The organism is Geodermatophilus sp. URMC 65 (genome assembly GCF_053502545.1).
In genome coordinates, this window is sequence record NZ_CP199954.1 from 4,481,414 (window position 1) to 4,537,057 (window position 55,644).

Consider the following 55,644-nt stretch of genomic DNA (forward strand, 5'->3'; position numbering starts at 1 on the left):
CCGTTGCGACGCCGCACCTGCCGCCGATGGAGAGGACGCACCCCCTCGTGTCGCTCCTGCGATCGCTCCACAGCCCCGACGACCTGAAGGCGCTCCCGGCCGACCAGCTGCCGGCACTCGCCGCCGAGATCCGCGACGCACTGGTCACCAGTGTCGCCAGGACCGGCGGGCACCTCGGGCCCAACCTCGGTGCGGTCGAGCTGACCATCGCCCTGCACCGGGTCTTCGACTCCCCGCGCGAGCCGATCGTCTTCGACACCGGTCACCAGAGCTACGTGCACAAGATGCTCACCGGCCGCGTGGAGGACTTCACGCGGCTGCGCCAGCGCGGCGGCCTCTCCGGCTACCCGAGCCGCGCCGAGAGCGAGCACGACTGGGTGGAGAACAGCCACGCCTCCACCTCGCTGTCCTACGCCGACGGGCTGGCCAAGGCCCTCGCCGTCCGCGGTGAGCAGCGCCCCGTGGTCGCCGTCATCGGCGACGGCGCGCTCACCGGCGGCATGGCCTGGGAGGCGCTGAACAACATCGCCGGCGCGCAGGACCGCCCGGTCGTCATCGTCGTCAACGACAACGGCCGCTCCTACTCGCCCACGATCGGCGGGGTCGCCGACGCGCTGGCCACGCTGCGGCTGCGCCCGGGCTACGAGCAGGCGCTGCTGCAGGTCCGCCAGGCGCTGCACCGTGCTCCGGTGGTCGGCTCGGCGCTCTACGACGCGCTGCACGCCATCAAGAAGGGCCTCAAGGACGTGCTCTCGCCGCAGGGCATGTTCGAGGACCTCGGCCTGAAGTACATCGGCCCGGTCGACGGGCACGACGTCCGGGCGATGGAGTCCGCGCTGCGCCGCGCCCGCTCGTTCGGCGGGCCGGTCATCGTGCACGCCGTCACCACCAAGGGCTTCGGCTACCCGCCGGCCGAGACCGACCAGATCGACGCCTGGCACGCCACCGGCGTCTTCGACCCCGACAGCGGGGTCAGCCCCGCCGCCAAGGGCCGGGACTGGACGACGGCCTTCTCCGACGAGCTGGTGCGCATCGGCGCCGAGCGCTCCGACGTCGTCGCGATCACCGCGGCGATGCTGCACCCGACCGGCCTGGCCGCCTTCGCCGAGCGCTTCCCGGAGCGCACCTACGACGTCGGCATCGCCGAGCAGCACGCGCTCACCTCGGCCGCGGGTCTGGCGATGGGCGGGCTGCACCCGGTGGTCGCGGTCTACTCGACCTTCCTCAACCGGGCCTTCGACCAGCTGCTCATGGACGTCGCGCTGCACCGCCAGCCGGTCACCGTCGTCCTGGACCGGGCCGGCGTCACCGGCAGCGACGGCGCCTCGCACAACGGCATGTGGGACATGTCGATCCTCTCCGTCGTCCCCGGGCTGCGGCTGGCCGCGCCGCGGGACGAGGCGACGCTGCGGGAGGCGCTGCGCGAGGCGGTCGAGGTGACCGACGGGCCGAGCGTCGTCCGCTTCCCGAAGGGGGTCCCACCGGTCGACGTCCCGGCGCTGGAGCGGCGCGGCCCGGTCGACGTGCTGCGCCGCGGTGGGCAGCAGGAGGTGCTGCTGGTCGCGGTCGGCTCGATGGTCCCGCTGTGCCTGGCCGCCGCCGAGCGCGCCGCAGACCACGGCATCGACGTGACCGTCGTCGACCCGCGCTGGGTTCTGCCGGTCCCGTCCGAGCTGGTCGACCTGGCCGACGCCCACCGGCTGGTGGTCACCGTCGAGGACGGCGGCCGGGCCGGCGGCGTGGGCACCATGCTGACCCAGGCGCTGCAGGACCGCGGCGTCGACGTGCCGCTGCGGTCGCTGGGCCTGCCCCAGGCGTTCCTCGAGCACGGCAGCGTCGGGCAGGTGCTGGCCGACGCCGGCCTCACCGAGCAGGACGTGGCCCGGCGGATCGCGGAGTGGACGGCGGTGCTCGCCGAGCGTTCCGAGGGCAGCGTCGCCGAGGTGGTCGAGAAGCGGCCGTGATAGCCGAGATCCAGGTCGCGCCCTCGCCGGCCGGGACGCCCGACGACCCGCACGCGTACGTCGAGGCTGCCATCGCGGTCATCCGGGAGTCCGGGCTCCGCTACGAGGTGAGTGCCCTGGGCACGACTCTCGAGGGGGACGACGACGCCGTCTGGACGACGCTGCGGGCCGCGCACGAGGCGATGCTGGCGGCCGGCGCGTCGACCGGGCTCTCGCACGTGAAGATCGCCTCGGTCGGCCGGACGATGGAGAGCCTCACCCACAAGTTCCGCTGAGCGAGGAGAGGGCCGCCCCGGGTGCACCCGGGGCGGCCCTCTCGTCGCGCGGGTTCGTGCTGTCCTGGCTCACCTTTCCGGCTCCTGCCTCACGACTGGTCGTGAGGCAGGACCCGGCAGGATCAGCTCAGCTGATCACCGCTGCCCTCGAGCGGGCAGCGAGGCCACCCCGCACGGCAGGAAGCGGGAGCCGGTGACCCGCTCGGAGACCCCGGCGCGGTCCAGGTAGGCGGAGATCCCGCCCAGCCAGAACGGCCAGCCGGCGCCCAGGACCATGCACAGGTCGATGTCCTGCACGGCCTGGACGACGCCCTCGTCGACCATCAGCCGGATCTCCTGGGCGAGGGCCTCGACGGCCCGCCGGCGCACCTGCTCCTCGGTCAGCGGCTCGCGGTGGGTTGTGGGCGAGTCATGGCCGATGCCGGCGAGGTCGGGGTCGACGACGCCCGGCTCGCTGTAGATGGACGACCTGCCCAGCTCGACCATCCTCCGCAGCCCCTCACCGACGGCGAACCGGTCGGGGAAGGCCTCGTGCATGCGCTCGGCCACGTGCAGCGCCACCGGCGGGCCGACGAGGGTGAGCAGCTCGAACGGCGTCATCGGCAGGCCGAGCGGGTCCAGCGCGCGGTCGGCGACGGCCACCGGCGTCCCCTGCTCCACGGCGGCGGTGACCTCGCCGAGGAAGCGGGTGAGCAACCGGTTGACCACGAACGCCGGAGCGTCGGCGACGAGCACGCACGACTTCTCCAGCGACTTCCCGACGGCGAACGCGGTGGCCAGCGTGGCGTCGTCGGTCCGCTCGGCGCGCACCACCTCCAGCAGCGGCAGGACGGCGACCGGGTTGAAGAAGTGCAGGCCGACGACGCGCTCGGGGTGCTCGAGCTTGGAGGCCATCTCGGTCACCGACAGCGCGGAGGTGTTGGTCGCCAGCACGCACTCGGGGGAGACGACGGCCTCGACCTCGGCGAACACCTGCTGCTTCACCGACATCTCCTCGAAGACCGCCTCGATGACGAGGTCGGCGTCGGCGAAGACCGCCTTGTCCAGGGCCCCGGTGACCAGGCCCTTGAGCCGGTTCACCCTGTCGTTCGACAGCCGACCGCGGGCGGCCAGCTCCTCCAGCTGCGTGTGGACGTAGCCGACGCCCTTGTCGACGCGCGCCTGGTCGATGTCGGTGAGGACGACGGGCACCTCGAGCCGGCGGACGAACAGCAGCGCCAGCTGCGAGGCCATCAGGCCCGCACCGACGACGCCGACCTTGGTGACCTTCCGGGCCAGGCTCCTGTCCGGTGCGCCTGCCGGTCGCTTGGCCCGCTTGTTCACCAGGTCGAACGCGTAGAGGCTCGCCCGCAGCTCCTCGCTCATCAGCAGGTCGGCCAGGGCGTCGTCCTCGGCCGCGGTGCCGGCGAGAAAGGCCTCGCCCTCGACGCCGTTGCGCGCGAGGTCGAGCAGCTCGACGGTGTGCAGCGCGCCGGGGGAGGCGTCGCGGGTCCGTGCACGCACGATCGCCCGCGCACGGGCGATGCCGTCGTCCCAGGCCGAGCGGTCGATCTCGGGACGGGCGACGGTCACGTCGCCGGTGAGGACGCCCACGGCCCACTCGATCGAGCGCTCCAGGAAGTCGGCCGGCTCGAACACCGCGTCGGCGATGCCGAGCTTCGCCGCTCTCGGGCCCGGTGTCACCTTGTTCTGCGCGAGGGCGTTCTCGACGATGACGGTGACCGCCGGGTCGATGCCGATCAGGTTCGGCAGCAGCTGCGTGCCGCCCCAGCCGGGCATGAGGCCGAGGAACGCCTCGGGGAAGGCGACGACGGCGGTCGTGGCGATGGTCCGGTGGTGGCAGTGCAGCGCCAGCTCCAGGCCGCCGCCGAGCGCCGCGCCGTTGACGAAGGCGAAGGTCGGGATCGCCGAGTCCTTCAGCCGGCGGAACACCCGGTGGCCGGTCTCGGCGATCTCCCGGGCGTCGTCGGCCGAGGTGATCGCCGGGACGCCGGAGAGGTCGGCGCCGACGGCGAAGACGAACGGCTTGCCGGTGACCGCGATCGCCGCGGGAGCCGGGGTGTGGGCCGCGATCTCGTCGAGCGCGGCGTCCAGCGAGGCCAGCCCGCCGGGGCCGAAGGTGGACGGGCGGGTGTGGTCGTGCCCGTTGTCGAGGGTGACCAGGGCGATCTCGCCGGCCAGCCCGGGCACCCGCAGGTACCGCACCTTGGCGGCGGTCACGACCTCGTTCTCGAAGACGGCGGTCACTTGGCGTTGCCCTCCCAGTTCGGGTTCTCCCAGATCACGGTGGCGCCCATGCCGAGGCCCACGCACATGGCGGTCAGGCCGTAGCGGACGTCGGGCCGCTCGGCGAACTGGCGGGACAGCTGGGTCATCAACCGGACGCCGGAGGAGGCCAGCGGGTGGCCGACGGCGATCGCGCCGCCCCACGGGTTGACCCGCGGGTCGTCGTCGGCGATGCCGAAGTGGTCGAGGAAGGTCAGCACCTGGACGGCGAAGGCCTCGTTGAGCTCGAACAGCCCGATGTCGTCGATGGCCAGGCCGGTGCGGGCCAGCGCGCGCTCGGTGGAGGGCACCGGGCCGACGCCCATCACCTCGGGCTCGACGCCGACGAAGCCGTAGCCGACCAGCCGCATGCCGATGTCCAGGCCGAGCTCGAGCGCGACCTCCTCGGCGGCCAGCAGGCAGCCGGTGGCGCCGTCGTTGAGGCCGGCCGCGTTGCCCGCGGTCACGTTGCCGTGCGGGCGGAACGGGGTCTTCAGCGTCGCCAGGCCCTCGAGGGTGGTGTTCGGCCGCGGCGGCTCGTCGACGGTGGCGACGCCCCAGCCGTGCTCGGCCGAGCGGGTGGCGACGGTGACCAGCTCCGGGCCGATCTGGCCGTTGGCGACGGCCTTGGCGTACTTCTGCTGGCTGGCCAGCGCGAACGCGTCGGCGCGCTCCCTGGTCAGGTGCGGGAAGCGGTCGTGCAGGTTCTCCGCGGTGGAGCCCATGACGAGCGCGGAGCCGTCGACCAGCTTCTCGCTGGAGAACCGTGGGTTCGGGTCGGCGCCCTCGCCCATCGGGTGGCGGCCCATGTGCTCGACACCGCCGGCGATCGCCACGTCGTAGGCGCCGAAGGCGATGCCCGACGCGGTGGTGGTCACCGCGGTCATGGCGCCGGCGCACATGCGGTCGATCGCGTAGCCGGGCACCGACTTCGGCAGCCCGGCCAGCAGCGCGGCGGTGCGGCCGATGGTCAGGCCTTGGTCGCCGACCTGCGTGGTGGCGGCGATGGCCACCTCGTCCACGCGGTCGGCCGGCAGCGCCGGGTTGCGGCGCAGGAGCTCGCGGATCACGCGCACGACCAGGTCGTCGGCGCGGGTCTCGGCGTAGATGCCCTTCGGGCCGGCCTTGCCGAAGGGGGTGCGTACGCCGTCGACGAAGACGACCTCACGCAGCGAGCGGGACATGGGACCTCCGCAGCGGATCGGTGCCGGGCCGGGACGGCGCGGCACCGATGAAGTTACCCGCGGGTAATCAGCGGCGGCGACACCCTCCCGAGGGTGTTGCGCTGGCGTATCCCGATGTCGAGATCACGGGATCTCGCACGGACACGGGCCTCCTGTCGTGCGAGATCACGCGATCTCGACGGGAGGGGCCAGCCTCGTCAGGCCCGGTTGAGCGCGTCGGTGAGCGGGTCACGGGTCAGCTCGACCTGCCACTCCCGGGCGCCCCCGGCCCGCAGCGTCGCGGCCACGGTCTCGGCGTCCCGCGGTTCGGGCGGGGTCCACATCAGCCGGCGCACGAGGTCGGGGGAGAGCAGGTTCTCCACCGGCAGGGAGTGCGTGGCGGCCAGCTCGGCCAGCCCGGCGCGGGCGGCCTGCAGCCGGGTGGCGGCGGCCGGGTCGCGGTCGGCCCAGCGGTTCACCGGCGGTGGGCCGTCGCTGGGGCGGCTGTGCGGGGGCAGCTCGGACTCCGGCAGCTCCCGGCCGCGGGTCAGCGCCCCGAACCAGGTGCCGACGAGCTTGCGGTTGGCCCGGCCGCGGAAGACCGGCAGCTCCAGCAGCGCGGCCTCGGTGCGCGGGTCGGCCTGCACCGCCGAGACCATCGCGGCGTCGGGCAGGACCCGCCCCGGCGCGACGTCGCGGCGGCGGGCCAGCTCGTCGCGGGCCTGCCACAGCGAGCGCAGCATGCCCAGCTGCCGGCGGTTGCGCAGCCCGTGCACCCCCGACGTCCGCCGCCAGGGGTCGGCCTTGGGCGCGGGCGGCCCGGCGGCCAGGATCGCCTCGAACTCCTGCCGCGCCCACTCGGTCTTGCCCTGCTCCTCGAGGATGGCGGCCAGCGCGTCGCGCAGGTCGACGAGCACCTCGACGTCCAGCGCGGCGTAGACCAGCCACTCCTCGGGCAGCGGGCGGGTGCTCCAGTCGGCGGCCGAGTGCCCCTTCTGCAGCGACCAGCCCAGCAGCGACTCGACGACGGCGCCCAGCCCGACCCGCGGCAGCCCGGCCAGCCGGGCGGCGAGCTCGGTGTCGAAGACGCGCGTCGGCACCAGGCCGATCTCGGCCAGGCAGGGCAGGTCCTGGTTGGCCGCGTGCAGCACCCACTCGGTGTCGACGATGGCCGACTGCACGACCGAGAGGTCCGGCAGCGGGATGGGGTCGATCAGCCCGGTGCCGGCGCCGGCGCGGCGCAGCTGCACCAGGTAGGCCCGCTGGCCGTAGCGGTAGCCGGAGGCGCGCTCGGCGTCGACGGCGACCGGGCCGCTGCCGGCGGCCAGCGCCTCGGCGTACTCGACGAGCGCGGTGGAGGTCTCGATGACCGGGGGCAGCCCGTCGCGCGGGGCGAGCAGCGGGACCGCCGGCGGAGTGGTCGGCTCGTCGTCCGGCGCAGGGGCGGGCTGTGCAGGGATGGGCTGGGTGCTCAGGGCAGGTCCACCTTCTCGCCCGTCTCGACAGCGTGGTCAGCGCGCGGTTCCGCGGCGGGGCCGCAGCAGGCCCCGGGAGGGGGGCGCCGGCGCGGGGGTGTCGAACACCCCCGGGACACCGATGTTACGGAGTGCCGTCGTTCTGCGAGCCGGAGGGACCCAGCAGCCGGACGCCCGGCGGCGGCAGCCCGGCCGCGCTGCCCAGCACGTCCAGCCACGCGGTGAGGTGCCGGTCGAGGTGGCTGTCCTCCGCCGTCCAGGAGGCACGGATCTCGACGTCGACCGAGTGCTCGGGGCCGGCGAGCTCGCCGAACCGGGTCGAGGCGGTGCGGGTGACGGTGCCGCCCAGGGCGTGCGACGCGGCGCCGCACTCCTCGAGGGCGTCGGTCAGCCAGCTCCAGGCGACCTCGGAGAACATCGCGTCGTCGACCATGTGCTCGTCGGTGGTGGCCGACAGGTAGCCGACGCAGCGGGTCGTGCCCGCCCAGGACTCGTGGCCGGCCGGGTCGTGCAGCACGATGAACCGCCCGCTGGCGACCTCGACCTCCTCGTCACCGTCGGGCTCGGTGACCAGCGCGCCGACGGCGTACGCGTGGGGTGCCAGCCGCTGGGGGGCGGGGATGGCCTCCAGGACGATCTCGGGGCGGGCGGTCACGCCGGCCAGCGCCTCCAGGGCAGCACGGAACTCCGCCGGCGGCTCGTCGCCGGGTCGGTCCGCGCCGTGGCCGGCACCGGCCAGGCTGGAAGGCTCCACGTTCGCAGGGTAGGTCGCCGGACCGCCCCGTGCCTCCGACGCGCCGCGCGGGTTCTGGGAGGATGGGACGTCGTGACCGCTGTTGCCGACGCCGCGCCGACCCCCGCGTCCTCTCCCGCCGACTCGGACCTGGTCCGGACCGCCCGCGGCCTGCCGGTGCGGCGCACCCCCGTCTGGTTCATGCGCCAGGCCGGCCGCTCGCTGCCGGAGTACCGCGCGCTGCGGGCCGGCACCCGGATGCTGGAGGCATGCCAGGACCCCGACCTGGTCACCGAGATCACCCTGCAGCCGGTGCGCCGGCACGGGGTGGACGCCGCGATCCTCTTCTCCGACATCGTGCTGCCCCTCGTCGTGGCCGGCGTCGACATCGACATCAAGCCCGGGGTCGGGCCGGTGGTGGCCGAGCCGGTGCGCTCCGTCGCCGACGTCGACGCGCTGCCGCCGCTGGAGCCCGACCGGCTGGCCTTCCTCGCCACCGCCGTCCGCCGGCTGGTCGCCGAGCTGGGCACGACGCCGCTCATCGGCTTCGCCGGGGCGCCGTTCACCCTGGCCACCTACCTGATCGAGGGCGGCCCCTCCAAGGAGCACGCCCGCACCAAGGCCTTCATGTACGCCGAGCCCGAGGCGTGGGGCCGGCTGCTGGACCGGCTCGCGATCTCCGCGGCGACCTTCCTGAACACCCAGGTGGACGCCGGGGCCTCGGCCGTGCAGCTGTTCGACTCCTGGGCCGGCGTCCTCTCCGCGGCCGACTACGCCGAGCGGGTGCTGCCGCACTCCCGCGCGGTGTTCGACGCGCTCGGCGACCGCGACGTACCGCGCGTCCACTTCGGTGTCGGCACCGGCGAGCTGCTGGCACTGATCGGCGACGCCGGGGCCGACGTCGTCGGCGTCGACTGGCGGGTGCCGCTGGACGAGGCCGCCCGCCGGGTGGGCCCGCAGCGCTCGCTGCAGGGCAACCTCGACCCCGCCGTCCTGCTGGCCGACCGGGCCACCGTCGACCGCGAGGTGCGCCGGGTGGTCGAGCAGGGGCGGGCCGCGCGCGGGCACGTGTTCAACCTCGGCCACGGCGTGCTGCCCGAGACCGACCCCGGCGTGCTCACCTCCGTCGTCGACCTGGTGCACGAGCTGACGACGCGGTGATGTCCCGCACCCGCACCGCCCCACCAGCCCGCCTGGTCGTCGTCGGCGCCGGGATCACCGGCCTGGCCGCCGCGTTCGAGTGGCACCGGCGGCGCCCGGACGACGAGGTCGTCGTCCTCGAGGCCGGCGACCGCATCGGCGGCAAGCTGGACCGCGTCGAGCTGGCCGGGCACTGGTACGACACCGGCCCCGAGGCGATGCTGGCGCGGGTGCCCGAGGCGGTGCAGCTGGTGGAGCGGCTCGGCCTGGCCGACCGGCTGGTCGCCCCGGCCACCACGCAGGCGGTGGTGGTGCTCCCCGACGGCCGGTTCCCGCTGCCGGCCGGTACCGTGCTCGGTGTCCCGGCGTCGGCCGAGGGCCTGGACGGCGTCCTGACGCCGGACGGCGTGGCGCGGGTGGCCGCCGAGGCCGGCCTGCCGCCGCTGACCCTGGACGGGGACGTCGCGGTCGGCGCACTGCTGCGCGCGCGGCTCGGTGACGAGGTCGTCGACCGGCTGGTCGAGCCGCTGCTCGGCGGCGTCTACGCCGGGCGCGCCGACGAGCTGTCGCTGAGGGCCACCATGCCGCAACTGGCCGCCCACCTGCCCGCCGCAGGGTCCGTGCTGGGTGCGGCCGCCGCTGCCCGCGACGCCGGGGCGCGCAGCCGCTTCGACGCAGGCGGCCCGGTGTTCGTGACCGTCGACGAGGGCATCGGCTCGCTGCCCGCCGCGCTGGTCGCGGCCTCGGGCGCCGAGGTCCGGCTGCGCACGCCGGCGCACGGCCTGGTGCGGACGCCGTCGGGCTTCGAGCTCGCGATCGGCCGGGCGAACGCACCGGAGCGGCTGAGCGCGGACGCCGTCCTGGTGACCGCGCCGGCGCCCAAGGCCGCCCGGCTGCTGGCCGGGGTCGCGCCCGGCGCGGTCGAGCCGCTGCAGGGCATCCCGTACGCGTCGATGGCCGTCGTCGCCATGGCCTTCCCGGCGCAGGAGGTGGCCGCCGGGTCCGGGCTGCTGGTGCCGCCGGTGACGGGCAGGCTGGTCAAGGGGGTCACCGTCTCCTCGCGCAAGTGGCCGCACCTGGACGGCGAGCACCTGCTCGTGCGCTCGTCGGTGGGCCGGTTCCGCGACGAGCGCGAGCTCCAGCGGGACGACGACGACCTCGCCGCCGCCGTGGTCGCCGACGTCGCCGAGCTGCTGCAGCTGTCCCGGCCCGAGCCGGTCGCCACCCGAGTCGTCCGCTGGGGTGGCGGGCTGCCGCAGTACCTGGTCGGCCACCAGGAGCGGGTGGATGCCGTCCGCGCGGCCGTCAGCGCGGTGCCGGGGCTGGCCGTCGCCGGGGCGGTGTTCCGCGGTGTCGGCGTGCCGGCGTGCATCCGCGACGCGTACCACGCGGTCGACGCGCTGCTCTGAGCCTCGAGCGGGCCACTCCCGGAGTGCTGCGCGCAGGTCGGCCGTGGTGACGGGCGGGAGGGCCGCGCTGCTGTGCCCCTGCGTGCAGGATGCGGGGCATCGCCTGCCCGGGTCGTCCCCTTCTCACTCGCACGGTGGAGGAGCCCCATGACACGTCGTCGGTTGCCACGGTGGTCGGAGTTCCGCCCGCTCCTGCAGGTCCAGCCGATGACACTGGACCGGACGGCCCGGCGACTGCGCCGGGCCGCGTCGGTGGAGGACCTGCGGGACCAGGCCCGGCGGCGCGTCCCCCGGGCGGTGTTCGACTACACCGACGGCGGGGCGGGACGAGAGGTGAGCCTCCGCCGGTCCCGGGCGGCGTTCGACCGGGTCGAGTTCCTGCCGACCGTGCTCCGGGACGTCTCCTCGGTCGACGTCTCGACCACCGTGCTCGGCCGGCCTGCCGCCCTGCCCCTGGTCATGGCCCCGACCGGGTTCACGCGGATGATGAACCACCAGGGCGAGCCCGCCGTGGCGCGTGCCGCCGCCCGGGCCGGTGTGCCCTACGCCCTGTCCACCATGGGGACGACGTCGCCGGAGCGGCTGGCCGCGGAGGCGCCGGAGGCGCATCGCTGGTTCCAGCTCTACCTGTGGCGCGACCGCGCCGCGAGCACCGAGATCGTCCGCCGCGCGGCCGGGAACGGCTACGAGGCCCTCGTCCTGACCGTGGACACCCCGGTGGGCGGCCTGCGCCTGCGGGACGTGCGCAACGGGATGACGATCCCGCCGGCGCTGACCGCCCGGACGATCCTCGACGGCGCCCGGCACCCCTCGTGGTGGGCGAACCTGCTGACCACCGAGCCTCTGGAGTTCGCCTCGCTGAACTCGTTCGCCGGGACGGTCTCCGACCTCGCCAGCCAGGTGTTCGACCCGAGCGCGACGCTGGCCGACGTCCGCTGGTTGCGCGACACGTGGTCCGGCCCGTTGATCGTCAAGGGCCTCCTCACGGTCGACGACGCGGTGGCGGCCGTGGACGCCGGCGCCGACGGCGTCGTCGTGTCCAACCACGGCGGCCGCCAGCTCGACCAGTCGCCGACCCCGCTGGAGCAGTTGCCGGCCATCGCCGAGGCGGTCGGGGAGCGGGCCGAGGTCTACGTCGACGGTGGGGTCATGTCCGGGTCGGACGTCATGGCCGCGGTGACCCTCGGGGCCCGGGCGGCACTCGTGGGCCGGGCCTACCTCTACGGCCTGATGGCCGGGGGAGAGGCCGGGGTCGACCGGGTCCTGGAGATCCTCCGGAAGGAGCTGGTCACGGCCATGCAGCTGACCGGTGTGACGTCGGTGGCCGAGCTGACCAAGGACCGGGTGCGCCTCCGGTGAGGCCCCTCGACGCCCCTACGGGGGGTCGAGGACGCCGACCCCGTGCCCGCCGGTGACCGTGCCGCCCAGGGGACCGACCTGCCGTGGCCGACGCCACGGTGGGCCGGGGCATGGGGACGTGCGCCGGATCGTTGAGTCCGCAGTGAGTTCCGTGCACCACCCTGTCCGACCCGTTCCCCGACCCGCCCGCTGCCTGCGGCACCACGTGTGGATGGCCGCGTGCAGCGACTGCCGTGAGGCCCACACCGAGCCCGTCCGCGACCTGCGGGAGACCGGCTCGGCCTCCCGCTGAGGGAGGGCCTCCCTCCCCCGGCCACTCGCGAGCTCGCAGCGGGGGCAGGGAGGCCGCCGCCGTCCGCCCACCGTCGGGCGGACGGCGGTCGCGCGGCACCGCGGGGGATGATGGGGCCATGAGCGAGCAGACCGACCAGCGCAGCATCGGCAAGCGGGCGAACGAGTTGAACGCCACCATCCGCTACACGATGTGGTCGGTGTTCCGCCTGGCCCGCCCGCTGGGCGAGGAGCAGCGCACCGCCGTCGCCGACGAGGTGCAGGGGCTGCTCGACGAGCTCGCCGGCAAGGACGTCGTCGTCCGCGGGACCTACGACGTGAGCGGCCTGCGGGCCGACGCCGACCTGTTGGTCTGGTGGCACTCCTCCACCCCCGAGGCGCTGCAGGAGGCCTACACCCGGCTGCGCCGCACCGCGCTGGGCCGGCACCTCGAGCCCGTGTGGTCCCAGATGGCCCTGCACCGGCCGGCCGAGTTCAACCGCAGCCACATCCCGGCGTTCCTCGCCGACGAGGAGCCGCGCCGCTACGTGTGCGTCTACCCGTTCGTGCGGTCCTACGAGTGGTACCTGCTGCCCGACGAGGAGCGCCGCGCGATGCTCGCCGAGCACGGCCGGATGGCGCGCGGGTACGCCGACGTCCGCGCCAACACCGTGGCCTCGTTCGCCCTCGGCGACTACGAGTGGATGCTCGCCTTCGAGGCCGACGAGCTGTACCGCATCGTCGACCTGATGCGTGAGCTGCGGGCCTCGACCGCCCGGCGGCACGTCCGCGAGGAGGTGCCGTTCTACACCGGCGTCCGCAAGTCGGTCGCGGAGCTGGTGCAGGACCTGCCCTGACATCGTCGAGTGGCGAGTCGTCGTGGTCTCCGGGTTCTCGGCACCACGGCAACCCACCACTCGCTGCCCGGGGTACGTGCTGACGAGGGCTCAGCCCTGTGCGGGCTCCAGCCGGATGCTCACCGAGTTGATGCAGAAGCGGTCGCCGGTCGGGGTCTGCGGGGCGTCGTCGAAGACGTGGCCGAGGTGGCTGTGGCAGGTGCCGCAGAGGACCTCGGTGCGCACCATCCCGTGGCTGCGGTCCTCGCGGAGCACCACGTTGTCGGCGGACGAGGGCTCGTAGAACGACGGCCAGCCGCAGTGCGAGTCGAACTTCGTCTCCGACCGGAACAGCTCGGCCCCGCAGGCGCGGCAGCTGTAGACGCCCTGCGTCTTGGTGTCGACGTACTCCCCGGTCCACGGCCGCTCGGTGCCGGCCTGGCGGAGGACGGCGTACTCCTCGGGCGACAGCTGCGCCCGCCACTCCTCGTCGCTCTTGGTGACCTTCGGCTGGTTCTGCGCGGACGTCGTCATGCGCTCAACGGTACGAGCCACCCGCCACGGGCCGACCCTGGTGACGGCGCGGCGTCGCACCCGGCGGAGACTGGACCGGTGCGCTCGCTGGACACCCCGCTGCCCGACGTGTGGTTCACCCGCGACCTGCCGGTGCTGCGCGCGATCGCCCGCCTGGTCGACGGGCCCGAGTACGGCGGCAACCCCTACCTGGGTCAGGTGGTGCCGGCGAGCGGGCTGCCCAAGCCGGACGTGACGGCGGCGGCGCGGGCGCTGGTGTCGGCGGGCTACGTCGAGGCCCTGACGAACTACGCCGGGGAGATCGTGCGGTTCACCGGCATCTCGGCGGAGGCCCGGCGGCTGGCCGGACTCTGGCCCACGCCGCAGGGGGAGTGGGACCGGCTGCTCGAGCAGCTCACCGCCCGGGCGGAGAACGCGCCGACCGACGTGGAGCGGGCCCGGTGGCGGGCGTTCGCCGACGCCGCCGCGGCGGTGGGGCCGGACGCCGGCGCGCTGCTCATGTCGGCGCTCATCGGGGGGTACGTGCCCCGGGCCCGCTAGTCCCGGGAACGACGGCGCCCCCGCCCGGCTGAGCCGGACGGGGGCGCCGTGCTGATCGGTCGATCAGAGCGGGTTGACGTTCGCCGCCTGCGGGCCCTTCTGGCCCTGCTCGATGTCGAACGAGATCCGCTGGCCTTCGTCGAGCGAGCGGTACCCGCTGGTCTGGATGGCCGAGTAGTGGACGAACACATCCGGTCCGCCACCGTCAGGGGTGGCGAAGCCGAACCCCTTCTCCGCGTTGAACCACTTGACAGTTCCTTCGGGCATTGCTCGCTCCTAGCTGAGGTGGTGCATCGGGGTCCTGCCAGTGCGCAGGGCCTTCCCGACGGCGACGACCCTAGCGGTCGAACCGGTCCCGCGGGGGGCTGGGGCGACCGCGCCTGGTCTTGCGGGGATCGTGCGGCTCTCTCGCAGGGGTGCTGCGGGGCGGGCCGGATCGTCGTTCCTGCCGGGACGGACCCGGCCTCGAACGGAACGGACGCCTCCCATGACCGTCACGCCCTCCACCGACCCGATCGTCCTGCTCGACGTCGAGGACCTCGCCGAGGCCGACCTGGACGCCGACCTCGCCGAGCGACTGGAGCTGGAGGGCCGGGTTTACCTGCGCCCGGACGCCGCGGGCGCCCCGGCCGACGGGGTGCGGGGACTGGTCGCCGGCACGGGTCCGCGGCCGACTCCGGCCGACGCCGTGTCGCTGGCCCGGGCGATCCGCCGGGGCGGTGCCGCCGCGGCCGCCGTCCACGACCTGGGCCTGAAGGCCGCGATGCTCGCGGGCTGAGGCCACGCTCTGCGCACGTCGCTGTCCCACCCCTCGTGGGTTCGCGAGGCGTGCACGAACCGCCGTCAGAGCAGGCGGCCGGGGTCCTCGGGGAAGGGACGGCCGCGCGACGGGACGGCGTAGTCCCCGCCCGGTGCGGGCTCCCAGGACCGGCCGGCCGGCAGCGCCAGGGGCTCCGGTCGCCAGGAGGACACGGTGATCGTCCCGGGCTCGTCCCACGACTCCCCGGCGAGTCGCGCGCGTTCCTCGCGCCAGGCCAGCATCGAGCGGTGCCAGCGGCGACCGCCGACGTCCGCGCCGACCAGGACGGCGATGCCGACGGCCACGGTCAGGCAGGCGTTGGCCACCGCGGTGGCCACGTCCAGTGCGGTCAGCTGCGGCCAGCCGATCGTCTCGATCTGCGCGCCGACGATCTCGACGACGACGTAGAGCACGCCGTAGACCAGGAACGAGATCCGCACCGTGCACCTCCTCCGTCGTGGACCGGACACGTCCTCAACGGCAGGTCGGAGGTCACGGCGTCGTCCGGGCGGAGGTCCGTCACCCGTCCGGGTGACCGGTCAGGGCTGCAGCACCTCGTTCCAGGGGCGTACCGCCCAGCTGGCGACCACGCCGTTCACGACGAACGGGTCGCCGGCGATGAACTCCTCGGCGGCCTCGCGGGTGGCGAAGACGCCCATGGCCTCGCCGTTCATCGGCTCGTCGAAGGTGCCGACCATGAGCAGGTCCCCGCGCCGGGCGAACTCGTCGACCCGCGCCGAGTGGGCGGGGTAGTTCTCCTGGGCGAGCGGCAGGAAGTCCTCGACCGCGCGGTAGGTCATCACGTACTTCATGGCCGGGAATCCTGGCGTGCCGCGGCGCCGGGCCGGGGCGTCCGGTGCGTGGTCACCCCGCGGGGGACGGCGTCACGCGGACGGGTGACAGCTGGCTGCCGGACGAGGGTCGGCCGGGCACGGTCATCGGGTGACCACGCCGCTGATCGCCGTCCTGGTCATCGCGGTCGGTCTGCCCCTGGTCGCGTGGTGGGTCGCGCGCCGGCCGTACTGGTCGCGGCTGCGTCCGGGTGCTGAGCCGGACCCGTGGCGGGACCTCGTCCGGCGGTACGGGCTGTCGGCAGCGGAGGCGGCGCGGGTGGCGGCCGACGTCCCGCGCGGAGTACGGCTGCCGGACCCGCGGCTGCGCCGGGCGGCCGTCGAGTGGGCTCGGGAGCTCCTGGAGCAGGAGCAGGTCCGGCTGCCGCGGAACCCGCGCACCCGTGGGGTGGTGGTCGTGCTCGTGGTCGTCTGGGGAGCCACCGCCCTCGGCCTGCTGGTCTCCCAGCTCGCCTCGGGCGAGAGGGTCGACGTCCCCTGGGTCGTCGTCGCCGTCTGGCTCGTGACCGGCATGTGGGGCGTGCGCCGCCGCCGCGCGCTGCGCCGTGCGGTCGAGTGCAACGACGACCGGGCTGCCGACGGCAGCTGAGGCACGACCCTTGACGGTCACAGGGCGGCACACTCGCCCACCTCTGCCCCGGCCTGCCGATGTACCGGGCATGGAACGTCAAGTTGTGCCGAGTGCCGTCACGTCCGTCCTCGCCCTCCTCGGCGCCGCCCTCGGAGCGGCCCTCCTGGCCTGGCTCGTCCTCGGCGACGGCTGGGGGACCCCCGCGGCGATCGGTGCCGGGACCGTCCTCGGCCTGACGCTGACGACCGCTCGGCAGAAGGAGCGCGCAGCGCGCGGCTGACAGCGAGGACCTCGTCGGCGCCATCCGGCGCGGTCTGACCCCGGCCGTCCAGGGAGCGACCGCGCGGATGGCGCCTGAGCGGCCGGGGATCGGCTGGACAGCCTCCTGGTGCGGCCGGGTCGGATCCGGAGCGGGGTCACTGCCCGGCGTCGGCTCCGTCCGGGCCCCGCCCCTCGTCCTCGGGCCGGGCGTTCGAGCCCTGTGCGTCCACGCGCTCGAGGCGCTGACGGATCGCCGCGACGTTGAGCGCCAGGTCCTCGAGCGCCTCGACAGCGCGCGTGGCGAGCGCGAAGGTGAGGTTCTCGCGCTGCTGCTCAGGGCTGGGCTCGCGGTCGCCCGGCGGGATCTCGGAGCGCTCGCCCGGACGACGCGTCGCTTCGGCCCACGGCTCGTCACCGCTCCGCGGACCGCCGAACAGCTCCCGCAGCATCCGCTGCGCCAGCTCGAGGAACTCGCCCGGGTCGGGCCGGTCGGTCGCCATCCGGTTCCCCTCTCAGATCATGTCGAGCACGTCGCACGGACCGGAGGACGGCCCGTCCACGAGGTCCGGTACCGCTGCCGGAGCTCCCCCGGCCGCCGGGCGGCGAGGTCGTCGGGACGACCGCACCGACTCTGGTCTACACCGTCGCGGGCACCTTCCCGCTGATCTCGTGCGCCGTCATCCCGCGCTCCGGCGGCCGGCCGGCCACCCGCACGCCGTCCGGCGGTGGCTACGCCCGCACGCGGTGCAGGCCGCGCTCCAGCGCAACAGCAAGCCCGAACAGGAGGGTGGCCGTCGGCAGCAGCGGTCAGCCGACGACGAGGGAGTGCCACGGAACCCGCCAGGGCCGGCGGCTGTACTCGAGGTGGAGCCGGCCCGGTCGGGCGTCGATGAACTCCCCGAAGACCGTCGCGAACACCAGACCGTCCTGCTCGTGGTGGACCACCAGGGCGCCCGGGTCGTCCCTCGGGGACTGGCTCTGCACGAGCCGGCGCCAGCCGTCCGGGTACCCGGCCTCGGCGAACAGCGGCAGGAAGCGGTCGGCCTTGCGGTCCTCGGGGCCGCCGGAGGTGACCATCCACGTGCCCTCCGGGTGCTCCGTCGTCACCACCTGCGCGCCGTCGAAGTCCCAGGTGGTCAGCCGGTCCGGCGCGACCAGGACGAGCAGGAAGCTCGCCATGCCGTCGAGGCGGACCGCCGAGAGCCAGTCCGCGCCGTGCTCCGCGCCCAGCAGGGGCAGCGTTCCCCGGCTGGGTGCGCCCGGGTCGGCCACCCGCTTCTGCGGCCGGTTGAGCACCAGTGCGGTGACGCCGGTGTCGACGTGGGTCGCGCACCACGTCCCGCCCGCCAGACGGTCACGGCCCCCCACGACAGCGGGGTGCTCCGGCCACCACCGCCCGGGGTCGTCGAACTCCCGGCTGGTCAGCTCGTCCCGGAGGGCGAGGATCCGCGCGGGCGCGCCCCGGCTCCACCGCACCACCACCGTGCACATGCCGACGATCGTCCCTCGGTGGCGAGCAGGACCGCGGAGGGCTTGCCGTGCACGGGCGAGTCCACCCGCGCGTGCTGGCTGCTGAGGCGCGCGGCGAGCTCGGACAGGTGGGCTCTCGCGTCGGCCGGGGACAGCCTGGTCGTGGTCAGAGGTGTGACCACGACCATCCGGGGGAGGAGGCACGGTCTCGAGGGCCACCCGAGGTCCGGTGGCGTCGCTGCCTCGATGCGGGGCCGGGGATGACCGCGTCACCGTTGTCCGCGGTTGCCGACACCCGGCAACGACGGCCGGCTGGGCATGACCGGTGAGATCTCTCGTGCACCTGGCCCCTTCGCGCCAGGCTGGGGACCACAGGAGGTGGACGGTGCTCAGTCGCGACGAACAGAGAGCCTGGGACGAGATCCGGCGTCGTCATGCGGAGGAGGCCGAGGAGCCTGCTGGTCCGGTCCTCGACCCGACGCTCCGGCGGCCACGCTCCGCGGAGCCGGCCGGCGTCCCCGTCGCGGTCGTCGTCGCCAGCCGGGTCGCCGTTCTGCTGCTCCTCTTCGGAGCCCTCAGCGTCGGTCTGGCCATCGCCGTCGCCACCGCGTTCGGGTGGCTGCTGTGGCGCTACCGGCGGCTGCTGGGCGGCGCGGCCAGGTCGCCCGCACCGTCGGCGACCCGCGACGTCACCTTCGACCGTGAGGGGCAGCCGTCGTGGGAGGAGCCGTGGCACCGGCGCACCCCGGGGACGGGTGGGTCACTGCCAGGGGAGGACCGCAGGCCCCGCTGATCCACGACATCCGGCGGTGCGACGGCGGCGACCGGGCACGGGGACGAACTCGCACCGCGGGTCTCCCCGTGGCGGCTCCTTCCCCGCCGCTCGGTCCGGGTGGCCGCTGCGAGCTCACTGATGGCGTCGTCGAGCACGCGGAGGACGGCCTCGGCCAGCATCGGCAGGTACTCGTCGAGCAGGTCGACCGGGGCCCGGCAGGCAGCGGCCGCCCGAGCCCGCGACCGGATCGAGCCAGTCGTCGGGGACCGGGGGCCGGCCGGATCCTCCGGGAAGTCCGCGTAGCCGACGGCGTGTCACGTCCCTCCTCGCGGCGGTCACCGCGGGGGATGCCCGACGTCCGGACTGAACGCGCCTTGCCGGCGGCCGGCAACGTCGGCGGGTGTGAGCTGCCCGGCGCCGGCCCTGTCGCAGCCCTCGTCGATGCGGGCATGCTGCGGCCAGGAGGTGGCTCGTGCTCAGTCACTCTGAACAGCAGGGCGGCGACGCGCCGGGACCGGTCGCCCCCCGGCCCCAGCGCCCGGCCGCGGTGCTCGGCGTGCGGACCGCGGACGACGTCATGGACCGGCGCCCTCCGACGGTCGACCAGGACGCGTCGCTGTGGGGTGCCTGGGGTCGGCTCCGCGGGGCGGGCTGCCGGCACCTCGTGGTGGTCGACCGGCAGCTGCGCCCCGTGGGTGTGCTCGAGGAGCGGGATCTGGCGCTGCGCTGGCCACCCGGCCCGTTCGAGGCGCACCGCGTTCGCCTCCGGCGTCTGGTGCGCGGAGGGCCCCCGCCGCAGGCGCGCAGCGGTGACGCCCTCGCCACGGTCGCCCGCACCATGCTGGTCGCCCGCACCGACGCCGTCCCGGTGGTCGACGACGGCGGCCGGTTGCTCGGCCTGGTCACCGCACGGCACTGCGTCGAGCTGGTGGCCTGCCACGGGGTCGCGTGAGCCGACGGGGAGGGCGATGCCCCGATCCCGTCACGGACCCGCGCGGTGGCCGTTCCGCGGCCGCTGGGGTGCGCCGCCCGCTGCCGAGGGGGCCCAGCGGCTGCTGTGGTCGGCCGGGTCGGCGCCGGTGGCGATCGCCTCCAGCCGGGCCAGGTCGGCCGGGTGCAGGTCCGCGGTGGCGCGGAGGGCGCCGAGCAGCAGATCGCGTTGGCGGCGCAGCGCCGGGGCGTGCTCCGGGCGCCCGACGGACTCCACGTGGGCGAGCAGCATCCGCAGCACCCGCAGCAGTGCCGCGGCGACCTGCGGCTGAGCCGGCGCGGCGTGCCGGAGCTGGTCGAAACCGTGCGCGACGTACTCGTCGGCCGACAGCTGCCAGGGCCGCAGCAGCAGCCGCCCGTCCGGCCCGGCGACCGCCTCGGCCGGCGGGTCGGCGACCAGCAGGCGCCGCAGCAGGCTGCCCACCCGCAGCGTCGCCTCCACCGCGGTCGTGGGGTCGTTGACCGCGGCGCTGAGCGCGCGCAGCCCGACGTCCACCAGCTGCCGGAGGGCGAAGTCGACATCGGTCTGCATGGTGCGGCTGTCGGCGATCAGCACCGTGGCCGACAGCCGGCGCAGCACCGGCTGCGGGTTCCCCGGCGCCGGCCACACGGTGGTCAGCGGCTCACCGGTGTGGACGTAGGCGCCGGCCCGCGTCTCCAGGCGGACGGTGCTGCCCGGCGGCACCGCGGCCAGGATGCGGTCGCTCGGGGCCAGGGTCACCCAGCCGTCGCGGGGCGCCGGCACGGTGAGCACGGTCTCCCCGGCGGACGGGGTGCGCGCGGTGCCCGGCCGCTCGTCGCTCGTCGCCCGCTGCGCCGCCGCGAGCACCTGCTGGCCCTCCCCGGAGATGGCCCGGACGACCTCGCCGACCTGCAGGCCGTGGGCCAGGTGGTCCAGGTGGGCCACGATGAGCAGCACCGTGACCACGGTGAGCAGCACGGCGACGGTCAGCGCCGGCCCGGCGGCCTCGGCGTCCACGCGGCGCAGGACGAGCACGCAGTAGACGAACGTGGCGATCAGCAGGCCGATGACCACCTGGCTGAGCCGGTCGCGGATGAACGACCGCATCACCCGCGGCGAGAACTGGCTGCTGGCCAGCTGCAGGCTGACCACCGTCAGGGAGAGGACGACGCCGGCGGTGGTGATGGTCGCGCCGGCGACGGTGCTCAGCAGCCAGGTGGCGGTGCTGCTCGCCATCGTCAGGGTCAGCGGGACGCCGTCCTCGCCGGCGACCCGGTCGACCGCGCCGGTGACCTCGGCCAGCGCGAGACCGCCGAGGACGATGAGCGCGGGCAGCGCGAACAGGCTCTCGCGGAACCGGTAGGCAGCGGCCTGCAGGCGCATCGGCAGCGGCGGCCGGCTGCCTCCCCTCAACGGCACGGTTTCCTCCGGCGGCGCCGCGCACCGGCCCGGGACGGCGCCCGCGCCCGGACGACGCGACTCCCCTCCGGCCCCGCGACCGCCGGCGCGGGAGGGAGGACGTCGTCGAGCCCGCACCGCCGCAAGGCACCGAGCACGCGGCCCTGGCCGTCGGGCAGGACGGCCAGCCGTGCCCCGCGCATCCGGCACCGACGCTGCGCCCGGGCGAGCACGGAGACGCCGGCGCCCCCGAGGAGGGTCACCCGCCGCATGTCGACGGTCAGCGTCGCGACCCCGCGCCGGCGGGTCTGCGTGGTCAGGCACGCGTCGAGCAGGGGAGCGGTGTGGGTGTCCACCTCGCCGGCCACCTCGACGACCAGGTGACCCGGTCCGACCGGCGGGAGCGCGGTGACGGACAGCAGCGGCGCGCGGTCGGGGGCGTGCAGCACGGGAGCTCCTCCGGGCAGGCAGCGGACGGTCAGCGGAGCGGGCCGAGGGGCGCCGGCTCGGGCGGCGGCTCGCCCTGACCCGACCATGCCCGCTGCCTGTCTGCCGCGGAATGGCAGCCACTGGTCAACTCCGGGCACCCGTGGTTGCCGGCGCCCGGCACCACGGACGGGTGAGCCGGATGGCTTCCCGGGACCGGGGCGCTGCGGGTACGGGACGCTGCGGGTACGGGACGCCCCCTCGGCCCCCAGCCGGCTGAGTGTTCGTCGCCGGCCGCGGGCGGAGGGCGGACCGGCGGCCGGCCGCGGCCGGCGCGGACTCGCCGTGCTCGCCCGGCCAGCTCGCCAGGCGGCCGGCGCGATGCACCGCGCGCAGCCGAAGCTCCACCTCGGCCCGGGCGCTGCTGGGCAGGACGAGGAGGAGGTGGTCCCCGCGCCACAGCGCGGTGTCTCGGTCGGGGACGAGGGTGCGCCCGTCGCGAGGTGGACCTGATCGAGCTGAACGAGTTCTCCGCCAGTCAGGTGCCTCCCGTCGGCCGAGAGCGGGACTCCACCGACGCGGACCTCCAGCGCACCGACGTCAACGGCTCGGGCATCCCTCTCGGGCACCCGGTGGGTGCCACCGGCGGGCGCCTCCCGGCCACTCCGACCCAGATACTTGAACTATCAACCGACTATCCGTACGGTGGGCAGTGCTTGAAACTTCAAGTATCTGGAGGACTGATGTCCGGCACCCCGTCCGCGTTCCCGCCACCCACGCCCGGCGAAGCGCCGGTGGACCGCACCGCCCGGCAGGACCGGACGATCGGCTCCCGGGCCGACGTGGCCACCGGCGCCCCTGCCCGCTACGCCAAGCAGCTGATCTCGCACCTGGGCCGCAAGGTGCCCTTCACCGGCGACGCGATCACTGCGCCTGCGACCGCGGTGATCGGCGCGGCCACCGCCGGGATCGTCGTCGGCGACGGCGTGCTCACCCTCTGGGTCGCCGGTCACGACGAGGAGTCCGTCGCGCGGGTCGAGCACGTGCTCGGCAGCCACCTGGAGCGGTTCGCCCAGCGCGAACCCCTCGCCGTGCGGTGGGTCCGCACCGACGGCGCCCCGATCCCCACCTCCGGGGCGTCCCCGACCTCTCCCGCCACGACCACCGAGGAGTCCGCATGACCACGCCCGCCCCCACCACGACCGCCCTCGCCGACGCCCGCATCCCGGCCGCGCACCCGTTCGCCGCGCACCTGCGCCGCACCGCCGCTCTCGAGGCCGAGCAGCCGCACCGGCCGTGGACGCTGGAGGACGGGCCGCTGCCCAGCCTCTACCTGTCCCACGGCGGCGGGCCGCTGCCCTTGCAGAGCCCCGAGTGGCTCGACCCGCTGCACGACTGGGCCCGCGCGCTGCCCAAGCCGAAGGCGATCCTGGTCGTGTCCGCGCACTGGGAGTCCGCGCCGCTGTCCGTCAGCGCCGCCCGCCCGAGCGAGCTGGTCTACGACTTCGGCGGCTTCGACGCGCTGTACCACACGTTCCGCTACGACACCCCCGACGCCGGCGACCTGACCCGGCAGGTGGTCGGGCTCATGCCGGACACCGAGCAGGTGCACCAGCACGCCCGCCGGGGGCTCGACCACGGCGCGTGGGTGCCGCTGAAGATCATGTACCCGGCCGCCGACGTCCCGGTGCTGCAGCTGAGCCTGCCCACCGAGGACCCCGAGGAGCTGCTGGCGCTCGGCGAGCGGCTGCGGCCGCTGCGCGAGCAGGGCGTGCTGGTCGTCGGCTCGGGCCACATGACCCACGGCCTGCCGTTCCTCACCCGGGAGATGTGGCGGGAGAACCAGGTGCCCGGCTGGTCGGCCGACTTCGACGCCTGGGCCGCCGACGCGCTGGCCCGCGGCGACGTCGCCGAGCTCGCCCGGTTCCGCACCGCCGCTCCGGGCATGCCCCACGCGCACCCGACCGTGGAGCACTTCACGCCGCTGTTCGTCACTCTCGGCGCGGCCACCGACCCCACCGCGCCGGTGCTCACCACGCTCGACGGCTACGGCGTCGGCCTCTCCCGGCGGTCCTTCCAGGCGGCATGAGCACGACGGACGTCACTCCGACCACCGGCGTCGCCGTGCCCTCGCGCGACGGGGAGCCGCGCTGGCTGAGCGAGGCGGAGACGGCAGCCTGCTGCCGCTGGTCCGGTTGATGACCCTGCTGCCGCAGCGGCTGGACGGAAAACTGCGCGAGGACGCCGGCATCGGCCACGTCTACATCCAGATCCTCGCCATGCTCTCCCAGGCCGCGACGAACAACTGCGGATGAGCGAGCTGGCCGGACTCACGGCCATCTCGCCCAGCCGGCTGTCGCACGCCGTCACCGCGCTGGAGGACCGCGGCTGGGTGACGCGTTGCCCGGCCGCCACGGACCGGCGCGGCCAGCTCACCCGCATCGCCACCGAGCTCCTCGACACCGCGTCGAGGTGACGGGCCGGCGCGGGTCCACGGCCGGAGCTCCCTGGCTCGCCGTCGCCGCGTCGCTCGACGTGTCCGTCCGGTCCCTGTCGCTGGGACGCGGCGGTGGTCCGCTCCCGCTCGGTGCGGACCACCACCTCGCGGCCGAGTGGTGGCGTCCCCGTTCGGACGGCAGGCGCCCGACCGGGTCGGTCAGCGGCCGGCCGGCACGGCTGCGGCGACCTCGGGGTCCACGGTGAGGTCGGTGGTGGAGGTCTCCCGGAGGGCGAGGATGCAGCCGACGCTGAGCAGGCAGAACGCGGCGATGATGGTGGAGACCAGGATCGTGCCGCCGCCCGCGGCGAGCACGGAGGCGAAGGCGACGGGCGCGATGCCCGCGCCGAGCCCGGAGATCTGGTAGCCGAGCGAGGCTCCGGTGTAGCGGGAGCGGGTCGAGAACAGCTCGGTGTAGAGCGCGGCGAGCGGTCCGTACATCGCGGCGTGCACGACGCCCTGACCGACCACCACGACGAGGGTGAGCAGCAGCGTGGACCCGCTGTCGATCATGGGGAACATCAGGAAGGCCCAGACCGCCATGGCGACGGCGCCGGCCACGACCACCGGCCGCCGCCCCACCCGGTCGGACAGCGAGGAGAACCCGATGATCCCGATCGCCGCGACGACCGACGACAGGGTGAGCGCGTTGAGCACGGTCGACCGGGGGAAGCCGACCTGCACCGCGTAGGAGATCACCAGCGTGGTCAGCGTGGCCTGGGCGACGAAGGCACCGAAGCCGACCCCGACCGACAGGGCGAGGTTGCGCGGGTGGTGGCGCAGGACCTCGAACAGGGGCGGTCGCGCGGGCCTCTCCGCGGCCGCCTCGGCGAACACGGGGGTCTCGGCGACCTTCGCGCGCACGAACAGGCCGACGGCCAGCAGCAGGATGCTGATCAGGAACGGGATCCGCCAGCCCCAGGCGAGGAACTCCTGCTCCCCGGTCAGGCCGGCGGAAGCGGCCAGCACCAGGGTCGAGAGCACCACGCCGCTGGGTGCACCCGCATTGGTGAAGCTGGCCCACAGCCCGCGCCGGGACGAGGCGTGCTCTGCGGACATCAGCACCGCGCCACCCCACTCCCCGCCGACCGCGAAGCCCTGCACGACGCGCAGCAACACCAGCAGGACCGGGGCCCAGACCCCGATCTGGGCGTAGGTGGGCAGCAGGCCGATGAGCGTACTGCCGACGCCCATCATGACCATGCTGATGATCAGCATCTTCTTGCGCCCGATCCGGTCGCCGAAGTGCCCGAACACGATGCCGCCCAGCGGGCGGGCGATGTAGCCGGTGGCGAGCGTGCCGAAGCTGGCGACGGTGCCGACGAGCGGGTCGAGGTCGGAGAAGAAGACCTGACTGAACACCACGGCCGAGGCGGTCGCGTACAGGAGGAAGTCGTAGTACTCGATCACGCTGCCGAGGTAGCTCGACAGCACGGCGCGGCGCAGTTGGGTGCGCGAGAAGTGCGGGTGCGTCATCGCGGTTGCCCTGTCTGCTGGGGACCGGTCGGCCGAGCGGCCGGGGTCATGGCTGGCTGAGAGCTGAGGAGCCGGAGCGGCCTGCGTCACATGCGCCGCCGATGTTAGGAACCTTGATAGAGCTTCGCAAGGGCCTTGCTATCAGGTTGCTTGATAGGCTGGGTCCATGAGGGAGCGCCTGTCGCCGACGACCGGTGGGCGCGGTCAGCGCCTCACGTACCTGGTCAAGCGCCTGGAGATGGCCGAGCGGGCGCGGATGGACGAGGTGTTGCGGCCCCTCGGGGTGACGCTGCACCAGTACACGGCGCTGAGCATCCTCGAGCGCCGGGAGGGGTTGTCGTCAGCGCAGCTGGCCCGCCGGACCTACGTCACCCCGCAGGCGATGCACCAGCTGGTCGCCTCCATGGAGCGCGACCGGCTCATCGAGCGCCGTCCGGACGGGGAGAACCGCCGGATCCTGCGCGCGTGGCTGACGCCCCACGGCGCCGAGGTCCTGCAGGCCTGTCACGACGTCGTCGACGGGCTGGAGGAGCGGATGCTGTCGGCCCTCAGCCCCGAGGAGGCCGCGGTGTTCGAGCGGGCGCTGGAGGCCTGCCTCACCGCTCTCGCCGAGCCCGGGATCAAGGTGCGCCGGCTCGAGGCCCCGAGCGTGCTGGCGGACGACGCTTGACTCGATCTCAGGGTACTTGCTATCAAGTTCCTTGAGACGACGAGGTCGCTCCCGCACTCGCTGAGGAGGCGCGATGGACCTGATCGCCGGACCGAACCCCGGCCTGGGCACCTGGCCCGCCCGCCGAGCCCGGATCTCCCCGGACCGCACCGCACTGCTCGACCCCCGCCGGTCGCTCACCTACGCCGAGCTCGCCGACCGCACCGCGCGGTACGCCGGGGCGCTGCGCCGGCTCGGCGTCGGGCGGGGCGACCGTGTGGCGTACCTGGGCGTGAACGCCGTCGAGGTGTTCGAGACGTTCTTCGCCACCTGGCTGCTCGGCGCGATCGCGGTACCGCTGAACCACCGCCTGTCCGGAGCGGAGATCCGCTACATGCTCGAGGACTCAGGTGCCTCGGTGCTCGTGCACAGTGGCGACGCGAACGCCCTCGTCGCCGCAGCCGTCCCCCTGCCGGGTACGGTGCGCCACGTCCTCGCCGTCGACCCCGCGGACCGCCCGGTGGACGGCGCGGAGTACGAGGCCGAGGTCGCCGCCGGCCCCGCGCTCGACAGCGAGCCGCAGGTGTCGCTGGACGACCCCGCGATCCTGCTCTACACGTCCGGGACCACGGGCCGCCCCAAGGGAGCGGTCCTGACCCACGGCAACCTGACCTGGAACACCGTCAACTACCTGGCGCACGTCGACGTGCTGAGCACCGACCGCGCGCTGGGCATCGCGCCGCTGTTCCACTGCGTCGGTCTCGGCCAGGTCACGCTGCCGACCCTGTTCAAGGGCGGCAGCGTCGAGCTGGTCCCGAAGGCCGACCCCGGCCTGGTCCTCGAGCGGGTGGCCGCAGCGCGGATCACCAGCTTCTCGGCCGTGCCCACCATGCTCCAGATGATGTGCGAGCACCCGGCCTGGGGCACGGCCGACCTGAGCTCGCTCGCCGTGGTCCAGTACGGCGGGTCGCCGGTGCAGGAACGGGTGGCCCGCGCCTGGCTGGATCGCGGAGTGCGGCTGCTCCAGGGCTACGGCATGACCGAGGCGTCCCCGGGGGTGTACATGAGCACCCACGACGGAACGGCGGCCCACCCGACGGCGGTCGGGGTGCCGCACTTCTTCACCGACGTCGCCCTGCTGCGCGACGGCCGGCCCGCGCCGGTCGGCGGCGAGCCGGCGGAGCTGGTGGTGCGCGGACCCCACGTCTTCGCCGGCTACTGGAACCGACCCGAGGACACCGCGGCCGGCTTCGTCGACGACCGGTGGTTCCGCACGGGCGACGTGCTGAGCGTCGACGACGACGGCTGGGCGCACGTCGTCGACCGGGTCAAGGACATGTACATCTCGGGCGGGGAGAACGTGTACCCCGCGGAGGTGGAGGCCGTGGCGGTCCAGCTGGACGCGGTGGCCAACTGCGCCGTGGTCGGACTGGCCGACAGCCGCTGGGGTGAGGTCGGCGTCGCCTACGTGCAGCTCCGGGAGGGGGCGACGCTGACGGAGGCCGAGCTGCGCGCCCACCTCGAGGCCCACCTGGCCCGGTACAAGGTGCCGAAACACGTGGAGTTCGTGCCGGAGCTGCCGCGCAACGCCACCGGGAAGATCCGCCGGGTCGTGCTGCGACACCGCGCCGTCGAGGACCACCCGACCGCCGGAGGACACGGAGCCGCCGAGGCGGACCCGAACGAGCAGGCCGCGGCCGCGCCGCGGCGGCCGGAGGGAGTGTCGTGACCAGCGCCGCCGAGCGGTCCGCCCAGGACCGGGTCCACGCCCTGCTGCCGCCGTCGCTGCAGCTGGAGCGCCACGGCGAGGTGGCCGTGCTGCGGTTGACCCGCGCCGCCAAACGCAACGCGCTCGACGACCCGACGGTGCTCGGCATCGAGGCGTTCTTCGCCGCTCCGCCGGACGGGGTGAAGGCGGTCGTGCTCGACGCGGAGGGGAAGCACTTCTGCGCCGGGCTGGACCTGTCGGAGCTGACCGAGCGCACCGCCTTCGAGGGCCTGGAGCACTCCCGGATGTGGCACCGGGCCTTCGAGCGGATGGAGCACGGGCGCGTCCCGGTCGTCGCGGTGCTCAAGGGGGCGGTGATCGGGGGCGGGCTGGAGCTGGCGTCGGCCACCCACCTCCGGGTGGCCGAGCCGAGCGCGTTCTACGCGCTGCCGGAGGGGCAGCACGGTCTGTTCGTCGGCGGGGGCGGCTCGGTGCGCGTGCCGCGGCTCATCGGGGCGCACCGCATGGCCGACATGATGCTGACCGGGCGCGTCCTGGACGCTCAGGAGGGGCAGACCCTCGGGCTGTCGCACTACCTGACCGGGCCGGGGAAGGGACTCTCGCACGCCTTGGAGCTGGCGCAGAAGATCGCGGCCAACTCCCCGGTGACGAACTTCGCCGTCCTGCAGGCGCTGCCGCGGATCGCGGAGTCCAGCCCCGCGGAGGGCTACCTGATGGAGTCGCTGATGGCCGCCCTCGCGGGGAGCAGCGAGCAGGCCCAGGAGCGGATGCAGGCGTTCCTGCAGGGCAGAGGCGGCAAGGTGCAGCGGGGGGAGGGCGCGTGACCGCCGTCGGGACGCCGGAGCCGCTGCGCCCGGTCGCCGCCGATGTCCGGGAGACCACCGAGATCGACCGGTTCCTGCGCTGGCTGGAGCGGGAGCGCGGGCTCGCCTTCGAGGGGTACGACGAGCTGCACCGCTGGTCGGTCGAGGACCTGGAGGGCTTCTGGTCGGCAGTTGCGGAGTTCTTCGACGTGGGCTTCGCGACGCCACCGGAGCGCGTGCTGGGCCGGCGGGAGATGCCCGGCGCCGAGTGGTTCCCGGGCGCGACGCTGAACTACGCCGAGCACGCCGTCGGGCTGCCCGAGGACGCGGACGAGATCGCCGTGCTCGCCTACTCGCAGACCCGTGACCGGCAGGAGCTGACCTGGGGTCGACTGCGCGAGCAGGTGGCCCGTGCCCGTGCCGGGCTGCGGCGGCTCGGCGTCGGCCGCGGCGACCGCGTCGTGGCGTACCTGCCGAACACCCCCGAGACACTGGTGGCGTTCCTGGCCACGGCGAGCCTCGGCGCGGTGTGGGCCAGCTGCGCGCCGGAGTTCGGCGCCCGCAGCGTCGTGGACCGGTTCGGGCAGATCGAGCCGACCGTGCTGCTGGCGGTGGCCGGGTACGGCTACGGCGACAAGGACGTCGACCGTCGGGAGCAGGTGGCGGAGATCCGGGCGGGGCTGCCCACCGTCCGGCACGTCGTGCACGTCCCGTACGGGGGGAACGACCTGCCCGACGCGCTCGGCTGGGACGAGCTCCTCGCCGAAGCCGGGGACCTGACGTTCGACCCGGTGCCGTTCGCGCACCCGCTGTGCGTGCTCTTCTCCTCCGGGACCACCGGCAAGCCCAAGGCGATCGTCCACGGACACGGCGGGATCCTGCTGGAGCACCTCAAGAACCACGGCCTGAGCTGGGACCTGCGCTCCGGCGACCGGATCCTCTGGTTCTCCACCACCGCGTGGATGATGTGGAACGCGCTGGTGTCGGGGCTGCTGGTGCGGGCGTCGATCGTGATGATCGACGGCAACCCGATGCACCCCGACCTGCGCTGGCAGTGGCAGCTCGCCGCCGAGACCGGGGCCACGCTCATGGGCGCCAGCCCCGGGTTCCTCATGGCCTGCCGCAAGGAGGGCGTGCGGCCGGCCGAGGAGTTCGACCTCTCGCGGATCCGGCAGATCGGGGCCGCCGGCAGCCCCTTGCCCGCGGAGGGCTACCGGTGGGTGGCCGAGCAGTTCGGGCCCGGCGTGCTGCTCAACGTGGGCAGCGGCGGCACCGACGTGTGCAGCGGCATCGTGCAGGGCAGCCCCCTGCAGCCGGTGTGGGTGGGGGAGATCTCCGGCCCCTGCCTGGGCGTCGACGCGCAGGCCTTCGACGAGGCGGGCAACCGGGTGGTCGGCGAGCTGGGCGAGCTCGTGATCACCCGTCCGATGCCGTCGATGCCCGTGGGGTTCTGGGGCGACCCCGACGGGGCGCGCTACCGGGACACCTACTTCGGCGTCTACCCGGGCGTGTGGCGGCACGGCGACTGGGTGCGGTTCTCCCCGGTGGGCAGCGCGGTGATCGCCGGGCGCTCGGACGCGACGCTCAACCGGGGCGGGGTGCGGCTGGGCACGGCGGAGTTCTACCGGGTGGTCGAGGAGCTCCCCGAGGTCGTCGACAGCCTGGTCGTGCACCTGGAGGACCCGGCCGGCGGCAACGGGGAACTGCTCCTGTACGTGCAGCTCCGCCCCGGCACCACCCTGGACGACGAGCTGCGCCGCCGCATCGCCACCGCGCTGCGCACGGAACTCTCACCACGGCACATCCCGGACGGCATCGCGGAGCTGCCGGTGATCCCGCGCAACCGGACGGGGAAGAAGCTGGAGCTGCCGGCCAAGCGGATCCTGCTCGGCGCGGCGCTCGACGACGTGGCCAGCCGCGACGTCCTCGCCGATCCGACCGCGCTCGACCCCTTCGTCGGCCTCGCCGCCTCGCGGAGCCGGTCGTGACCGTCCAGCGGGTGACCGTGGTGGGCACCGGGGTGATCGGGGCCAGCTGGGCGGCGCACTTCCTCGCCCACGGCCTCGACGTCACCGCGACCGACCCGTCGCCCGGCGCGGAGGAGCGGCTGCGGTCCGACGTCGCGGCGATCTGGCCGACGCTCACGCCCGCCGCGGGCGGGTCGCCGGAGCGGCTGGCGTTCACCTCCGACGTCGCCGCGGCGGTCGCGGACGCGGACTTCGTGCAGGAGAACGGCCCGGAGCGGGAAGACGTCAAGCACGAGTTGTTCGCGGTGCTCGACACGGCCGCGCGGCCGGACGTCGTCCTGGCCAGCAGCTCCTCGGGCCTGCTGCCCAGCGTCATCGCCCGGGGCTGCCCGCGGCATCCCGAGCGGGTCGTGATCGGGCACCCGTTCAACCCGCCGCACCTGATCCCGCTCGTCGAGGTGGTGCCGGGGGAGAAGACCTCGGAGCAGGCGGTCGAGGCCGCGCTCGCCTTCTACACCGCCGTCGGCAAGAAGCCGATCCGGCTGCGCCAGGAGCTGCCCGGACACGTGGCCAACCGGCTGCAGGCGGCGCTGTGGCAGGAGGCGTACTCGCTGGTCGAGCGCGGAGTGGCGACGGTGGCCGACATCGACGCCGCCATCGCCCACGGTCCCGGGCTGCGGTGGGCGGTGCTCGGGCCGTTCGCGAACCAGCACCTGTCCGGCGGGCCCGGCGGGATCGCGCACGTCCTGGAGCACCTCGGCCCGCCGACCGAGGCGTGGTGGCGCGACCTCGGGCAGGTCACGCTCACCCCGGAGCTCGTCGCCAAGCTCGTGGCCGGCGTCGACGAGGAGCTCGCCGGCGTCGATCCCGCCGAGCTCATCGCCCGGCGCGACGCCGTGCTCACCGCCCTGCTGGCAGCCAAGGCCCGGACCGATCTGTAGGAGGGGCGCACCATGGATCTCGCCGCACTGGACGCGATCGACGTGCACGTGCACGTCGAGCAGGACAGCCACGGCTGCTTCGCGCTGGACCAGGAGCTGCTCGACGCCTCGGCGAAGTACTTCCGCGCCGACCAGGACCGCACCCCGACCGTGGCCGCGATCGCCGAGCACTACCGCGCCCGCCGCGCCGCAGCGGTGGTGTTCACCGTCGACGCCCCCGCCGGCACCGGGCACCCGGCGCTGTCCAGCGAGGAGATCGCCGAGCAGGCCGCCGAGCACCCCGACGTGCTCATCCCGTTCGGCTCGGTCGACCCGCACGCGGGCAAGGCCGCCGTCGCCCGGGCGCGGCGGCTGGCGACCGAGCACGGGGTGCGCGGCTTCAAGTTCCACCCCAGCCTGCAGGCGTTCGAGCCCAACGACGTCCGCTTCTACCCCCTGTACGACGCGTTGCAGGAGCTGCGGGTGCCGGCGCTGTTCCACACCGGGCAGACCGGGATCGGCGCCGGGCTGCCCGGCGGGCGGGGGATCAAGCTGCGCTACTCGGCGCCGATGCTGCTCGACGACGTGGCCGCCGACTTCCCGCACCTGACCATCGTGCTGGCGCACCCGTCGGTGCCGTGGCAGGACGAGGCGATCTCGATGGCCACGCACAAGGCGAACGTCTACATCGACCTGTCCGGCTGGTCGCCGAAGTACTTCCCGCCGCAGCTGGTGAAGGCGGCCAACTCGCTGCTCAAGCGCAAGGTGCTGTTCGGGTCGGACTTCCCCGTCGTCACCCCCGACCGCTGGCTCGCCGACTTCGCCGAGCTGGAGATCAAGGACGACGTCCGGCCGCTCATCCTCAAGGACAACGCCGTCCGGGTGCTCGGGCTCGCCTGACTGCGCCGTACCGGGGTGTCGCCGGCCAGCCGGGACGACCCCGGCGCTCTGGAGACGCTCACCGGCGTCGTGCCGGTCGCACCACGAGCCCGCCCCGAGCGGACAGGAGACCCGCACTTCCGTTCGCGGGCCGTCCAGGGCGGCCCGCACCACGCAGTTGACGCCGGGCGTCGTCCGGGGATGAGGGAGTGGACATGACCAGGTGGGGGACCCGACTGACGGCGATGGCAGGGGCCGTCGCAGTGGCCGGTGGGGCAGCGTCGATGACGGCGGCGAACGCTGCGCCGCCGGTCCCGCCCGACGTGCCTCCCGGCGAGTACCGCGGTGACCTGGCCAGCGGTGCCGACTGGATGGCGCACGTGCCACAGCAGTGGAACGGGACCGTCGTCCTGTTCGCCCACGGCTTCGGGCAGTTGGCGGCCCAGGACGCCCCGGACGAGCCGACCCGGCAGGAGCTGCTCGAGCAGGGATACGCCCTCGTGGGCTCGTCGTACTCGGGGCCGTCGCTGTGGGCGCTGGAGTCCGCGGTCGACGACCAGTACGCCGCCCTGGCGGCGTTCGAGGAGCTGCTCGGCGCCGAGCCGGGGCGGACCATCGCCCTCGGCCGGTCCATGGGCGGCCTGGTGAGTGCCCGGCAGGCGGAAGACCCTCGCGGGGAGATCGACGGCGTCCTGACCACGTGCGGGCTCGTCGCCGGTGCCCTCAACCTGAACGACTACCAGCTCGACGGCGTCTACACGCTGTCCCACCTGCTGGCTCCGGATCAGGACATCCCGCTGGTCCGGTACGAGAGCCCGGAGCAGGCGGCGCAGGCAGCGGCGGACCTGATCGCGGTGGTGACGGAGTCGCAGGGCACGCCCGAGGGGCGGGCCCGCATCGCGCTCGCCTCCGCGTTCCTCAACATGCCGACCTGGTACTCCGGGGACGTGCCACCGACGCCGCAGGACCACCGGGCCCGGCAGGTGCAGCAGTACGAGGCGCTGGTCGCCGGAGGCCTCGAGCGGTACGTGACCGGCCGGCAGCAGATCGAGCTCGCGGCGGGAGGCAACAGCGCCTACAACGCCGGCGTCGACTACCGCGCGCTGTTGGACAGCAGTCCCCATGCCGACCAGGTCCGGGCGCTGTACCGCGAGGCCGGGCTCGACCTGGACGCCGACCTGGCCACGCTGACCCGCGACGCGGACGTCGAGGCCGACCCCGAGGCCGTGGCCGACCTGACCCGCTCGTCGATGGTCTCCGGGGAGCTGGCGGTCCCGGAGCTCGCCATCCACACCGTCGCCGACGAACTCGTCCCGGTGGAGCACGAGGACTGGTACGCCGAGCAGGTGGCCAGAGAGGGTGAGGCGGGTCTGCTGCGCCAGGCCTACGTGGACGGGGCCGGCCACTGCGGGTTCCAGCCGGCCGAGCAGGTCGCGGCGCTCCAGGCGCTCGAGCAGCGGCTCGACACCGGCCGCTGGGACGACCTGGCCGACCCGGCTCGGCTGAACGCCGCGGCCGACGCCCTCGAGCTCGGGACCACCGCCCGGTTCACCCCGTTCGACCCGGCGCGGCTGGTCGGCGGGCTCGGGGAGCCGGGGCGCGACCGGGACCGCTGACCGCCGGCGGACCGGCGGGGCACCGGGACCCCCCATGACATCGAGGGCGGGCAGGCGGCGTGCTCGGTGCCTCAGCACTCGATGACGTCGACGGCCAGCCCGCCGCGCGAGGTCTCCTCGTACGAGGCCGAGGCCGTGCTGGATGCCGACCTCAGCGGCGTTCTCCGCCTGCTCCGACGTGCCGCCCAGCACCTCGCAGGGCGCACCGGGCGCCATGGAGCAGGCCGGTCCCACCTCCCTCTTCTGGGTCGACGGCGTCCGGTCCGGCGGGCTCATCGGAGGGGATCACGGTGAACCGAGCTCCGGTCAACAGCGCGGCGAGCACGGAGGCGCGATCAGCGGGCAGTCGAACCGTCGTGAGTGCTTCGTCCAGGCGAGGATCGACGAGCACGAGATGGCGAGGTCCGCGGTCCTCGACGACGACCATGACGTGGCGGCCCCTGTCGGCCGCGATGGTGTAGCGCCAACCGACTCCCGGCAGCCGCTGCGCCCGCACGGGGAGGGCGGTCATCGCTCGCCCTCCCGCGCTGTCCTCGGGCGACCCGACGACCCCACCCGTATGCGCTGCGCCCGAGCGGCGCCCGCATCTCGGTGGCCGTCTCGCCGGCCGGCGAGACGGCGGGTGAGGAGATCACGCGAGCGTCGCGGTCCGTGTGCAGCACCGCCGGGCCAGGTCACGGTGTACGGGCAGGGACATCGCCGGAGGGGGCCGGGAGCTCCTCCGTGCGGCGTGGTGTTCCACCGGTCATCCCACGTCCCAGTGAGCGCAGGGCGGCGCGCGCGACCGCGAGCCCGAGGGTGGAGCGCAAGGCGGACAACCGGGGGCTTCCCAGCTCCCGCTCCAGTCGCACGAGATCGTGTGTCAGCAATTCGTTCACCTTTCCTCGAGTTGGGTTCGTCATTCCTGCAGCGGGGTTCTTCACCAGTTCATCGGCGGATCGCTGGCAGGAAAGCTCTGCGTTCCCCACTCCTCGACGATGTCGATGGGCGGTCTCGTCGGCCTCGCCTTCCTGGCGAGCACCGGGATGAATCCGTCGACGTTCGCGCGGGTGGGGCTGCGAGTACCGACGACGGCCTCCGGGAACTGTGCTGTCGCAACGTGCCGTGACGTGTCCTCTCGACTGCGGGAGGCGGTGAGGGGCATGTCGTCATCTCCTTCCACTCGGGGAGCGCACACCCAGCCTGCTGCTGGGTCACCCATTCCTCCACGGTGCCGTCCGGCCAATCGGAGGTGGTCGTGGTTGCTGACGCCCGGCAAGGTGTGGCCGGACGTGATCGGCGAGGGCTCCCGTCGGTGGGGAGCCCGAACCGTCAGCGCAGGGACCCTCGTCCCGCGCGCGCATTCTGCGACCCGCTGTCCACGGAGGCCTGGTGAGCGCCACCGGGACACGGTGCCGTCCGTCGTCCTGGTGTCGTACGGGTCGGTCGTGCGGCCGATGGTTTGATGGCATCCGCATTGCCGACTGTCGGCAATGTCAGTGTGTACCAGCTGACCGACGGCGCCCCTGGCCGGGCCGGCGTCCCCGAGGGCATGGTCGAGCTCGACAGGAGGAGGACCGTGCTCAGCAGCCACGAACAGCAGATCGGGGACGACACCGAGCGGTTCCGGGCCGCCGAGGCCGAGGAGCCCACGCTGCTCGGTGACGGCGGCACCCGTGCTTCGTCCGGCTGCGCGAGGAGCATGCCGCGACGCCGAGCGTGATCAGCAGCTGCTCTGGCCCGCTGAGGCGATCGTCGTCGAGCGATCGTCCCCTGAGCCCCGCGAGCCGGCGTCACCAGCCACCGATGACCTGAACCGATCGAGACCCAACCGGAGGAAACCAGGTGTCCATCGCCACCGTGGACAGGAACGTCGAGTTCGCGATGCCCACCGTCGCCCCCCTGACGCTCGCGGACCGCTGCGACGCATCCGCTGTCGTGGGCGGCCCGAACGGCAGGACCGGCCGTGGTGCCTGCGGCGCGCAGGGCTTCATCCGCGCTGTGCTGCCCAGCGGCAACGACCTGGTCTTCTGCGCCCACCACGGCCGGGAGCACGAGGCCGCCCTCGCCGCTGCCGGTGCGACCGTCCACGACGGGACCGACGCGCTCAACGCCTAGCCCGGCGCGTCCAGAGCGCTCCGACCTCGGCACCGCACTCCCCGCCCCCTGGGTGCGCTGGGTGGCTCCGTCCGCCCTCTGCGCGTCGAGGGTCCCGGCGTCGGCGCCGTCCCGACCGAACGGCCCCTCGACGGAGAGGGGCGGAGATCCGTGTCGGCAGGGCCAGGTGGCACGGCCGGCACACGCGGCAGGCCGGCCGGCGCCGCACCGAGCCGGCCTGGGTCGGGCCGACCCGGTGGGGTAGGGGCGGTCGGCGGAACCGCGGACGGACGAGGTGGCGATGACCGACGAGGTCGTGGTGGGAGTGGACGGTTCGGACCGCGCGCGCACCGCCCTGGCGTGGGGTCTCCAGGAAGCGCGGCTGCGCGGGGGAGCGGTGCGGCCGGTCACCGTCTGGCCGGAGAACGGGCCACCGCACGCCCACGACGGGGGGATCGGCCGGCCGAGCGTCGCGGACTTCGAGCGGGACGTGCTGTCGAGGATGAGCGCCGACGCCGCCGAGGTCGCAGCGGCCACGGGCTGCGAGGCCGTCCCGGTCCACCCGGAGGTGAGGTACGGGCAGCCGGCCCAGCAGCTGATCGACACCGCAGGCGACGACGGGCTGCTGGTGGTCGGCTCCCGCGGCCGGGGCGGTGTGCGTGGTGCGGTCCTGGGCTCGGTCAGTCAGCAGTGTGCCCAGTACGGCCGGGGGCCGGTGGTCGTCGTGCGCGACGACGACTCCTCGCACGGCGCCGTCCTGTGGCAAGGAGCCGCCAGTCGGGTCGTGGTGGGTGTCGACGGCTCGGCCGGCTCGGTCGCCGCCCTCCGGTTCGCCGCAGCGGAGGCCCGGCTGCGCGGTGGCGAACTGCACGTCGTGCACGCCTGGATGGACACCGTGTCCGGCTACGGCGGCCCGCCCTGGGCGCTCTCGGACACCGCGCTGCGGGACCAGGCCGACGACACGCTGCGGGAGAGCGTGGAGGAGGCGTGGCGCGACGGGCCTCCCGGTGTCCAGGTCCGCGCGGAGACCATCGAGGGCGTCGAGTGGGACGTCCTGACCGAGGTGGCCGATGCGGCCGACCTGCTCGTGGTCGGGTCACGCGGTCGAACCGGCTGGTCGAGCCTCCTCCTGGGGTCGGTCGGCCTGCGCTGCATCACCTACGCCCCGTGCCCCGTGGCGGTGGTCCGTCCGCCCCGGTGACAGCACGAGGAAGGCGTCGAGGAGCAGGCCGGCGGCCATGGTGTAGGCCGGTTGCCGGGAGGAGCCCAGCGGGATGATGCCCGGAGGCGACACCGCCTCGGCACTCGCCGCGGGCTGCCCGGTGGTGGTCGAGGCGCACAGCTCGCACCCAGGCGACGTCACAGCTGTGCTCCGACGTGATGGTGGGCTCGTTCACCCTCGGTGCCGGACAGTTCTGCACCGAGCCCGGCCTGGCCTTCGTGCCCGTCGGCCCCGACGGCGACCGGCTGGTCGATGCGATGGCCGGGCGGTCCGCGGCACGGGTGCGCAGGTGCTGCTCAACGAGGGCATGGCCACCTCCTACGGCCGCATCTCTGACGGCCTGGCCGCGGCCCCGGGTGTCGAGGAGATCGCGCGCGGCGGTGATCCTCCGGGGTCGGGCTTCGCGGGCGGTGCCCCGGCTGCTGGCGAGGTCGGCCGGCCACCTGCCGCACGAGGTGACCGAGGAGTGCTTCGGGCCCGGTCGCCGTCGTGGCCCGCTACGACGGCTGGGACGATCCCTCCTCCGCGCTGGACGCCATGCCGTCGTCGCTCACCGCGACCGTCCTCCGTGGCCAGGGGGAGATGGACCTGCTGCTGGCCGTCTCTCGGGAGCTGCGCACTCGCGTGGGACGGCTCGTGTGCGACGCCTACCCCACCGGCGGGCGGCTCGCCGTCCAGATCGCCCACCGATCCGGCCCGGACAGGGACCTGTGGCCGTGTCCGGCTCCCCGGCCGGCCCCCTAGCGTTGCCGCCGCGGTGCGCGCTCCCCACGCGGGTGCGTGTCCACCGAGTTCGACGAGGAGCAGCCATGGCGCAGGGACTGTCGACTCCGATCCCCCTCCGTTCCGGTCAGCCCGCCGATGAACCACCCACCGGTGCGGCTGCAGCCCGGCCCCGTCGGCCGGCCGGGCCCGCGGGCGCGATGACCCGGCAACCCACCCGTGCGTCGAGCGCACCGACCACCGGCTGCCCGGTCGACCTGGCCCCGGTCGGCCTGATGGGTGACGCCATGGCGGGGGTTCCTGCCGCGTTCGACGGGCCGCTGAGCCTGGCCGGTGAGACGGAAGGAGGCGCGGCATGAGCCCCGAGTCCCGTCGGGTCGCCGGCATCGTCCTCATCGTCCTTCCCACGGTCGTCATCGGCGGGGTCAGTGTGCTGAGCCTGCTGATCGGCCACCCGGGCTACCGTGACAACCCGCTGCGGCAGGACCTGTGGCGCGCCGGTCACGCGCACGCAGGCGTGTTGTTGCTCCTGTCCCTGGTCGCGCTCCGGTACGTCGACGAGACCAGGCTGTCCGAGCGCGCCCGCTGGTTCGTGCGGCTCGCCTTTCCCGCCGCCGCCGTCCTGCTGCCCGTGGCGTTCTTCCTGTCCATCCTGGGGCCGCAGGACCGGGAACCCAACGCGGTCGTCTACCTGGCCTACGCCGGGGCGGTCGTCCTCGTGTCCGGGATGCTGACCCTCGCCGTCGGTCTGCTCCGGACGGCGAGGTCAGGGTCGACTCCGGGCGGGTCACCGTCACCCCAGACCCTGTCGCCGCCCGCCCCGCCTCCCCGTGCCTCCTCACCCACACCCCCGATGGGTCGATCCTCATGATCTTCCTCGTCGTGCTCGCGCTCGCGACCGTGGTGGCCGCGCTCGTCCTGTGGCCGTCGTCCGGCCGCCGATCCGCCCGCCGAGCGGCTCGCCTCGGCATGGCCACCGCGATGGTCTTCGCCGGGGTGGCCCACTGGTTGATGCCGACGCCCTTCGTCCAGCACCTACCGCCGTGGGTGCCCGCCGCGGAGGCCCTCGTCCTCGTGACCGGTGTGGTGGAGATCGGCCTCGGCGCCGCGCTGCTGCTCCGCCAGCCGTGGCGGCGCCGCGCCGGGCTCGCGCTCGCCGCCTACCTGGTCGCCGTCTTCCCGGCCAACGTGTACGTCGCGGTCGGCGGCATCGACGTCGAGGGACAGCCCGGCGGCTGGTACCCCTGGCTGCGACTGCCCTTCCAGGTGCTGTTCGTCGCCTGGGCGCTGTGGAGCACTGAGTGGGACCTCCGGCAGTTGCGCGCAGCGGTGAACAGGCTCGTCGCCAGGACCCCTCGGGCTGAGGAGGTCGCGCCGGTGGCCTCCCGGCCAGAGAGGTAGGGGACCGGCTCGTCCGGGCGGCTCCCGCGGCTGCTCCACCGCGCTTGCCGGTGAGGGGAGGGGGCACCTGCCCTACCAGCCACCGCCTCCTCGGCGCGTGAGGAGCCGATCGGCCTCGGGTGGCTGCTCAGGCGAGCGCTCAGCGCGTCCGCAGCGGCGGCTCGCCTGATCGACGCATCCGACTCGCCGATGCGTGCACCGCCGGCTGGGCCAGGTGCCGGGATGGCTGTGCCGGAGGGACGAGCGCGTTCTGTCCGGGCGACGCCTCCCGTCGGTCGCTGCTGCTACGCCAGCAGCGACACCACCGCCATCCGTTGCAGGTGCCTGACGTAGGTCTCGAACGTCCAGCCCCATGTGCCGACCAGGCGCTGGTGGTGCGTCGGGTCGATCAGGACGTCGGCGATGGCGGCCGCCTGTTCGGGGTCGAGGTCGGGCCGAAGCCCGCCGAGGTCGGCGACACGGCCGACGACAGCGCGGGCGCCCTCGGCCCGCTGGTCGTCGGTCGTGGCGAGGAGGGCTGCAGCGTCGGGGTCGGCGTCGGCCGCCACGACGAGAACGTGGTACAGCGTGGCGAGCCGCCTGTTGATGGCTGCGTTCATCGCCATCCATGCGGTGAGCAGTTCGGCAGGGTCCTCGCCCCGCATCATCCGCTGCACCTCCGGCCGGTCTGCGATGGCCACCGGTTCCTCATCGCCGGCCAGCGTCCAGTCGAAGGCGAGTTTGAGTACGGCGGCCTTCGCGCCGACCGAGGTGAAGACGGTCCTGCGGCTGACCCCTGCACGCTCGGCGATGGCGTCGATCGTGGCCGGGACATAGCCGCTCTCCACGAACAGCGCGGCTCCGGCGTCGACGATCCGCCGGCGCGTGACCCGCGCTTGCTCGTCGCGCAGGGCGGAGCGGTACGGGCGGCCGCCGCCCGTCATGCGCGCAGGTCCGTGGGATGTGCCGATCCGTTTGACAGCACTGCTAGTGTAATGAACACCTCGCCAGTGTAATGGAGAGTGGAATGGACGTCATCATCGTCGGCGCCGGGCCCTCGGGCCTGACCCTCGGCGCGGCGCTCGCCCGGCGCGGCCATCGGATCGTGGCCGTCGACAGGGACCCCGGCCCTGCACCCGACGGCTCGTGGCGGCGCCGGGGCGTGATGCAGTTCCAGCAGGCCCACGGGTTCCGCCCGCAGGTACGCGACCTGCTGCTCGCCGAGTGGCCGGAGGCATGGCATACGTGGCTCGACCTCGGTGCGGAACCGATCGACTTGCCCGCAACCGGCCCCTGGACCCCAGCGGTCGGGGTGCGGTCCCGCCGCATCACCTACGAGCGAGCCCTCCGCCGGGCGGCGGCAGAGGTCGACGGGCTGACCGTCGCGGTCGGCCACGTCGACGGCCTCGCCGAGCGGGGCGGCCGGGTCGTGGGCGCGGTCGTGGACGGCTCGACCGTGAGCGCCGACCTGGTCGTCGATGCGAGCGGCCGCCTCTCCCGGCTGACGCCGCCGCAGATCCGCGGGGACGTCGGCATGGCCTACGTCTCGCGGACCTACCGCCGGCACCTGGGCGCGACGCCGGCTGCTCTGGCCACGCCGTTTGCTTGGAGCGCCCGATTCCACGGGTACGACGGCTACGCCTTCCCGCACGAACACGGCCACGTCTCAGTCGTGATCATCCGGCCCACCACCGACGCCGGCCTGGGCGCCCTCCGTCACCCGGATGCCTTCGATGCCGCCTGCCGGGCGATCCCTGGGCTGGCCGAATGGACCGACACCCGCGTCGCCACGCCGACCAGCGGCGTCATCGTCGGTGGTGGGTTGCTCAACATCTACCGGCGGCAGCTCGGTCGGCGCGGTCTGGTCGCCGTCGGTGACGCAGTCGCGACCACGGCGCCCACGGCGGGCCGAGGGCTCGCCATGGCCAGCATGCAGATCGGCGCACTCCTGCAGCTGCTCGACGCCGGCGTCGACCCCGCCACCATCGCTGCCCCGTTCGGTGCGTGGTGCGCCACGTGGATCCTCCCGTGGGTCGAGGACCACCTCGCCTTCGACGCCGAATCGGTACGCCGCTGGCAAGGCCACGACCTCGACCTCACCCGGCCCCTGACCTCGGCCGCCATCGTCGCGGCTGCCCAGGCCGACCCCCGGATCGAACCCCACGTCGCCGACTTCATGGCCATGACCGCGTTGCCGGCGTCGCTGGCTGTCGCCGAGCCGCTGGCCCGCGCCGTCTACGAGACCGGCTGGCGTCAGCCGACGGCTGAAGGCCCCACGCGTGACGAGCTCGTCTCGATCGCCGAGGGGGCGCAGGCCAGCTCGGGCCCCGGCTCCAGACGGCGGTGGCGCCGATCCCCAGCTACCTCGAGAGGAGCGCATAGTGAACGCCCGACGCCCGACGCCCGACGCCCGACGTCCGCCGATCGCGACGCTGCCGACGATCGAGGCGGTGCCGACGATCGACGCCGCGGCGGTCGTCGAGCCGCTGCTGCGCGAGTACGTGGCGTGGGCGGCCGAGCAGCTGCCCCAGCCCGGCGTGGCAGCGGATGCTTCCCTCGCCGGTGAGCTGGCCGGCACCCCTCGACTCCAGGGCCGGAGGATCGGTGCCCGTCAGACGCGCCGTTCGGGATCACCCTCCTGACCACCGGCGTCCTCGGTCCGGGACCGTTCGTCCCCTCCGCACGCTTCCGTAGGGGGCGTGGGCTGCACACACGCACTCAGGCGGACCGTCACGAACGCGCTGCGCACGTCTGGGGGCGAGGCGTCGTAGGTCCGGGTCCCGCCGTCCCGACCATGTGGTCTGTCGGGACATCGGCTCCAGCTCGGACCCTCCGGGTCCGGTTGTCCCGGCACGGGCAGCCACCCGGCGGCGGTGGCGAACCCGCCGGCCGCCGACCGCATCGACTCACGCCGGACCGGCGGCGCCGATCAGTGCCAAGGTGTGGGGTCCACGTGGCGACGGTGCCGGTGACCTCGCCACTCCCCGTACCGGGAGGAGCAGGTCGTGGTCGTCCTCCACACCGCGATAGCCATCGCCATCATCGTTCTGCTGATCATCAAGATCAAGGTCGACCCGGTGATCTCGCTGATCATCGGGTCGCTCTATCTCGGCCTCGCGACCGGTGTCGGCTTCACGGCGACGCTGACGGCGATCGCCACCGGCTTCGGCGAGATCATGGGCGAGGTCGGCCTCCTCATCGGCTTCGGCGTGCTCATCGGGGCGATGCTCCATGCGATCGGCGCGTTCCGGAAGATGGTGACGATGCTCGTCGACCGTGTCGGCGCGCACCGGCTCCCGTATGCGATGACGGCGGCGATGTCGACGATCTTCCCGTCGATCTATGTGGACGTACAGGTCGTGCTGGCTTCTCCGGTGGCGCGGTCGACCGCGCCGTTCATCGGCCGTACCGGCTTGCCGCACATGTCCGGTGCGCTCGGGACCGGGATCTTCGCCGGCTACGTCTTCGTGATCCCGGGACTGGCCGCGGTCTCCATCGCGGGCCTGCTCGGGATACCACTTGGCACCTGGCTGCTCTACGGCCTCGTGCTGGGGCCGTTGACCGCGATCGTGACGACGTTGATCTTCCGATTGCTCCTGCGCGGCCGCTACTGGAACCTGGCCAGGGACGAACACGTCGACGAGGCCATGGTCGAGCAGGAGACCACCGAGCTGGTCGAGGACGAGAGCGCGACGCCTCCGCTGCTCATCTGCCTGCTGCCCATCCTGGTGCCGCTGGTGATGATCGCGTTCGGTGCCTTCGCCGAGCTGCTGGAGTTCTCCAACGACTTCATCGCCTTCCTCGGCGACGCCAACTTCGCGCTCTTCGTCGGCCTGATCGGTGCCTACGTGCTCTGCCGGCGCACCCTGGGCTCGGAGGGCACGGACACGGCGATGAGCGAGGGCTTCCACACCACCGGCGCGATCCTCCTCATCACCGGCATCGGTGGGTCCCTGGGTGCCGTCATCGGGGAGACCGGGCTCGACACGATCCTGGCTGACCTCTTCACTGCCGAAGCAGAGGCACCGGTCATCCTCAGCATCCTGCTCGCCTGGCTCATCGCGGCAGTGCTGCATCTGGCGATCGGGTCTGTGTCGGTGGCGGCCATCACAGCCGCCGGGATCATCGGCCCGGTGCTCGGGTCGATCAACGTGTCGCCGATCGTCATCGGCCTCGCCATCGCCTCGGGCGCGATGTTCGCACTCCAGGTCAACAGCAACTTCTTCTGGATGTTCAAGTCGCTGCTGGGACTGTCGACCCAGGGGACCTTCAAGACGCTGACGATGGTCACCTCCATCGCCTCGATCGTCTCGCTGCCGATGGTCATGGCGGTGGCGCTCGTCGCCTAGGGTGGGCCGCAGGTCGCGCCCAGCCGGGTGACCAGTACTGCAGAGCCGACGAGGTGACGCTCAGGTCGAGGGGCGCAGTGGCCGGGGCGACTACCGAACGGCCGCTGCCGTGGCGAACTGCGACCAGAGCGCCGGCGCGGCGGCCAGGGTCAACTCCGGCGTGGGCACGCCGTCCGGTCCGGACAGCACTACACCAGCCTCCGCGGCGACGAGCAGCCCCGCCGCGATGTCCCAGAGCTTCGTGTGGACCAGCAGACCTGCGTCGAAACGCCCGGCCGCCAGGTAGGCCAGGTGCAGTGCTGCGGGGATGCGGCGGATGTCCCCGACGGCCGGGAGCAGCGCCGGCAGGATCTCCGCCATGGCACGCTTCGCCTCGGGTGACGGGTTGAAGCTGAACCCGACGATCGCCTCACCGAGGCGGGAGCAGGCTGAGGCGCCGAGCGGCTCGCCGTCGAGTGCCGCGCCTGCACCGCGCACGGCGGTGAACGTCTCTCGAGCAGCGGGGTCGTGCACCACCGCCACCAGGGTGTCGTCGCCGTCCTGCAGCGCGATGCACACCGACCAGGGACCGGCGCCGGTCACATAGTTCCGTGTTCCGTCCAGCGGATCGACGATCCACCGGCGGCTGCTCGAGCCGGTGCTGCTCGAGCCCTCCTCGGCCAGCACGCCATCGGCGGGGAATGCCGTGCGCAGGCCGTCGACGATGAGGCGCTCGCTGGCGAGGTCGACGTCGGAGACCAGATCGTTCGCGTGCGCCTTCCACCCGTGCACCGTCAGCGTGGCACGCTCGCGCATCTGCAGCCGACCGGCTGCGCGGGCGAGGCTCTCGGCGGTCGCGAGGGCGGCTGGGAGATCGGTGTGGGTCACCTCGCCGACCTGCCCTGCGCCGGCGCGGCGAGCCGGTTCCGAACTCGCCAGCGGACCGTACGGTGGGCTCCGGGCTTCCCGACGACGCCGACGTGCACGTGCGAGGCGTGGGCGTTCATGCGTGTCCGGCGCCGGCTGTCAGGTCGGGCGGATGCTGGTGCGGTGTCGGGTCCAGGCCGGCGAGCCCGGGCTGCGGCGAGCTCGTCACGGTCGCTCACCTCCCGCCCCGTGGCCGACACGATTGCGGAGGGTGCCCAGTCCGGTGATGGAGACCTCGACGACGTCGCCGGGGGTGAGGAACCGCGGTGGGGTGAACCCGATGCCGACACCGGCGGGTGTGCCGGTGGCGATGATGTCGCCCGGCAGCAGCGTGATGCCTGCGGAGATGGTGGCCATCAGGTCCGGGATGTCGAAGATCAGGTCCTTCACCGTGCCCGACTGGCGGGGCTCGCCGTTGACCGTGGCCGATACCCCCAGCGCGGTGACATCGGTGATCTCGTCGGCCGAGACAGCGAAGGGACCCATCGGGCAGAACGTGTCGAGGGACTTGCCGAGCAGCCACTGCTCGTGTGCCCGCTGCAGGTCCCGGGCGGTGACGTCGTTGATGATCGTGTAGCCCCAGACGTGGTCGGAGGCCCGCTCGCGGGGGATGTCCCGCCCGCCCTTCCCGATGATCACGGCCAGCTCGGCCTCGTAGTCGATCTCGCGGGTCAGTCCGGGGTGTGGGTCGATGTCGGCGAACGGGCCGGTGACGGCAGTCGTGGCCTTGGCGAAGACCACCGGGTGCGTGGGCAGCTCCTCCGATCGGCCCGCGGCGTCGTAGCCGCTGCGGCTGAACTCGACGGCGTGCTCCCGGTAGTTCTTGCCCACGCAGAACAGGTCGCGGCGGGGCTCCGGGATGGGGGCGCGGAGCGTGACGGCGTCGAGCGGGTGCGCAGGCGTCGAACGCACCGGGTCGAGTGCGGGTCGCAGGCGGGTCCAGTCCGTGATCAGGTCGAGGACACCGGCGCCGGACGGGAGCAGGTCGGTCACGTCGTGGACGACGCCGTGTTCGACGTCGGCCACGCCCACCCGGTCCTCCTGCCCGAGCCGGAACGTCGCCAGTCTCACCGGGGGACCCCTCCGGCGGGCCGGGGGGCGGACGTCAGCGGGGCGCCGCGGAGCACCTCGATGACGGCGGAGTCGTCGCGCCGGCCGAGTCCGGCGCGACGGCCGGCGAGGTAGAGCTGTTCGGCTGCGGACGCCAGCGGCGCGGGGTAGCTGCTGGCGCGGGCGGCGTCCGTGACGAGCCCCATGTCCTTGACGAAGATGTCGAGCGCGCTCTTGACCTCGTCGGTGCCGTGCACCATCCGTGCTCCGCGGTCGTCGAGCATGAACGACGCGGCGGCACCGCCGCGGAGGACTTCCCAGGTGGCGCCGCAGTCGAGCTGCAGCGCCTCGGCGAGGGCGAGGGCCTCGGCGGCCGCGGCGATGTGGACGCCGCACAGCAGTTGGTTGACGAGCTTCACCTTCTGCCCGTCGCCGGGGGCCGTCCCCACGTGGGGTGCGCTGCGAGCCATCGCGTCGAGCAGCGGCTGCACCCGGTCCACGGCCGTCTGCGTGCCACCGACCATGATCAGCAGGTCACCGGCGCCGGCGCGGGCCGCGCCGCCGGAGACCGGTGCATCGACCACGTCGACCCCCTGCTGCCCGAGCCGCTCGGCCCATCGCTGGACCGGAGCGGGACCGACCGTCGCCATGACGACGACGGTCGCGCCGGAGGGGAGCGCTTCCGCCGCCGGGTCGTCGCCGAAGAGCACGCTCTCGACCTGGTCGGACGTGGCGACCATGACGACGAGCACGTCCGCCCCACCGGCCGCAGCGCCGATCGACGCCGCCGGCTCCACCCCGTCGGCGGCCAGCGCCTCGGCCCGGGCGGGTTCGATGTCGTAGGCGCTGACGTCGAATCCGGCGCGGGCCACGCACCCCGCCATCGGGAAGCCCATCGCGCCCAGGCCGATCCATCCCACTCGTGTCACGGGGCAGTCCTTCCGCGGAAGAGGTCGATCACGTGAGCCAGGGTGGTCTCGTCGCCGACGTTGCCGGCGAAGACGACGTAGGGCGTGCCGACGACCGGCGGGAGGGCCTCGACCGGCTGGAACACCGACACCAGGCCGGGCAGGAGCTGCCCGAGGACCGTCGCGCGCCGGATACCCAGGCCCCGCACCGCGACGTCGTGAGAGGTGATGCCCCCCTTGGCGACGACCCACGCCGGCTCGGCCGCCACGGCGCCGCGCACCACCTCGATGACCGCTGTGGACACCTGCCGGGCGATCTCCAGGCTGGCCTCGGGGTCGGTGTCGCGCAGCAACGTCCGGCTGGTGAACAGGAGCACGTCGGAATCGGCGAGCGCGGCCACCACCCGTGCGGTGATCTCGGCGACATGGGCGTCGCGGCGCTCCGGGTCCGCGACGGCTGGGACCTCGAGCTCGACCTCGGTGATGTCGCCGCGGTCGCGCGCCACGGCCACCTGGCGGCTCGTGAGGCCCACGTGGGAGCCGACGACGACCAGTCCGTGCCCGGCGGGTCGCCCGCCGGGCCAGATGTCCGACGCCTGGAGCGGCGGGTGCGGGTCCAGCCCGGCCAGGGGCTGCGGGAACGACGGACCCGTCCGGTACAGGAACGACTTCCCGGTCGCCTCCGACTCCAGCAGACCCAGGACGACGACGTCGAGGTCGGCGTACTCCACCGCGTTGACGACGACGAACGCCCCGTCGGTCACCCCGGAGAGGATCTCGGCAACCCGCTGGGGGCCGCCGCCGCGGATGTCGTCGAGCGTCAGGCTGTGCGCCTGGTCCGGCCGGATGCTGCCTCCGCTCTTCTCCGCGACGAACTCCCGCAGGTCCGACGCGGAGAAACCGAAGGTGGCGTCGCGCGCGAACTCCGTCTCGCCCACCGGCTGCGGCCGACCTCCCACCCGCGCCCAGTGCACGTCGCCCGCGGTGAAGCGGCCGGCCTCGAAGTAGGCGGGGATGAGCAGCACGCCGTCGTACCCGCGACCCAGCACCTCCCGGCGCACCGCACCCAGCGCCGTGACCTCGGCGATGACGTGTCCGCGCAGCGTCGAGTCGCTGCGGCTGATCACGTCGATGGGTGCATCGAGCCGCCTGCTCAGCTCGAACAGCATGCGACCGACGCGGGTGTTCACCCCGACGGCGTCGGCCTCGCCCATGCTGCGGGTGTTGGTGAGGATGAAGCACGTGGAGCCCGGCCCGTCGAGGCCGGCAGCGATCTCCTCGGCGTCGAAGACGGTCACGACCGCCACGTCGTGCACCGTCTGTGATCCGGTGGGGTCGTCGTCGAGAACGGCGATCCGGCGACCGGAATCAGCCAGCGCCTTGCGGATGCGCTGCCGCGCATCCGGCTCCACCCGCGCCGGTGGGAGAGCGGTCAGGTCCAGGGTCGACTTCGTCATGGGCTTCCGGGTCCGTTCGGTGGTCGGGCACTGATCTGCCGGGTCATGACATCTGCTGGCCGCCGTTGATGTCGTACGTCGCCGCCGTGATCCAGCCGGCGTCCTCACTCATCAGGAAGGTCAACAGCGCGGCGACCTCCTGGACCGTGCCCACCCGGCCGAGGGGGATGTCGGCGCTGAGCGCCGCCTTGCGCTCGTCGGTCAGCGTGCCGCCCATGATGTCGGTGTCGATCGGCCCCGGCGCCACGCAGTTCACCGTGATGTGGTGCGGGCCCATCTCTCTCGCCACAGCCCGCGTGAAGCCGATGACGGCGGCCTTCGAGGCGCTGTAGGGGGTCTTCGAGAACGTGCCCCCGCCTCGCTGGGCGGAGATGGAGGAGACGTTCACGACGCGTCCCACGTTGGCAGCGACCATCGCGGGGAGGGCCCGCCTCGTGACGAAGAACGTGCCGCGCATGTTGACGTTGAAGACGCGGTCCCACTCCGCCGTCGTCACCTCGAGGAAGTCGACCGGAGAACTCACCCCCGCGATGTTCGCCAGCCCGATGACCGGCGGCAGGGCCTCCTCCACCGCCGTCACGGCGGAGTCCACCGCCGTCTCGTCGGTGATGTCCACGGCGACGCCGAGGGTGGGAACGGAGTGGGCCTCGGCGATCTCCGCCGCAGTTCCCTCGGCGGCGTCGGCGTCGAGATCGAGGACGGCGACGGCCCAGCCGTCACGAGCCAGCCGGTCGGCGGTGGCCCGGCCGATGCCGCGGGGCGATCCCGCTCCGGTGAGGATCGCGGTGCGCTCGCTGGGCAGGGGAGTGGTCACGTGAGCTCCTCGATGGCGGTGCGGAGGGTGTCGAGCTGGGCGGGTGAGGGCTCGTCGAGCGCGACCCGCGGCGGACCCGCGGGCAGGTGGAACGGGGCGATCGCGGCCAGGTTCCGGGCGCCCGGGGCGACCGCTCGGGCCGCGAGGCGCGTCGCCTCCCAGGCGGACGCAGCACCCACGTGGGCGTACAACCGATCGGGGCCGAACACCTCCAGCGCCTCGGTGAGGACGGTCTCCCGCTCGTCGTCGAGCGCGGTGGACTCCCCGGTCGTCCCGGCGGTGAACACCCCGTCCACGCCGGCGGCCGCGAGGTACCGGTACAGCGGCTGCAGGCCTCCGCTGTCGAGGTCTCCGTCTGCCGTGGGAGGCACGGGTACCGCGGAGACGAGGGTGGCGGTCGGAGCGGACACCGCGGCTCCAAGGTCGGGTCGGATGCGTGGCGGGAGGTGCGCCGCCCCCGCTGGCGGCTCAGTGGGAGTCGCGCGTCACCTCGTCGCCGCTGGAGCCGACGAGGAAGTCCAGGTCCGCACCCTTGTCGGCCTGCATGACGTGGTCGACGTAGAGGCGTTGCCAGCCGCGGAGCGGCTTGGTGTAGGCAGCTTCAGCCGCCTCGGACGGGCGCCGGGCCAGCAGCTGCTCGGGCGGGACGTCGAGGTCGAGCCGTCTGCCGGGGACGTCGAGGACGATCATGTCGCCGTCCTGCACGAGGGACAGGGGGCCACCCGCCGCCGCCTCCGGAGCCACGTGGAGGACGACGGTGCCGTAGGCGGTCCCGCTCATACGGGCGTCGCTGATCCGGATCAGGTCGCGGACGCCCCGGGCCAGCAGCTTGGGAGGGATGGGCGTGTTGGCCGCCTCGGGCATCCCGGGGTAGCCCTTGGGGCCGCACCCTCGCAGCACGAGCACGCAGGTCTCGTCGATGTCGAGGGCCGGGTCGTCGAGCCGGGCATGGAGGTCCTCGATGCTGTCGAAGACGACCGCGCGGCCCCGGTGCACGAGCAGGTCCTTGGACGCCGCGGCGGGCTTGACCACCGCGCCGTCCGGGGCGAGGGAGCCGCGCAGGACAGCGATACCCGCGTTGTCCTGCAGGGGCGCGTCCCGGCGGCGGATGACGTCCTCGTCCCAGATCCGGACGTCGGCGAGGTGCTCGACGAGGGGGTTCCCGGTGACGGTCATCGCGCCGGGGTCGAGCAGGTCCTGCACCTCACGCAGCACTGCCAGGAGCCCACCTGCTCGGTGCAGGTCGTCCATCAGGTACCGCCCGGCCGGCTGCAGGTTCAACAGCAGCGGTACGCCGGAGCCGATGCGGTCGAAGTCCTCGAGCCGCAGTTCGATGCCCAGTCGGCCGGCGATGGCGAGCAGGTGGACGATCGCGTTGGTGGACCCGCCGGTGGCGGCCAGCGCGACGATGGCGTTGTGGAAGGACGCCGCCGTCAGCACGGTGCTGGGCCGGCGGCCCGCCTGGACCATCTCCACCGCGAGCCGACCGGCCGCGTGGGAGTGCTCGAGCAGGCTGGTGTCCGGAGCGGGGGTACCGGCCACACCAGGGATCGTCATGCCCAGCGCCTCGGCCATGATCGCCATCGTCGAGGCCGTGCCCATCGTGTTGCAGTGGCCCTTGCTGCGGATCATCGCCGACTCCGACCGCCGCAGGTCCTCGTCGGTCATGAGGTTGGCGCGTACATCGTCCACGAAGCGCCACACGTCCGTGCCGCACCCCATCGGCGCACCCTTGAAGTGGCCGGTCAGCATGGGGCCTCCCGGCAGGACCACCGCGGGGACGTCGACCGATGCCGCGGCCATCAGCAGCGCCGGGATGGTCTTGTCGCAGCCACCGAGCAGGACCACCCCGTCGATCGGGTTCGCCCGCAGCGCCTCCTCGATCTCCATCGCGGCGAGGTTCCGGAACAGCATCGCGGTCGGGCGCATCTGTGTCTCGCCGAGCGACATGACCGGCATGTCCAGCGGGATCCCGCCGGCCTCGTACACCCCCTGCTTGACGCTCGTCGCGACCTCGTCGAGGTGCATGTTGCAGGGGACGAGGTCCGATGCCGTGTTCGCGATGGCGATGTGGGGGCGGCCGTCGAATGCGTGGTCCGGCAGCCCTCGGCGCATCCATGCCCGGTGCAGATAGGTGTTGCGCAGGTCCGCACCGGCGTACCACTGCTGGGATCGGTGTGCAGTCATCGCCGGTCCCGTCTGTCCGCCACCTCGGCCGGGTCACCGCGGTGGTGCAGCTCGTCGGCGGGCATCTCGAACGCCGCGGCCTCCTTGGCCAGCACGTCCTCGTGACTGGCCGTCGGGACCCTCCCGGCGTGCGCGCTGCGGCCGTAGAGGAAGGTCGCCACGGCGGTGACCGCCAGTACCCCGGCCAGGAGCAGCAGCCCGGCCTTGGCGTCGCCGGTGCGGTCCACCAGGGCGCCGACCGCGTACGGAGCAGCGAAGCCACCGAGGTTGCCCAGCGAGTTGATCAGCGCGATGCCGGATGCCGCCGCCGCGCCCCCCAGGACCGCGGACGGCAACTCCCAGAAGGGGGAGATCGCCGAGAAGGTGCCCATCGCGGCGAAGCAGAGGGCGACCATCGCCCACACCGGGCTGACCTCCAGCAGGAAGCCCGACGCCAGGAGTCCGGCGGCCGCGAGCACCATCGAGAAGGTGGCGTGGCCGACCCGCTCGCCCGTGCGGTCGGAGTGCCGGCTCCAGAAGAACACGAAGGCGGCGGCACAGATGTAGGGGATGGGGACGATGAAACCGATCTGCGTCGTGGAGAGGTCACCCATCGCCTCGACGATCGACGGCAGCCAGAGGCTCAGGCCGTAGATGCCCATCACCAGGCCGAAGTACAAGGCTGCGAAGACCAGGGATCGCCGGTCCTTGAGCCCGGCCACGAAGCTGTGACTACCAGCGGCCGTCTTGGCCGCGTCCTCGGCGTCCATCGTCGCCTGCAACCACTGCCGTTCCTCCGGAGCCAGCCACATGGCGTCCTTCGGGCGGTCGGTCACGGCGACCAGGACCACGAAACCCATGAGGACCGCGGGGAGGCCCTCGATGATGTACATCCACTGCCACCCGTGCAGACCCCAGATGCCTTCCATCCTCAACAGCAGGCCCGACACTGGTGCACCGAGCGCGTTGGCCAGTGGCTGGGCGAGGATGAACAGGCCCAGCACGGCTACGCGCTGCGCCGAGGGGAACCAATAGGTGAGGTAGAGGATCACCGCGGGGAAGAAACCCGCTTCGGCGGCACCCAGCAGGAAGCGGATGATGTAGAAGCTGGTCTCTCCCTGCACGGCCGCCATCGCGGTGGCGAAGATCCCCCAGGTGACCAGAATGCGGGCGATCCACTTGCGCGCACCGAAACGGTGCATCCCTGCGTTGCTCGGGATCTCGAAGATCGCGTAACCGATGAAGAAGATCCCCGCGCCCAGACCGTATGCAGTCGCGCTCAGTCCGATGTCCTCACTCATGGTGAGTTTCGCGAAGCCGACGTTGTTGCGGTCGAGGAATGCGATGAAGTACAGCCACACCATCAGGGGGACGACCCGCCGCCGCACCTTGCGCAGCGTGCGATCACCGAGCTCGCCCAATGACGCGCCGGGTGTTCCGGGAAGGGCCACAACAGCCTCCGTTGAGGATGATCGAGCACGGCGGGCGGCAGCGTGCCGCAGGTCGATCGGTACGCATGCAGTCGTCGCCGGTGCGATCGTGCTGAGCGCTGAGGGCGCAACGGGAGTGCGATCCGCCTGCCTGCGGCCGGCTGGACCGGCTCGGCGCTCGAAGTAAAGAAGGGAGGGCGAACGCTGTCAACAGAACGAGTGCCTCAACCATTTTGAACGCGAGGCGGTGGCCTCGTTCACACTGTTCGAACGTGCCGATGGGTGGGTTGATGCCGCGGTCAGGCGGCGGGGCTGCTCCGCGGACTGACGCGGAAGCGCTCCATGTACTCCTCGGTCACGGTGAGGTGCTCGCGCATGTTCTCCCGGGCTCCCTCGGTGTCGTGCTCGGTGACTCGACGGAGGATCCGGCCGTGGAAGTCGATCGCGTGCTCCCGCGTCTCCGGAGCCGACGACGTCTCCGCCCGCAATTCCCGGATCACCGAGGCGAGCGGCTGCATCAGGGCCTCCAGGAACGGGTTGTCCGCGGCCTCGAAGAGGACCTCGTGGAACGCGAGGTCGGCCTCGACGAACCGGGGGACATCGCCTTCGTCGTGCGACTCCTGCATCGCCGCGATCGCGGCCGTCATCCGTTGCAGGTGATCCTCGGTGCGGCGGTCGGCCGCCATCTCGGCGATGGCCACCTCGATGACGCGCCGCGCCTCGAGCAGACGCTTGGGCAGGCGGAGTGGCTCACCGGAGGCGTGCCCGCGCGCCTTGAGCAGGCGCGGATCCAGCGCCGACCACTGCTCGACCGGGTTGATGGTGCTGGATCGTCCCTGCTGCACCCGGATGACCTGCGTGGACGCGAGCGACCGGATGGCCTCCCGCACGGTGAGGCGGCTGACGGCGAACCGGCCGGCGAGCTCGGCCTCGCTCGGTAGCGAGGTGCCCGGCGGGAACGTGCCGTCGAGGACGAGCCCGAGCAGTGCATCCGCCGTCGCCTCGGCCCTGCCTGTCCTCATGGGCAACCCCCACCGGGGGACGGTCGAGGGTCGACCGTCGTGTCGGACCCCGAGTGTAGCCAACTCATCAGACAGGTCAGTTCCCATGTCTTGACGCACTGGAGCTCACGAGGCAACCTATCAGATATCTGATATCAAGAGCTCGATGTAGCTCATGAGAGAGGTGCTCGATGGGCACTGCGGCGTCCACAGCAAGGGCACAGCGATCGCCACTTCGTCAGACCGGCCCGTTCGCGACGACGGCCCCGGACACGAGGCGCCTCGGTGCGACCACGAACGCCCGAGTCACCGGGTCGAACCTGGTGTGCGTGCGGGACCACAACCAGTTGTTGGTCCTCCACACCATCCGGACCCGAGGTCCTTCGACGCGGCGCGACCTCTCGAGGCTGACCGGGTTGACGTTCCAGACCATCGAGAACATCTCCCGGCGCCTCATCGAGGCCGAGATCCTCGAGTCGGTCCCCACCTCGACCTCGACGAGCAGGGCACGTCAACTCGCCCTGCGACCAGCCGGTGCCAACGCGGTCGGCATCGAGGTGACCCCGGAAGCCTGCCGGGTCGCGCTGTGCGACCTCGGCGACGGCACCCTCGTTGCCGAGCAGCGGCTCAGCACACGCGCAGCGAACACTGCCGCCGACCTCGATGAGCTGGTCCTGGGGGTGCAGGACCTCATCGATGAGTCGGAGACACCCATCACCGCTGTTGCCGCCGTCGGTCTGACCGTTGACGACTCGCTGCCGACTACCGCCGACGGTCACGGGCCGTCGGCTGACAGCGCCCTCCCATGGCAGGAGTGGGTACGGGATGGGCTCGAGCGGAGGCTTCGGATGCCCGTGCTGTGCACCAGCGGGGTCGTCGCGGCGGCGCGGGAGGAACAGTGGTCCGGTCGGATCTCCTCCACGGACTTCATCTACGTCCACCTCGCATCGGAGATCCGGTGCGCGATCATCAGCCACGGCCAGCTCTGCACCGGGGCCAGAGGCCGTGGTGGAGACATCGCGCACACGCCCGCCACGATGGGTGGCGAACCGTGCACGTGCGGCCGACGGGGTTGCCTCCACACCGTCCTCGCCGAGCAGGGGCTCCGGCGCGTGTTCGCCACGGCTCTCGCCGTCGCAGAGCCGCCCACGCTCGAGGAGATCGCCCGGCTCGCCGCTGCTGATCACGAGTCCGCCGTCGCATTCGAAGCCGTCGCCACGTACCTGGCCGACGCACTCCTGCCTGCGGTGCGGCTGCTCGATCCCGAGCTCGTCGTGATCGGGGGACGCAGCGCGGACGCGCTCGGTGAGACGTTCCGCAGCGTCCTGGAGCGATGCGTCACGGACCGCAGCGGTGGCGGCCCCGGGCCAGCTGTCCAGCGTGCTCGGGATGGCGCGGGAGGAGCAGCGAGCGCTGCGCGAGCCGTCCTCTACGAGTTGTTCACACCCGGTATGGACCACCTCGTCCTGGGACTGCCCGACGTGCAGCTGACTCCCTACCGGTGAGGCCCGAGACGATCAGGGACGCTGACCTGGGCGGCGTCAGTGCGCCGGCGCGGCATGCCGTCGGCAACGTCGGTAGGTGTCCTTCTGTCGTCCTCCTGGCGGCTCGACACCACGGACGACGGCGCACCGTCCCTCGTGGACCCGCGCCTCCGGCGCGGGGTCCGTGGGGGAGTGGACACCTCTGTCCTCGGTGTGGTGGGGAGGACCGGCGCCGGCGGTCGGGCGCTCACGTGACGTGGAGGTGGGCCGCCGCGACGAACAGCCCGAGCGCGAGCCAGGTCAGCGCTGCCCGTTGCCAGTTCAGGCGGGAGTACCGGGCCCTGGCGACACCACAGTCCTGCGGGACCGCGTCCGGGTCCCAGCTCAGGATGACGGCGTGGTTCGGTTCCGCGGGCCGGCTGGACAGCAGCAGCGGACCGGCCGCCGTGGCGGTCAGGCCGGCCGCGGTCAGGATGAACGGCGCGCTCCCGAACTGGTGCCACAGGCCGACCAGCGCCACCACGGGGCTGACGATCAGCGCGATCACCAGCACGTAGTTGGTCGGCGAGCGCCGCGCGATCGGCAGGAACCGGCGCATGTCCTCGATGGAGCCGGCCGCTCCGCGAGGCGCGAACATGGGGTGCAGGAGGTGGTGACGGTGAGGAGCAGCCCCGAC

At 73.4% G+C, this 55,644-nt stretch carries 56 protein-coding genes and 1 pseudogene; 31 read left to right on the plus strand and 26 right to left on the minus strand.

Features of this window, described 5'->3' with window-relative positions; all coding sequences use genetic code 11:
• Positions 1-47: 47 nt before the first annotated feature.
• On the plus strand, positions 48-1,964 hold the full coding sequence (gene dxs / locus ACWIX7_RS21725) for a 1-deoxy-D-xylulose-5-phosphate synthase (RefSeq protein WP_448618483.1): 1,917 nt from the start codon (positions 48-50) through the stop codon (positions 1,962-1,964).
• Positions 1,961-2,239: a thiamine-binding protein gene (locus ACWIX7_RS21730; protein ID WP_448618484.1), complete on the plus strand. Its 279-nt coding sequence runs from the start codon at positions 1,961-1,963 to the stop codon at positions 2,237-2,239. Before dxs ends, ACWIX7_RS21730 begins: the two co-directional genes overlap by 4 nt.
• Before the next feature lie 135 nt (positions 2,240-2,374).
• On the opposite strand, the gene ACWIX7_RS21735 is transcribed toward ACWIX7_RS21730, so the two are convergent.
• From ACWIX7_RS21735 to ACWIX7_RS21750, 4 genes are all read right to left on the minus strand, one after another.
• Positions 2,375-4,486: a 3-hydroxyacyl-CoA dehydrogenase NAD-binding domain-containing protein gene (locus ACWIX7_RS21735; RefSeq protein WP_448618485.1), complete on the minus strand. Its 2,112-nt coding sequence runs from the start codon at positions 4,484-4,486 to the stop codon at positions 2,375-2,377.
• Entirely contained in the window at positions 4,483-5,688 is a 1,206-nt protein-coding gene (locus ACWIX7_RS21740; RefSeq protein WP_448618486.1) for a thiolase family protein, read from the minus strand. The genes ACWIX7_RS21735 and ACWIX7_RS21740 overlap by 4 nt, the downstream gene beginning before the upstream one ends.
• Positions 5,689-5,885: 197 nt before the next feature.
• Positions 5,886-7,142, minus strand: a complete 1,257-nt coding sequence (locus tag ACWIX7_RS21745) for an HRDC domain-containing protein (protein ID WP_448622178.1) — start codon at positions 7,140-7,142, stop codon at positions 5,886-5,888.
• A 124-nt stretch (positions 7,143-7,266) separates the two neighbouring features.
• Positions 7,267-7,896 carry a DUF3000 domain-containing protein gene (locus tag ACWIX7_RS21750; RefSeq protein WP_448618487.1) on the minus strand — a complete coding sequence of 210 codons (630 nt, stop codon included), beginning with the start codon at positions 7,894-7,896 and terminating at the stop codon, positions 7,267-7,269.
• Between the two features lie 72 nt (positions 7,897-7,968).
• Here ACWIX7_RS21750 and hemE point away from each other — a divergent pair, with 72 nt between their 5' ends.
• From hemE to hemQ, 4 genes are all read left to right on the plus strand, one after another.
• Positions 7,969-9,036 (plus strand): uroporphyrinogen decarboxylase, encoded by a 1,068-nt coding sequence (gene hemE / locus ACWIX7_RS21755; RefSeq protein WP_448618488.1) that lies wholly within the window; start codon positions 7,969-7,971, stop codon positions 9,034-9,036.
• Positions 9,036-10,424, plus strand: coding sequence for a protoporphyrinogen oxidase (gene hemG, locus ACWIX7_RS21760; protein WP_448618489.1), 1,389 nt, complete (start codon positions 9,036-9,038; stop codon positions 10,422-10,424). The genes hemE and hemG overlap by 1 nt, the downstream gene beginning before the upstream one ends.
• A 207-nt stretch (positions 10,425-10,631) precedes the next feature.
• On the plus strand, positions 10,632-11,783 hold the full coding sequence (locus ACWIX7_RS21765) for an alpha-hydroxy acid oxidase (RefSeq protein WP_448618490.1): 1,152 nt from the start codon (positions 10,632-10,634) through the stop codon (positions 11,781-11,783).
• 410 nt (positions 11,784-12,193) lie between these two features.
• Positions 12,194-12,910, plus strand: a complete 717-nt coding sequence (gene hemQ, locus ACWIX7_RS21770; protein ID WP_448618491.1) for a hydrogen peroxide-dependent heme synthase — start codon at positions 12,194-12,196, stop codon at positions 12,908-12,910.
• A gap of 90 nt (positions 12,911-13,000) precedes the next feature.
• On the opposite strand, the gene msrB is transcribed toward hemQ, so the two are convergent.
• A complete protein-coding gene (gene msrB, locus ACWIX7_RS21775) occupies positions 13,001-13,423 on the minus strand; it encodes a peptide-methionine (R)-S-oxide reductase MsrB (protein WP_448618492.1) in 423 nt (140 codons plus the stop codon).
• A gap of 78 nt (positions 13,424-13,501) precedes the next feature.
• On the opposite strand from msrB, the gene ACWIX7_RS21780 reads away from it, so the two are divergent.
• Positions 13,502-13,963, plus strand: coding sequence for a hypothetical protein (locus ACWIX7_RS21780; RefSeq protein WP_448618493.1), 462 nt, complete (start codon positions 13,502-13,504; stop codon positions 13,961-13,963).
• A 63-nt stretch (positions 13,964-14,026) separates the two neighbouring features.
• On the opposite strand, the gene ACWIX7_RS21785 is transcribed toward ACWIX7_RS21780, so the two are convergent.
• Positions 14,027-14,230: a cold-shock protein gene (locus ACWIX7_RS21785; protein ID WP_012948038.1), complete on the minus strand. Its 204-nt coding sequence runs from the start codon at positions 14,228-14,230 to the stop codon at positions 14,027-14,029.
• A 220-nt stretch (positions 14,231-14,450) separates the two neighbouring features.
• Here ACWIX7_RS21785 and ACWIX7_RS21790 point away from each other — a divergent pair, with 220 nt between their 5' ends.
• The gene (locus tag ACWIX7_RS21790; protein WP_448618494.1) at positions 14,451-14,741 is read left to right on the plus strand and encodes a hypothetical protein; all 291 of its coding nucleotides are present in this window, start codon (positions 14,451-14,453) and stop codon (positions 14,739-14,741) included.
• 65 nt (positions 14,742-14,806) lie between these two features.
• Here the strand turns inward: ACWIX7_RS21790 and ACWIX7_RS21795 are convergent, their stop codons facing one another.
• Together ACWIX7_RS21795 and ACWIX7_RS21800 are read right to left on the minus strand one after the other, a co-directional pair.
• Positions 14,807-15,202, minus strand: coding sequence for a hypothetical protein (locus ACWIX7_RS21795; RefSeq protein WP_448618495.1), 396 nt, complete (start codon positions 15,200-15,202; stop codon positions 14,807-14,809).
• 99 nt (positions 15,203-15,301) lie between these two features.
• Positions 15,302-15,574, minus strand: a complete 273-nt coding sequence (locus tag ACWIX7_RS21800; RefSeq protein ID WP_448618496.1) for a YciI family protein — start codon at positions 15,572-15,574, stop codon at positions 15,302-15,304.
• Between the two features lie 130 nt (positions 15,575-15,704).
• On the opposite strand from ACWIX7_RS21800, the gene ACWIX7_RS21805 reads away from it, so the two are divergent.
• Both ACWIX7_RS21805 and ACWIX7_RS21810 read left to right on the plus strand, forming a co-directional pair.
• Positions 15,705-16,202: a hypothetical protein gene (locus ACWIX7_RS21805; protein ID WP_448618497.1), complete on the plus strand. Its 498-nt coding sequence runs from the start codon at positions 15,705-15,707 to the stop codon at positions 16,200-16,202.
• An 85-nt stretch (positions 16,203-16,287) separates the two neighbouring features.
• Entirely contained in the window at positions 16,288-16,464 is a 177-nt protein-coding gene (locus tag ACWIX7_RS21810) for a hypothetical protein (protein WP_448618498.1), read from the plus strand.
• A gap of 136 nt (positions 16,465-16,600) precedes the next feature.
• Here the strand turns inward: ACWIX7_RS21810 and ACWIX7_RS21815 are convergent, their stop codons facing one another.
• Together ACWIX7_RS21815 and ACWIX7_RS21820 are read right to left on the minus strand one after the other, a co-directional pair.
• A complete protein-coding gene (locus ACWIX7_RS21815; protein WP_448618499.1) occupies positions 16,601-16,945 on the minus strand; it encodes a hypothetical protein in 345 nt (114 codons plus the stop codon).
• A 307-nt stretch (positions 16,946-17,252) separates the two neighbouring features.
• Positions 17,253-17,936, minus strand: a complete 684-nt coding sequence (locus ACWIX7_RS21820; protein WP_448618500.1) for an NRDE family protein — start codon at positions 17,934-17,936, stop codon at positions 17,253-17,255.
• Positions 17,937-18,300: 364 nt separating this feature from the next.
• Between ACWIX7_RS21820 and ACWIX7_RS21825 the strand changes: the two genes are divergently transcribed.
• Both ACWIX7_RS21825 and ACWIX7_RS21830 read left to right on the plus strand, forming a co-directional pair.
• A complete protein-coding gene (locus tag ACWIX7_RS21825) occupies positions 18,301-18,708 on the plus strand; it encodes a hypothetical protein (RefSeq protein ID WP_448618501.1) in 408 nt (135 codons plus the stop codon).
• 454 nt (positions 18,709-19,162) lie between these two features.
• A complete protein-coding gene (locus tag ACWIX7_RS21830; RefSeq protein WP_448618502.1) occupies positions 19,163-19,642 on the plus strand; it encodes a CBS domain-containing protein in 480 nt (159 codons plus the stop codon).
• 30 nt (positions 19,643-19,672) lie between these two features.
• On the opposite strand, the gene ACWIX7_RS21835 is transcribed toward ACWIX7_RS21830, so the two are convergent.
• Entirely contained in the window at positions 19,673-21,061 is a 1,389-nt protein-coding gene (locus tag ACWIX7_RS21835) for a DUF2254 domain-containing protein (protein ID WP_448618503.1), read from the minus strand.
• A complete protein-coding gene (locus ACWIX7_RS21840) occupies positions 21,052-21,489 on the minus strand; it encodes an STAS domain-containing protein (RefSeq protein WP_448618504.1) in 438 nt (145 codons plus the stop codon). Before ACWIX7_RS21840 ends, ACWIX7_RS21835 begins: the two co-directional genes overlap by 10 nt.
• A gap of 480 nt (positions 21,490-21,969) precedes the next feature.
• On the opposite strand from ACWIX7_RS21840, the gene ACWIX7_RS21845 reads away from it, so the two are divergent.
• The 3 genes from ACWIX7_RS21845 (at position 21,970) to ACWIX7_RS21855 (ending at position 23,942) form a co-directional block, all read left to right on the plus strand.
• Positions 21,970-22,647: a DUF2218 domain-containing protein gene (locus ACWIX7_RS21845; RefSeq protein WP_448618505.1), complete on the plus strand. Its 678-nt coding sequence runs from the start codon at positions 21,970-21,972 to the stop codon at positions 22,645-22,647.
• The gene (locus ACWIX7_RS21850) at positions 22,644-23,555 is read left to right on the plus strand and encodes a dioxygenase family protein (RefSeq protein WP_448618506.1); all 912 of its coding nucleotides are present in this window, start codon (positions 22,644-22,646) and stop codon (positions 23,553-23,555) included. Before ACWIX7_RS21845 ends, ACWIX7_RS21850 begins: the two co-directional genes overlap by 4 nt.
• A 222-nt stretch (positions 23,556-23,777) precedes the next feature.
• Positions 23,778-23,942: a MarR family transcriptional regulator gene (locus ACWIX7_RS21855; protein WP_448618507.1), complete on the plus strand. Its 165-nt coding sequence runs from the start codon at positions 23,778-23,780 to the stop codon at positions 23,940-23,942.
• A 180-nt stretch (positions 23,943-24,122) separates the two neighbouring features.
• Here the strand turns inward: ACWIX7_RS21855 and ACWIX7_RS21860 are convergent, their stop codons facing one another.
• On the minus strand, positions 24,123-25,439 hold the full coding sequence (locus tag ACWIX7_RS21860; protein WP_448618508.1) for an MFS transporter: 1,317 nt from the start codon (positions 25,437-25,439) through the stop codon (positions 24,123-24,125).
• Positions 25,440-25,605: 166 nt separating this feature from the next.
• On the opposite strand from ACWIX7_RS21860, the gene ACWIX7_RS21865 reads away from it, so the two are divergent.
• The 7 genes from ACWIX7_RS21865 (at position 25,606) to ACWIX7_RS21895 (ending at position 34,002) form a co-directional block, all read left to right on the plus strand.
• On the plus strand, positions 25,606-26,109 hold the full coding sequence (locus ACWIX7_RS21865) for a MarR family winged helix-turn-helix transcriptional regulator (protein ID WP_448618509.1): 504 nt from the start codon (positions 25,606-25,608) through the stop codon (positions 26,107-26,109).
• Between the two features lie 73 nt (positions 26,110-26,182).
• The gene (locus ACWIX7_RS21870) at positions 26,183-27,817 is read left to right on the plus strand and encodes an acyl-CoA synthetase (RefSeq protein WP_448618510.1); all 1,635 of its coding nucleotides are present in this window, start codon (positions 26,183-26,185) and stop codon (positions 27,815-27,817) included.
• Positions 27,814-28,641: a crotonase/enoyl-CoA hydratase family protein gene (locus ACWIX7_RS21875; RefSeq protein ID WP_448618511.1), complete on the plus strand. Its 828-nt coding sequence runs from the start codon at positions 27,814-27,816 to the stop codon at positions 28,639-28,641. The genes ACWIX7_RS21870 and ACWIX7_RS21875 overlap by 4 nt, the downstream gene beginning before the upstream one ends.
• Entirely contained in the window at positions 28,638-30,608 is a 1,971-nt protein-coding gene (locus tag ACWIX7_RS21880; protein WP_448618512.1) for an acetoacetate--CoA ligase, read from the plus strand. Before ACWIX7_RS21875 ends, ACWIX7_RS21880 begins: the two co-directional genes overlap by 4 nt.
• A complete protein-coding gene (locus tag ACWIX7_RS21885) occupies positions 30,605-31,528 on the plus strand; it encodes a 3-hydroxyacyl-CoA dehydrogenase NAD-binding domain-containing protein (RefSeq protein WP_448618513.1) in 924 nt (307 codons plus the stop codon). The genes ACWIX7_RS21880 and ACWIX7_RS21885 overlap by 4 nt, the downstream gene beginning before the upstream one ends.
• 12 nt (positions 31,529-31,540) lie before the next feature.
• Positions 31,541-32,407 (plus strand): 4-hydroxyphenyl-beta-ketoacyl-CoA hydrolase, encoded by an 867-nt coding sequence (couO, locus tag ACWIX7_RS21890; RefSeq protein WP_448618514.1) that lies wholly within the window; start codon positions 31,541-31,543, stop codon positions 32,405-32,407.
• A gap of 194 nt (positions 32,408-32,601) precedes the next feature.
• Positions 32,602-34,002: a hypothetical protein gene (locus ACWIX7_RS21895; RefSeq protein WP_448618515.1), complete on the plus strand. Its 1,401-nt coding sequence runs from the start codon at positions 32,602-32,604 to the stop codon at positions 34,000-34,002.
• A 132-nt stretch (positions 34,003-34,134) separates the two neighbouring features.
• Here the strand turns inward: ACWIX7_RS21895 and ACWIX7_RS21900 are convergent.
• Both ACWIX7_RS21900 and ACWIX7_RS21905 read right to left on the minus strand, forming a co-directional pair.
• A pseudogene (locus ACWIX7_RS21900) lies at positions 34,135-34,278 on the minus strand (L-serine ammonia-lyase, iron-sulfur-dependent, subunit alpha); the annotation flags it as partial.
• Between the two features lie 643 nt (positions 34,279-34,921).
• Positions 34,922-35,146 carry a hypothetical protein gene (locus tag ACWIX7_RS21905; protein WP_448618516.1) on the minus strand — a complete coding sequence of 75 codons (225 nt, stop codon included), beginning with the start codon at positions 35,144-35,146 and terminating at the stop codon, positions 34,922-34,924.
• A gap of 336 nt (positions 35,147-35,482) precedes the next feature.
• On the opposite strand from ACWIX7_RS21905, the gene ACWIX7_RS21910 reads away from it, so the two are divergent.
• From ACWIX7_RS21910 to ACWIX7_RS21935, 6 genes are all read left to right on the plus strand, one after another.
• Positions 35,483-35,704, plus strand: a complete 222-nt coding sequence (locus tag ACWIX7_RS21910; protein WP_448618517.1) for a hypothetical protein — start codon at positions 35,483-35,485, stop codon at positions 35,702-35,704.
• 122 nt (positions 35,705-35,826) lie between these two features.
• Positions 35,827-36,099 (plus strand): DUF7455 domain-containing protein, encoded by a 273-nt coding sequence (locus ACWIX7_RS21915; RefSeq protein ID WP_448618518.1) that lies wholly within the window; start codon positions 35,827-35,829, stop codon positions 36,097-36,099.
• Positions 36,100-36,379: 280 nt separating this feature from the next.
• Positions 36,380-37,279: a universal stress protein gene (locus ACWIX7_RS21920; RefSeq protein ID WP_448618519.1), complete on the plus strand. Its 900-nt coding sequence runs from the start codon at positions 36,380-36,382 to the stop codon at positions 37,277-37,279.
• A 510-nt stretch (positions 37,280-37,789) separates the two neighbouring features.
• Positions 37,790-38,044, plus strand: a complete 255-nt coding sequence (locus ACWIX7_RS21925) for a hypothetical protein (protein ID WP_448618520.1) — start codon at positions 37,790-37,792, stop codon at positions 38,042-38,044.
• A 334-nt stretch (positions 38,045-38,378) separates the two neighbouring features.
• On the plus strand, positions 38,379-38,894 hold the full coding sequence (locus ACWIX7_RS21930; RefSeq protein ID WP_448618521.1) for a hypothetical protein: 516 nt from the start codon (positions 38,379-38,381) through the stop codon (positions 38,892-38,894).
• Positions 38,891-39,424: a DoxX family protein gene (locus ACWIX7_RS21935; RefSeq protein WP_448618522.1), complete on the plus strand. Its 534-nt coding sequence runs from the start codon at positions 38,891-38,893 to the stop codon at positions 39,422-39,424. The genes ACWIX7_RS21930 and ACWIX7_RS21935 overlap by 4 nt, the downstream gene beginning before the upstream one ends.
• A gap of 284 nt (positions 39,425-39,708) precedes the next feature.
• On the opposite strand, the gene ACWIX7_RS21940 is transcribed toward ACWIX7_RS21935, so the two are convergent.
• The gene (locus ACWIX7_RS21940; protein ID WP_448618523.1) at positions 39,709-40,347 is read right to left on the minus strand and encodes a TetR/AcrR family transcriptional regulator; all 639 of its coding nucleotides are present in this window, start codon (positions 40,345-40,347) and stop codon (positions 39,709-39,711) included.
• 83 nt (positions 40,348-40,430) lie between these two features.
• Between ACWIX7_RS21940 and ACWIX7_RS21945 the strand changes: the two genes are divergently transcribed.
• Both ACWIX7_RS21945 and ACWIX7_RS21950 read left to right on the plus strand, forming a co-directional pair.
• On the plus strand, positions 40,431-41,969 hold the full coding sequence (locus ACWIX7_RS21945) for an FAD-dependent oxidoreductase (protein ID WP_448618524.1): 1,539 nt from the start codon (positions 40,431-40,433) through the stop codon (positions 41,967-41,969).
• A gap of 439 nt (positions 41,970-42,408) precedes the next feature.
• Entirely contained in the window at positions 42,409-43,752 is a 1,344-nt protein-coding gene (locus ACWIX7_RS21950; protein WP_448618525.1) for a GntP family permease, read from the plus strand.
• Between the two features lie 90 nt (positions 43,753-43,842).
• Here ACWIX7_RS21950 and ACWIX7_RS21955 read toward each other — a convergent pair whose 3' ends face one another.
• The 9 genes from ACWIX7_RS21955 to ACWIX7_RS21995 all read right to left on the minus strand — a co-directional run bounded on the left by ACWIX7_RS21955 (position 43,843) and on the right by ACWIX7_RS21995 (position 53,505).
• A complete protein-coding gene (locus ACWIX7_RS21955) occupies positions 43,843-44,619 on the minus strand; it encodes an inositol monophosphatase family protein (RefSeq protein WP_448618526.1) in 777 nt (258 codons plus the stop codon).
• A gap of 204 nt (positions 44,620-44,823) precedes the next feature.
• A complete protein-coding gene (locus ACWIX7_RS21960) occupies positions 44,824-45,729 on the minus strand; it encodes a fumarylacetoacetate hydrolase family protein (protein ID WP_448618527.1) in 906 nt (301 codons plus the stop codon).
• On the minus strand, positions 45,726-46,637 hold the full coding sequence (locus ACWIX7_RS21965) for an NAD(P)-dependent oxidoreductase (protein ID WP_448618528.1): 912 nt from the start codon (positions 46,635-46,637) through the stop codon (positions 45,726-45,728). The genes ACWIX7_RS21960 and ACWIX7_RS21965 overlap by 4 nt, the downstream gene beginning before the upstream one ends.
• Positions 46,634-48,073, minus strand: coding sequence for a four-carbon acid sugar kinase family protein (locus ACWIX7_RS21970; RefSeq protein ID WP_448618529.1), 1,440 nt, complete (start codon positions 48,071-48,073; stop codon positions 46,634-46,636). The genes ACWIX7_RS21965 and ACWIX7_RS21970 overlap by 4 nt, the downstream gene beginning before the upstream one ends.
• A gap of 43 nt (positions 48,074-48,116) precedes the next feature.
• The gene (locus tag ACWIX7_RS21975) at positions 48,117-48,887 is read right to left on the minus strand and encodes an SDR family NAD(P)-dependent oxidoreductase (RefSeq protein WP_448618530.1); all 771 of its coding nucleotides are present in this window, start codon (positions 48,885-48,887) and stop codon (positions 48,117-48,119) included.
• Positions 48,884-49,297 (minus strand): dihydrodipicolinate synthase family protein, encoded by a 414-nt coding sequence (locus ACWIX7_RS21980; protein ID WP_448618531.1) that lies wholly within the window; start codon positions 49,295-49,297, stop codon positions 48,884-48,886. The genes ACWIX7_RS21975 and ACWIX7_RS21980 overlap by 4 nt, the downstream gene beginning before the upstream one ends.
• A gap of 58 nt (positions 49,298-49,355) precedes the next feature.
• Positions 49,356-51,074, minus strand: a complete 1,719-nt coding sequence (locus ACWIX7_RS21985; RefSeq protein WP_448618532.1) for an IlvD/Edd family dehydratase — start codon at positions 51,072-51,074, stop codon at positions 49,356-49,358.
• Positions 51,071-52,504, minus strand: coding sequence for an MFS transporter (locus ACWIX7_RS21990; protein WP_448618533.1), 1,434 nt, complete (start codon positions 52,502-52,504; stop codon positions 51,071-51,073). Before ACWIX7_RS21990 ends, ACWIX7_RS21985 begins: the two co-directional genes overlap by 4 nt.
• A gap of 278 nt (positions 52,505-52,782) precedes the next feature.
• The gene (locus ACWIX7_RS21995; protein WP_448618534.1) at positions 52,783-53,505 is read right to left on the minus strand and encodes a FadR/GntR family transcriptional regulator; all 723 of its coding nucleotides are present in this window, start codon (positions 53,503-53,505) and stop codon (positions 52,783-52,785) included.
• Positions 53,506-53,813: 308 nt separating this feature from the next.
• Here ACWIX7_RS21995 and ACWIX7_RS22000 point away from each other — a divergent pair, with 308 nt between their 5' ends.
• Positions 53,814-54,989 (plus strand): ROK family transcriptional regulator, encoded by a 1,176-nt coding sequence (locus ACWIX7_RS22000; RefSeq protein WP_448618535.1) that lies wholly within the window; start codon positions 53,814-53,816, stop codon positions 54,987-54,989.
• Between the two features lie 226 nt (positions 54,990-55,215).
• On the opposite strand, the gene ACWIX7_RS22005 is transcribed toward ACWIX7_RS22000, so the two are convergent.
• Positions 55,216-55,605 (minus strand): hypothetical protein, encoded by a 390-nt coding sequence (locus ACWIX7_RS22005; RefSeq protein WP_448618536.1) that lies wholly within the window; start codon positions 55,603-55,605, stop codon positions 55,216-55,218.
• Positions 55,606-55,644 lie beyond the last annotated feature (39 nt).

Excerpts from the sequence above, each read along its gene's own strand:
- ACWIX7_RS21865 (WP_448618509.1), top strand. The coding sequence starts at position 25,606 with ATGAGGGAGCGCCTGTCGCCGACGACCGGTGGGCGCGGTCAGCGCCTC.
- ACWIX7_RS21945 (WP_448618524.1), top strand. The coding sequence starts at position 40,431 with ATGGACGTCATCATCGTCGGCGCCGGGCCCTCGGGCCTGACCCTCGGC.
- hemG (WP_448618489.1), top strand. The coding sequence starts at position 9,036 with ATGTCCCGCACCCGCACCGCCCCACCAGCCCGCCTGGTCGTCGTCGGC.
- ACWIX7_RS21920 (WP_448618519.1), top strand. The coding sequence starts at position 36,380 with ATGACCGACGAGGTCGTGGTGGGAGTGGACGGTTCGGACCGCGCGCGC.
- ACWIX7_RS21790 (WP_448618494.1), top strand. The coding sequence starts at position 14,451 with ATGACCGTCACGCCCTCCACCGACCCGATCGTCCTGCTCGACGTCGAG.
- ACWIX7_RS21820 (WP_448618500.1), bottom strand. The coding sequence starts at position 17,936 with ATGTGCACGGTGGTGGTGCGGTGGAGCCGGGGCGCGCCCGCGCGGATC.
- ACWIX7_RS21815 (WP_448618499.1), bottom strand. The coding sequence starts at position 16,945 with ATGGCGACCGACCGGCCCGACCCGGGCGAGTTCCTCGAGCTGGCGCAG.
- ACWIX7_RS21985 (WP_448618532.1), bottom strand. The coding sequence starts at position 51,074 with ATGACTGCACACCGATCCCAGCAGTGGTACGCCGGTGCGGACCTGCGC.
- ACWIX7_RS21800 (WP_448618496.1), bottom strand. The coding sequence starts at position 15,574 with ATGAAGTACGTGATGACCTACCGCGCGGTCGAGGACTTCCTGCCGCTC.
- ACWIX7_RS21785 (WP_012948038.1), bottom strand. The coding sequence starts at position 14,230 with ATGCCCGAAGGAACTGTCAAGTGGTTCAACGCGGAGAAGGGGTTCGGC.
- ACWIX7_RS21895 (WP_448618515.1), top strand. The coding sequence starts at position 32,602 with ATGACCAGGTGGGGGACCCGACTGACGGCGATGGCAGGGGCCGTCGCA.
- ACWIX7_RS21940 (WP_448618523.1), bottom strand. The coding sequence starts at position 40,347 with ATGACGGGCGGCGGCCGCCCGTACCGCTCCGCCCTGCGCGACGAGCAA.
- msrB (WP_448618492.1), bottom strand. The coding sequence starts at position 13,423 with ATGACGACGTCCGCGCAGAACCAGCCGAAGGTCACCAAGAGCGACGAG.
- ACWIX7_RS21935 (WP_448618522.1), top strand. The coding sequence starts at position 38,891 with ATGATCTTCCTCGTCGTGCTCGCGCTCGCGACCGTGGTGGCCGCGCTC.
- ACWIX7_RS21970 (WP_448618529.1), bottom strand. The coding sequence starts at position 48,073 with ATGACGAAGTCGACCCTGGACCTGACCGCTCTCCCACCGGCGCGGGTG.
- ACWIX7_RS21860 (WP_448618508.1), bottom strand. The coding sequence starts at position 25,439 with ATGACGCACCCGCACTTCTCGCGCACCCAACTGCGCCGCGCCGTGCTG.
- ACWIX7_RS21870 (WP_448618510.1), top strand. The coding sequence starts at position 26,183 with ATGGACCTGATCGCCGGACCGAACCCCGGCCTGGGCACCTGGCCCGCC.
- couO (WP_448618514.1), top strand. The coding sequence starts at position 31,541 with ATGGATCTCGCCGCACTGGACGCGATCGACGTGCACGTGCACGTCGAG.
- ACWIX7_RS21995 (WP_448618534.1), bottom strand. The coding sequence starts at position 53,505 with ATGAGGACAGGCAGGGCCGAGGCGACGGCGGATGCACTGCTCGGGCTC.
- ACWIX7_RS21855 (WP_448618507.1), top strand. The coding sequence starts at position 23,778 with ATGAGCGAGCTGGCCGGACTCACGGCCATCTCGCCCAGCCGGCTGTCG.
- ACWIX7_RS21740 (WP_448618486.1), bottom strand. The coding sequence starts at position 5,688 with ATGTCCCGCTCGCTGCGTGAGGTCGTCTTCGTCGACGGCGTACGCACC.
- ACWIX7_RS21765 (WP_448618490.1), top strand. The coding sequence starts at position 10,632 with ATGACACTGGACCGGACGGCCCGGCGACTGCGCCGGGCCGCGTCGGTG.
- ACWIX7_RS22005 (WP_448618536.1), bottom strand. The coding sequence starts at position 55,605 with ATGTTCGCGCCTCGCGGAGCGGCCGGCTCCATCGAGGACATGCGCCGG.
- hemQ (WP_448618491.1), top strand. The coding sequence starts at position 12,194 with ATGAGCGAGCAGACCGACCAGCGCAGCATCGGCAAGCGGGCGAACGAG.
- ACWIX7_RS21930 (WP_448618521.1), top strand. The coding sequence starts at position 38,379 with ATGAGCCCCGAGTCCCGTCGGGTCGCCGGCATCGTCCTCATCGTCCTT.
- ACWIX7_RS21905 (WP_448618516.1), bottom strand. The coding sequence starts at position 35,146 with ATGCCCCTCACCGCCTCCCGCAGTCGAGAGGACACGTCACGGCACGTT.
- ACWIX7_RS21850 (WP_448618506.1), top strand. The coding sequence starts at position 22,644 with ATGACCACGCCCGCCCCCACCACGACCGCCCTCGCCGACGCCCGCATC.